Origin of the sequence: Staphylococcus sp. MB377 (assembly GCF_001922505.1) — a bacterium.
GTDB lineage: Bacteria > Bacillota > Bacilli > Staphylococcales > Staphylococcaceae > Staphylococcus > Staphylococcus haemolyticus.
On the sequence record NZ_MAON01000061.1, the window covers coordinates 1 to 57,671 of the forward strand.

The following is a 57,671-nucleotide window of genomic DNA, read 5'->3' on the forward strand; positions in this document are numbered from 1 at the left end:
ATTTAGCAGTAAAATGACTGTCACATGATTTACAATAAAATCTTTGTTTTTGAAGTTCTAAATAAGCGGGCATTTCCATAATTTTAAGTAAAGTAATCGTTGAGGTTTTCTTACCATTTTTTACTATTGAGAAATTTTCATTTTTAGTTGAACAATTTTCACAATGTGTAGGTTGATAAGTGAGCTCGGCATAGTAAAATAAGCTCATTCGTCCTTTATGTTTTTTCTCAATCACTTCATCTGAAAAATTTAGATTTTTATCTTTAATTCTTAATGTATTTAATATAGACTTACACATAGGCGCATTACCTTTCTTTTTTATTTTGTGTGGTAACTAATAATTATAGAGGTAATTGCGCCATTTTTGTATTCAAACATAAAAAGTATAGTCATTTAACAAACAATGAATGATGATGCTAAAGAAAATTTTGAGAAGTATATTAAGAATGTATTTTAAAGTGTACTTGACCAAAATTTGACCAATTTTAATTTCTTCACAAAAATGGTCAAGTAAATTTAACTTTTCAAACATAAAAAAGAAGCTAAGGCAAGTGCCTTAACTCCTTGTATCCCTAAGTCTTTCCCCTTTTTGCTTAGCGATTAGTATTGTTTCATGTATTGATCGCGTTCCCATTCAGACACTTGAGTTCTATAATAATCCCATTCAATTGATTTAGAGTTAATAAATTGGTTGTAAATGTGATTACCTAACGCTTTTTTAACTGTGTCATTTTCGCGCATAGCTTTTAATGCAGTGTAAAGTGTTGAAGGTAAATCTTGGATACCTACAGCTTCACGTTCTTCACGGTTCATTTCATAAATATTTTGGTTGACTGGTTCTGGGACTTTAGTTTTGTTCTTAATACCATCCAAACCAGCTTGTAGGATTGTTGCTAATGCCATGTAAGGGTTAGCAGCTGGGTCAACTGAACGTACTTCAATACGAGTTGATAAACCTCTTGAAGTAGGTACACGTACTAATGGAGAACGGTTTTTACCACTCCAAGCAATGTAACATGGCGCTTCGTAACCAGGTACTAAACGCTTATATGAATTAACTAATGGGTTACATACTGCTGTAAATCCACGTGCATTATTTAAGATGCCCGCAGTAAAGTGATAAGCATCTTCAGTTAATTGGTCTTTACCGTTTGGATCAAAGAATGCATTTTCTTTCCCTTTGAATAAAGATACGTTGAAGTGCATACCACTTCCATTTACACCAAATAATGGTTTTGGCATAAATGTCGCATGTAAATTATGTTTACGTGCAATTGTTTTAACAACTAATTTAAATGTTTGAATGTTGTCACATGCTGAAATTGCATCTGCATATTTGAAGTCAATTTCGTGTTGACCTGGTGCTACTTCATGGTGACTTGCTTCGATATCAAAGCCCATATCTTCTAATTCAAGGACGATGTCACGACGACAATTTTCACCTAAGTCAGTTGGTGCTAAGTCGAAGTAACCACCATTATCATTTAATTCTAATGTTGGTTCACCTTTTTCATCTAATTTGAATAAGAAGAACTCTGGTTCAGGCCCTAAGTTGAAATCTGTATAGCCCATATCTTCCATTTCTTTCAACACACGTTTTAGGTTGTTACGTGGATCACCAGCAAATGGTTCACCGTCAGTAGTATAAACATCACAAATTAAACGAGCTACTTTACCTTGACCGGCAGTCCATGGGAAGATAACCCAAGTATCTAAATCTGGGCATAAATACATGTCAGATTCTTCGATACGTACGAAACCTTCGATTGAAGATCCATCAAACATCATTTCATTATCTAACACTTTTTCTAATTGGCTTACTGGAACTTCAACATTTTTAATTGTGCCTAAGATATCAGTGAATTGTAATCTTAGATATCTTACGTTTTCTTCTTTTGCAAATTTACGAATGTCATCTTTACTAAATGTACGTTTAGGCATGGTAGAAATCCTCCAAAAATTTATTTAATAAACCGTGATAAATCGCCACGATTTATTGGCAAAGCTTCACCAGGTGGTTTCTGCGTTGCGTCTACAATCATTCTTTTTCTAATCTCTTGCTCATCTGATGTTAAATGCCCTTGATTATTAGTTATGATTTGTTTAATTCCTTTAAGGTTAAATCCCTTCTCAATCAAAGATTTAATTTCGAGGAGACGTTCTAAATCATTTAACGAGAATAATCGCTTATTTCCTTCTGTACGCTCGGGCATGACAAGTTCATGTGTTTCATAGTAGCGGATTTGTCTTGCAGTAAGTTCTGTTAATTTACAAACAACACTCATAGAGAACACGGCCATATTACGTCTGATTTTATCGTTAGACATTAATAACCTCACCTCTACTTTTGAACTTGATACTAATTTAGCATAGTTTAAAGCGTATTACAAAAATATGTCAGGTTTTCTTACATGTGATTTCAAAAGCTATATTTAATTGTAATTACAAGGTCTTTTATACCAGGTAATTTATATTGAATTATAAATTTTTCAAAAAATCCCTACTCAATTCAAGTAGGGATACATTTTTCTATATCAAGTTTTGTTCTTTTAAATAAGTAACTGCACGTGTAACAGCTAATTTAACATGTTCATATGTTAATCCGCCTTGTACATAAGCTTCATACGGTGGTCTAATAGGTCCATCTGCAGACAATTCAATTGAAGACCCTTGAACAAAAGTACCGGCTGCCATAATGACATCATCTTCATAACCAGGCATATAGCTTGGTTCTGGACTAAAATGAGCATTAATTGGTGAAGCATGTTGAATACTTTGGCAAAATGCTATCATTTGTTCTTTAGTATCAAATTGGACAGTTTGTATTAAATCAGTACGTTTAACATTATATTTAGGAACTGTTTTCATTTTCATTTTTTCAAGGAGTAAGCTTGTAAATAATGCACCTTTCAAACTTTGACTAACTACGTGTGGTGCTAGGAAGAATCCTTGATACATTTCTTGTAATGAATATAAAGAAGCGCCGGCCTCTTTACCGATACCAGGAGCTGTTAATCGATAACCACAACGTTCGATTAAATCTTTACGTCCGGCTATATAACCACCAATCTTAGCTAGACCACCGCCTGGGTTCTTGATTAGTGAACCTGCTATCAGATCTGCACCAACTTCAATAGGTTCACGTTCCTCGACAAATTCTCCATAACAGTTATCTACAAAAACAGTGACGTTCGGATATTGTTTTTTAATTGCATGAATAGCTGATTCAATTTCGTCAATAGTGATTGAAGGTCTTTGGTCGTATCCTTTGGAACGTTGAATTGCCACTACTTTTGTTTTGTTTGAAATGGTTTCAATTGTAGTATTTATATCTATTTGTCCATCTTTTAAAGGGACTTCTTTAAATTCGACACCATGTTCTTTCAAGCTTTCAATGCCATTTCCATTTACCCCTATAACTTCAAGCAACGTATCATATGGACTTCCAGTAATATATAATAATTCATCTCCGTATTTAAGTGTACTTTGAAGTGCTAGAGTAATCGCATGTGTACCAGAAATGATTTGCGGGCGCACAATAGCATCTTCAGCTTTAAAAGTATGTGCATAGATTTCTTCCAAATGGTCCCGACCAAAATCATCATATCCATATCCTGTACTTCCAACTAAATCACTCTCGGTAGCTTTAACGTAATGAAAAGCATTCAGAACTTTTTCCTGATTACTATATGCAATTTCTTCTATTTCTTTAAAATATGGTACCAACGTCTTCTCTACGTCTTTAACCATTGATGTAATATCTGACATTTTCATATACTTCCTTTTATCATTTTTTATATCCAGTAATGACGTAAGTTTCATTTTCAGCATCAAAATTCATTTCTTCTATGAGTGTATGCTGCTTTAAGAAATAAAGTCTATCTGCGTTTGTACTAGGGACAATCTCTTCATAGAAACTCAGTGTTGATTTAACTTGATCTATTAAAAATGCCTTTACTTTTAATTTATCTTCTTCATCACGGCTAGAGACAAAGATGGATGTAGACGCAGGTAATGGTTTATCATCACTATCACCACATTGATCCTTCTTATTAAATATAACCGCTTGTGGTATTTGATTCATATCTAAATCATTAATCAATTGATTTACTGTATCATATTGAGAACGGTATTCTGGATGGCTTGCGTCAACAACATGTAATAATAAATCTGCACCTTTTGCTTCTTCTAAAGTTGATTTGAAGGCGGCAATCAAGGTCGTTGGTAACTTTTGAATGAAACCTACAGTATCTGAAATAATTAAATTAAATCCATCATTTATTTGAATTTGACGTGTTTTAGGATCTAATGTTGCAAAGAGTAAATCTTTTTCAAAGGTTCCTTCGCCAGATAATACATTAAACCATGACGATTTCCCCGCATTCGTATAACCAACGAGTGCAATCTGAAAGACTTGATTTTGTTCACGTTTGCTACGATAACGTTCCCTGTGTTCCACTACAGTTTTTAATTGATGTTTAATTTCATTCATACGTGTTCGAATATGACGTCTGTCCATTTCTAACTTCGTTTCACCAGGACCACGTGTACCTATGCCACCACCTAGTCTTGATAAACTCTTACCATGTCCTTGAAGTCTTGGCAATAAATAATCTAATTGCGCTAATTCGACTTGTAATTTACCTTCGCGACTGCTAGCTCTTAAGGCAAATATTTCTAAAATCAATTGTGTTCTATCGATAATTTTAATGCCCAAATTATCATTTAATGTTTTTGATTGAGCGGTAGTTAACTCATCATTCGTTACTACGACGTCTATATCATGGAATTCAATAAAAGCTTTAAGTTCATCAATCTTACCTTTACCAACGTAATATTTATGATCGACTTGTTCTCTATTTTGAGTAACTTGTCCTTTAACATCTAGCTGACAAGTTAAAGATAGAGCTTCTAATTCTTCCATCGTTGAATCAAAATTAAATTCGTTATCATTTTGAGCATGTACACCGACTAATACAGCAGTTTCCAATTTTTTCTTTGTTTCATGAGTAATTTGCTGAGTCATGTTATACATCTCCTTCTTATATGTTTCTCAAATATTCTATCATAGTGTCTATGCAAAGACTATCCACTAAAATTATGTTACATTAAACTTATATCGAAAGGGTGATACTATGGAAAATATATATGATTTTGTTGTACAAAAGTCCAATGGTGAAGATTATAAATTAGAAGAATACAAAGGCAAAGTAATGCTAATCGTTAATACTGCTAGTGAATGTGGTTTCACGCCACAATTTGAAGGCTTACAAGCATTGTATGAAAAATACAAAGACCAAGGTTTTGTGATATTAGGTTTTCCATGTAATCAATTTGGTGGCCAAGAACCTGGTTCAGGTGCAGAAGCTAATCAAAACTGTAAAATTAATTACGGTGTGACTTTCCCTATCCATGAAAAAGTAGATGTCAAAGGTGAAAATCAACATCCTTTATTCCGCTACTTAACTGATGCAGCTAAAGGAATGTTAAGTGAAAAAATCAAATGGAACTTCACTAAATTCTTAGTTGATCGTGATGGTAACGTTGTAAGCCGTTTCTCACCTCAAAAGAAACCAGCACAAATCGAAAAAGATATTGAAAAATTATTATAGATATTGTTTTAATACAATAAAAAGCTTCATTATAGAGTGAAATAGCAACTCTATAATGAAGCTTTTTATATTACAAACATTCCTCTATTTGTCAAAAGTGCTAAAATTTGATGAGTTTATTACAAGTTACACTTTCATTAAGACCGTTGTCTACGCTCTTAAGAACTTGCAACGTTGCACTTTAATTACAACTTATTCTTCACTATTTACTGATTCTTCAGAATCTGAAATTTCAGTCTCTACAGTAAATGTGCTGATCGCATGTTTGTATATCAAATGTTGTTTACCTTGAGAAACTAAACTTACAACATATTTGTCAAAGTCTTCAATAACACCTTTCATTTGAAAGCCGTTTAAAAAGAAAACTGTAACTTCTGTTTGTTGTGATTTAAAGTTATCTAGTGCTTGATCTTGGATGTTGTGGTTTGCAATCATGTTTAGAACTCCTTTTATTTATTTGGGTTGTAATCTCATCTAACATCATTTGAAGTGGCATTGTCTCTCTATTAAACCATTGAACAGTCAATTTATTCTTGAACCATGTCAATTGTCGCTTAGCATATTGTCTAGAATGTTGTTTTAACGTTTCAACTGCTTGGTCTATTGATGACTCACCATTCACAACAGGTACCAGCTCTTTATAACCAATTGCTTGCATACTTTGAGTAGATTCATAACCCTGTTCTACTAGATTCTTCACTTCATTAAATAATCCGTGGCCCAACATAATATCTACACGTTTATTTATTCTTGAATATAATGTTTTGCGCGACATTTCAATCCCTATTAATAATGTATCATAATTTTCTGTAAATTGTTGTACTTTCTTGCGAGAACTTATAAGTTTTTTTGTATTTAAGTAATATTCAATCGCTCTAAGCACTCTTTTTCTATTATTTGGATGTATGTCTTTAGCAGATTGTGGATCAAATGTAGCTAAATAATCATGCACTTCTTGATTAGTTAATTGTTCTAATTTTTGTAATTGTATCTGTGTTTTCTGTTCAACTTCTTTTGAAACTGTCTCATCATCAAAAGGATAATCATATATTAACGATTGTATATATAACCCTGTTCCTCCTGCTATGATCGGTATCTTTCCTCTTGAAGTTATATCTTCTATTAGTGCTTGAGCTCGTAATTTGAAATCGTACACAGAAAATGAGTCATCTGGATTTAAAATATCAATCATATAATGAGGAATTCCATCCATCTCTTCATTAGTAACTTTAGCTGTACCAATGTCCATTTGTTTATAAACTTGCATGGAATCCCCACTAATGATTTCACCGTTAATTTGTTTAGCAAGTTCAATACTTAACTCTGTTTTACCTGATGCAGTTGGACCTACTATAACTACTAAAAACGGTTTATTGACGTTACTCAATAGTTATCCCTCACTTTATTTTTTTCTTTAACACTTGTTTTTGGATCCATTCAAACATATGACTCCAAATCATTTCTTTTTCATCTTCAAATAAAATTTCATGTCTTCTATTAGCATATAGTTGGACTGTTATATGATTTATTCCAGCACGTTTGAATTTCTTTCCTAATTTACGTATACCTTTCCCATAATCTCCAAATGGATCATCCTTACCAGAAATTAGAAGTATTGGTAATAGTTCATTCATTTTTTTAAGTTGATTATTATTAGCTGTACGTATCATATTCTTAACGGTTTGGTAAATTAATTGGTTTGACACTAAGAAACCAGTGTAATCATCCTTAACAAATTTTTTAATTTCATCGCGTTTAGATGATAGCCAATCACTACTTGTTTCAGGTTGGTCTATCTTTTTATTAAACGATTTATAAACAAATTGATTTACCCATTCTAGGCAACTGCGCTTCCCAAAAATTAAAGTTATTAATTTTAAAACGATGATGGCTGGAATCCCTTTATATTTTGGATATTGACCAGTACCAGTGAGAATTAAACCTTGCGCAATATCTGGATATTTCTCTACAAATAAACGCGCAATAATTGAGCCCATTGAATGTCCCAAAACGATATATGGAATATTGTTATCTGAACCGTGAAGTGTTTGAGCTATTTCATATGCATCTTGTGCAATGATATTCATTTCATCGTAATGACCTCTTTCGTTTTCATCAATATCAATACCATGCCCTCGATGATTATGTCGAATAACATCATATCCTTGATGTGTTAAAGCTTGCACAAGTGCTTCATATCGATCCATATGCTCAGCCATACCGTGAAAAATATGGACGACACCAAATGTTGCAATCTTAGCCTTATCTACTTTTACTTCAATCATAGTGCCGTCTTCAACGGTAATTTTGAATGATTGTTGACTCACGCATATGCCTCCTTGTGAAATTATAACTTAATCCTTAAAGCTTATATTCTTTTTAATATACCTTTCATTCTTAATGTTATCAAATTGTTAGACTCATTTTAACAACTAAAGCTTTATAACATAAAATTACTTTATTTTATAAAAAATGAACTGAGATGAGCTTCATATTTAAGCTCCCTCAGTTCAGATATTAACTGCGAATTTGAAGTTTAAAATTAATTTACTAGTTAGTTAGCAGTATCATATTTGAATTTAATCAAAAATGTTAAATTTCAAAACATAAATACTAAATTTATTTTAATACTGCAAGTTGTTCATTTCCACGAGTTGCTTCTTCAATTGCAACATTAATTTCTTTAGTAAATTCGTTTTGTTGACTTTGTGTATAATTTAGTAATTTAGCAAGTTCTTCAACAACTGCATCTTTATATTGTTTAACTTCATTCATATTGAAATAAAGTTTACCAGATCTGCGAATTAAGAAATCCGTTGGTTTAAACACCATTTCATTTTGTACACTATATACTAACTCAACGTACAATTCTAATGGTAAATTTAAATCTTTGTCTTGTGCAATTTGTGCGATGTTAAATAGTTTATCTACGTTAGAACCATATTTAGAAGCTAAACGTTTGGCAACTTCGGCTTGAAGTCCAATCGCTTTACCTTCTTCAACTTTGCGTTCCACGAAACTTTCAAAGTTAGCGCTACCACCTACATCACCACCAGAAATTGGTGTATGTTTTGTTTTACATTCAGCAAATGTCAATTTATATTCTTGTTTCAAGCGCTTAGCTAATAAATCTACGATTTCAAGCGCCATATGACGATAACCTGTTAATTTACCACCAGCGATTGTTAATAAGCCTGATTTACCTTCCCAAATTTCATCTTTACGTGAAATTTCAGAAGGGTCTTTTCCATCTTCTAAAATTAAAGGTCTAACTCCTGCCCAAGTTGATTCGATATCTTCATCTTTCACATTAACATCTGGGAACATATAGTTAATCGCATCAATTAGATAATCTCTATCTTCCTGTGTTGTTAAAGGTTTTGTTTTGTCATTATCATAGAAAGTATCTGTAGTTCCAACGTATGCTTTACCTTCACGTGGAATTGCAAAGATCATTCGACCATCTTTTTCAGTGTCAAAATAAACAGCTTGTCTTAATGGAAACTTAGATTGATCAATGACTACATGGACACCTTTAGTTAAACGTAATTGTTTATTGTTACGTGTATAATCTTTTTTACGAACTTCATCTACCCAAGGGCCTGCTGCATTAATAACTTTTTTAGCGTTAATTTCATACATTTCACCAGTAAGTTGATCTTGAACTTCAATACCTCTTACTTTTGATTTAGAATCGTAAATGAAATCTGTAGATTTCGTGTGATTTAAAATCTCTGCACCATTTTCTTCAGCACGTTTCATAACTTCAATTGTTAAACGTGCATCATCAGTACGGTATTCAACGTAATAACCGCCACCTTTAAGTCCATCTTTTTTTACCAATGGCTCTTTATTTAATGTTTGTTTTTTGCTTAACATTTTCTTGCGTTCATATTTTTTTACGCCTGCTAAACGATCATAAGCAGTTAAACCTAAATTAGTTGTGAATTTACCAAACGTTCCGCCTTTGTGCATTGGTAATAACATCCATTCAGGAGTAGTTACATGAGGGCCATTTTCATAAACAATCGCACGTTCTTTACCCGTTTCAGCTACAACTTTGATTTGAGCTTGTTTTAAATATCTTAAACCACCGTGAACAAGTTTAGTAGAACGAGAACTTGTACCTTGAGCAAAATCTTGCATTTCTACTAAAGCTACTTTCATTCCTCGTTGAGACGCATCTAATGCAATACCTGCACCTGTAATACCGCCACCTATAATAACGACATCGTATTCTTCATTTTGTAAATTTTTCTTAATCACTTCTCTATTTAATGTTGATAAAGCCATAAATATACCCCTCCGATATTTTATATATGCGAAAAAGAGAGACCTATCCATACAGAATCAAACTGTATGTAACAGGTCTCTCAAATCTCGACTGATGTATTAACTTAATTTAATCATATCACACTTCAATAAACTAAGCCATGTTTAGAGATTAATCTTCCAATTTAAAGACCTGAGTAGCTTCAACTGCTTTTTTCCAACCTTTATACAACTTAGTTCTGTCTTCTTCAGACATCTGTGGTGTAAATTCTGTTTCTAATTGCCATCTATTTGCTATTTCATCTTTACTATCCCAGAAACCAACAGCTAATCCTGCTAAATAAGCTGCACCTAATGCTGTCGTTTCTTGTATTTCAGGGCGTTCTACAGCAGTATTTACAATATCAGCTTGGAATTGCATGATAAAGTTATTTTTAACTGCGCCACCGTCAACACGTAAATTGTTCACTTCAATCTTAGAGTCTTTAGACATAGCTTCCATAACATCACGAGTTTGATAGCATAAAGATTCTAAAGTCGCACGAATAAAGTGTTCTTTTTCAGTACCGCGACTTAAACCAAATATAGCACCTCTAGCTTCTGAATCCCAATAAGGTGTACCTAATCCTACAAATGCTGGTACGAAGTAAACATTATCTGTAGAATCAACACGTGTAGCATAATTCTCTGATTGAGGTGCAGAATTTATAATTCTTAATCCATCACGTAACCATTGAATTGCTGAACCTGAAACAAAGATAGAACCCTCAAGTGCATAATTGACTTTACCGTCTAAGCCGTATGCAATAGTAGTTAACAACCCACTTTCAGATTTAACTGGGGCTTCACCAGTATTCATTAACATAAAGCCGCCTGTACCATAAGTATTTTTAACATCTCCACGTTCGAAACAAGCTTGTCCAAATAGTGCTGCTTGTTGGTCACCAGCAATACCTGAAATCGGTACCTCTTGACCGAAGAAATGATAATCTTTAGTGTGAGCGTAAATTTCACTAGATTCTTTAACTTCCGGTAATAATTGTTTAGGTACATTTAATAAATCAAGTAGCTCATCATCCCATTTTAAATCGTAAATATTATACATTAAAGTACGACTAGCATTTGAATAATCTGTAATATGTGCTTCTCCACCAGATAACTTCCAAACTAGCCATGTATCAATTGTACCGAATAATAAATCACCATTTTCAGCTTTTTCTCTAGCTCCATCAACATTATCAAGAATCCATTTAACTTTTGTACCAGCGAAGTAAGGATCTAACAATAATCCAGTTTTATTGCGGAATGTTTCTTCATGACCTTGTTCCTTTAATTCATGACAAATTGATTGTGTTTGACGGGATTGCCAAACAATTGCATGGTATATTGGACGTCCAGTATTTTTATCCCAAATAACTGTAGTTTCACGTTGGTTGGTAATTCCAATACCCTCAATTTGGTCAGCATTAATTTCATTTTCATTTAATACTTCAGTCATAACTGCTAATACTGAAGTCCAAATTTCATTAGCATCGTGCTCTACCCAACCTGATTTAGGGAAGTATTGCTTAAATTCTCTTTGTGCAACACCTTTAATATCGCCTTCTTTATCAAATAGAATGGCTCTTGAACTTGTTGTTCCTTGGTCAATCGACATGATGTATTTTTCCATAAATTTTCTCCCTTTCTGATATGTGAATAAAAACATTTATTTTTTAATTTTGAATAATAAGGAAGTGTACTATATGTATAGCACTTTTCCAAAAAAATTAACCACTAATTTAAGATATTTATTAAATTAATAAATAGACTCAATATCATTTGATTTATTAGATTTGTTTAAAACTAAACCTAATACTAATGTTGCTATTACTAGTAAAATACCTACCGCACAAATTAAATCAAATTGACCTTTATAAAATACTTTATAAATAACTGCTCCAAGCATACCTCCAGCTATAGGTCCTAATACAGGTACTATCGCGTATCCCCAATTAGAACCACCTTTACCTGCAATTGGTAATATAGCATGAGCGATTCTTGGTCCTAAATCACGTGCTGGATTAATTGCATATCCAGTCGGACCACCTAAGCTTAAGCCAATAGCCACGATTAAGCCACCAACAATAAGTGGATTCATTCCATCTGCAATTTTATTTACACCGATAAATAAGATACCTAAACATAAGATTGCTGTACCAATAATCTCACTTAAAAAGTTTGCAAAATAATTCTTAATAGCAGGTGCTGTAGAGAATACACCTAACTTTGCACCCTGATCTTCAGTTGCCTTCCAATGTGGTAAATACATTAACCAAACTAATACACCGCCAAAGATACCTCCAAGCATTTGACAGATAATATAGCCAGGTACTTGAGCCCAACTAAAACTTCCATCCATCGCTAAAGCAATTGAAACCGCTGGATTTAAATGTGCACCTGAAAATTTACCAACTGCGTAAGCGCCCATTGACACGGCTAATCCCCAACCTGCTGCAATTACTATCCAATCAGAATCCTGTCCAGCACTTCGCTTTAAATTGACGTTGGCACAAACGCCACCACCGAAAAGGATAAGAATAGCAGTACCAATAAATTCTGCTAAATATACATTCATGACGAATCCTCCTATAAGACAAAAAGATTCCTACAAAAGCGCTAATAAAGGCATTGCAGAAATCTCTTCGTCTCTTAATCTAATATTAACTTGTTTAAATAATACAAAAAGTTTGTAAGCGTTGTCAATACTTTTGTTAAAAATTTGTCACATTTAAATTGTTTGAAAAATTGTTATGATCGTTTTTTTAAGATTTTAAATTACAGCAAAATTGTTTACGATGATATCTACCATAATAAACGATTGCTTGTTGTAACGTAACTTGCCCCGCTATCAAGTGCTTGAACAATTTCACTTTCTTCATTAATTAAACCACCTGCTATAACTTTTGAAGGGGTTTCTTCATCAATAATTTTAACTATTTTATGTGCAATCCCAGGTAATACTTCAACGAAATCTGGTTCAACCTTCTTAATTAAGTTGATGCTTCTACTTAATGCTTGGCTGTCTATAATAAACACCCTAAAAATCGTTAACTTATTTAACGATTTAGCCTTCTGAATTACTTTAGATTTGGTAGAAACGATCCCTTTAGGATTATAAGTTTGAATTATATACTCACAAGCAAATTCATCGACAGCCATTCCTTTAATTAAATCAATATGAATATAAGTTTCAATTTGATTCGCTTTAAGCAAAGCCATAACACTTTTCAAATGACCGATATGCATATCTAATAATATGCACATCTTATAATCTGTTTTTATTAATTTCTCTAAATCTTTCATGTTGCGTATCGCTGGTAAAACATATTCCTTCATGCGGCATTTTCCTCTCTACATTACACGTTTAAATAGTTTTTCAAGTTCATAATTTGAGAAATTGATAATTATAGGTCTGCCATGAGGACAAGTGAATGGATCTTCTGCTTCACGTAACTGATCTATCAAATCCGCCATTTCATTATTTTTTAAATAATGATTTGCTTTTATTGATTTTTTGCAACTCATCATGATGGCAGCATCTTCACGCATTTTTTTAACATTTACTTTTTTATCGTTTAATACTAACTCAACCATATCTTGAATAATTTCTTCAGCTTCAGCTTTTGGGAACCAAACTGGGTAACTATTAACGATATAATCATGACCGCCAAAGTGCTCTAAATGAACACCCACTTTGTCTAATTCATCTTGATATTGATCAATAATCATTTGTTCATCTTTTGAAAAGTGGAATGTTAGGGGTATTAATAAATCTTGAACTTCATTAGTCACTTCGCCAATTTTTTCTCTAAAATATTCATATTTGATACGTTCTTGTGCAGCATGCTGATCTATCATAAACATGCCATTCTCATTTTGAGCAATAATATAAGTGCCATGCACTTGTCCTACGACTTCCATATATGGAACGCGTCGAGATGGTGTGTTACTCACTTTACCTTTAATATCATTATTATCTTGCTGACTGTATAATGTTTGATAAGATTTCGATGACGCTTCATCACTATTGTTTTGTTCAGTTACAACTTCTTCTGAATCGTTTGTAGATTCGTCATTTAATGATGATGCATCACCTTTGTCTAAATCATTCAAAATTTCTTTTTGAATTTGGAAGTAATCTTTGTCATCTGAACGTTTATTATTATGTACGAAGCTTTCCGTACTTTCATTAATTAACTCATTATTATCTAAATTTGGATTTTGTACTTCAGATTCACTCATATCATAATATTGAGAATTTGTTTTGTCTTGATTAGAGTTACGCTGCCTTCTTTCAAAGTCTAATTTTTGTTGTTTAAATTGATTTAAGACTTTATTTTTTTTAGGCGTTCTATCCAAATCGTTCTGTGGAATTAAAATTCTATCCTTGAATGCATAACGTATTTTCTCAACTATTAATTGATACAATTGCTCTTCCTTAGATAATCTGACTTCTAATTTAGTTGGATGGACGTTCACATCTACTAATATAGGATCCATTTCTATGTTTAAATAACATATCGGGTAGCGTCCTATTGTCAGTAATGTATGATAACCTTCAATAATAGCTTTATTTAGTACAAAATTTTTAATATATCTTCCATTTATAAAAATTGATATATAATGTTTGTTACTTCTTGAGTGTTCTGGCTTAGCCACAAAGCCCTCAAGGTGATAATCGCTTGTATCACCTTGAATGTGCACTAAATCTTTAGCTACTTTAATACCATAAATCTCTGCCATAACCTCATTTGTTTTACCTGAACCATTCGTTTTTAATAACGTTTTTCCATCAGATATTAATGAAATCCGTATATCAGGATGACTCATTGCCATCCGATTCACAATATCTGTAATTTTACCTAACTCTGTGTATAAGCTTTTAATATATTTTAAGCGAGCTGGTGTATTGTAGAAAAGTGATGAAACAGTAATATCTGTACCTTTTTTAGCTTTAGCAGGTTTACGACTTAAAATCTCTCCGTTTTCTGCATAGATTTCATATCCATTTTCTCTATCAGTGCAAGTTTTAAGTGTGACTTTAGCAACTGAAGATATACTTGCTAATGCCTCTCCACGAAATCCTAACGTTCTGATATGAAATAAATCGTCATCGTCATCTAATTTACTCGTGGCATGTCTATGAAACACTAAATCTAAATCATCTTGTTCTATTCCAGTACCATTATCTACTACTCTAATTGAGGATATACCTGATTGTTCTACCTCAATATTAATTTCTGTCGATTTAGCATCGATTGCATTTTCTAGCAATTCTTTCACAACTGAGCTTGGACGCTCTACTACTTCGCCTGCTGCTATTTTATTAGCTAAAGAGGTTTGTAGTTCTTTAATTTTGCCCATTTTCAAACACCTCTATCTCAATTGGTTTTGTAATTCACTTAGTTTTAGTAATGCTTCAATAGGCGTCATGTTTGATATATTAAGATTTTTAATCTGTTCCTCAATTTTACTAGTCATTGTTTCTGAATCAAATAAATCGAAAGAAGCTTGCTCAAATTCATTCTCATTTGCATACTTTGTTGTTTGAGACTTTTTATCATTGTTATTTGCATTTTGTGCGTCATCATCTGCAAACCCTTCCACTGAGGCTGAATCTTTAAGAACAGTAATGTTAGAATACTCTTCATTATCAGAAGCCTTTTGACTTTGTTCAAAAGCATCTAATATAACTTGTGCACGGTTAATAACTTCATCTGGCAAGTTAGCTAGTTTCGCTACTTGAATACCATAACTATCATCTACAGCACCATCTTTTACTTTATGTAAGAAGATTAATTCACCTTGATATTCATCTGCAGCCACATGAACATTTTTAAGATTTGGTAGTTCTTGATCTAAAGTCGTAAGTTCATGATAGTGTGTTGAGAATAAAGTTTTCGCATGAGATGTTTGAGCAACATATTCAATCATTGCTTGAGCTAACGCTAGCCCATCATATGTTGAAGTTCCTCTACCAATTTCATCGAAGATTATTAAACTATCTTCTGTTGCGTAAGTTAATGCTTTTTGTGCTTCTAACATCTCTACCATAAATGTACTTTTTCCTGATACTAAATCATCTGCAGCACCTATACGAGTGAATATTTGATCAAATATTGGTAATTCTGCTTTATCACAAGGAACATAAGCTCCCATTTGAGCCATGATGCTTATGATTGCTACTTGTCTCATGTAAGTTGACTTACCAGACATGTTAGGACCAGTTATTAGATATATAAAGTTATCTTTATCTAATTTACAGTCATTAGGTACATAGTCATTGTAGTCCATCACACGTTCAACAACAGGATGGCGAGAGTTCTCTAAGCTTAGCGTTTTATTATCACTAAATTCAGGTTTAACATAGTTGTATTTTTGTGCAATTTCAGCAAAACTTTGTAGGCAGTCAAGTTCAGAAATGATTTTAGCCTGTTTTTGTAGTCTTTCAGTGTACGTTTTAATGTGTTCTCTTAGGCGAACAAATAGTTGATATTCAAGATCTACCGCTTTATCTTCTGCACCTAAAATAATATCTTCTTTTTCTTTCAATTCATCTGTAATGAAGCGTTCGGCATTGGACAATGTTTGTTTACGATGATAGCCAAATTTACTAGGTTCAAATCCTTGTAAATTTGCTCGTGTAATTTCTATAAAATAACCAAACACTTTGTTAAAACTAATTTTAAGAGATTTAATACCTGTACGCTCTCTTTCTTTAGCTTGTAATTGTGCTAACCAATCTTTTCCATTTTTAGAAGCTTCTAAGTATTCATCTAATTGTTTACTAAAGCCTTGTTTAAATAGACCACCATCCTTAATGGAAATAGGCGGTTCTTCGATTAAACTATCTTCTAACACTTGTAATAAGTCTTCTAATGGTTCAAGGGAACTAAATTGATATGATGCTACGTCATTCATACTTTCAAGTAAAGATTTAATATTAGGTATCTCTGAAATTGAATGTTTAAGTTGAATTAAATCACGCGCATTGACATTGCCATAACTGACACGGCCAACAAGTCTTTCTATATCATATACTTGATTTAAATATCCTCGTAATGTGTCTCTCTCAATAAAGTGATTCATGAATGATTCTACTACACTTAGTCTTTCTTCAATTCTTTCTTTATTGATTAATGGTCTGTCTATCCATTGCTTAAGGCGACGTGCTCCCATCGGCGTTTTAGTTTCATCCATTAACCATAAAAGTGTTCCTTTTTTAGATTTTAATCTAATACTTTCGGTTAATTCTAAATTTCTTTTAGCATAGTAGTCCATCTTCATAAAATCCACTGCAGCATACGTTATTGCAGTTTCTAAGTGAGACAAATCTCGTTTTTGAGTATGATAAACATAATCGAGTAATAGTTGTGTTGCTAGATACATATGATTATTAGTTAATTGATTCACTTCATAGCTTGCATCGGAAATAGATTCTCTAATTGTTATAGTTTCTGTAGTTAAATAGATTTGCTTTTTAAGATTTTCATCAATTTCTTGGTTAACAACGATTTCATTAGGATTAATAGTTACAATTTCATTAATCAATGTATCTTGATCTTCAATTTGAGTGGCTTTTAACTCTCCTGTAGAAATATCACAATAGCTAAGGGCGTAGTTACTATCTTGTTTAATGAAACTTAAAATGTAGTTATTTTGATTTTCATCCATACCACCTTGTTCCATGACTGTTCCAGGTGTTACAACTCTAACTACTTCACGTTTTACCATACCTTTAGTTTGTTTAGGATCTTCCATTTGTTCACAAATTGCTACTTTATAACCATTATTTATCAATGTTTCAATATAGCTATTAGCGGAATGATACGGAACGCCACACATAGGTATTGGATTCTCTTTTTTAGCATCTCTTTTAGTTAATGTAATTTCTAATACCCTTGACGCTTCTTTAGCATCTTCAAAAAACATTTCATAAAAATCGCCTAATCTGAAGAATAATAAGCAATCTTGATATTGCGATTTAATTTTTAAATATTGTTGCATCATCGGTGTCGTGTTAGACATATTTTCACAACCTTACTAATTTTTTCCGATTTATTACATGCTTTTAACTCATATATTTTAACATATGAAATGTTACAACGCTCGTGAGTTCATTTTATTGATGTTATTTATTTTTTAGAGTTTAGTTAAAAAATGATTCATCTTAATTTACAAATAAAAAAGATTATCACAACAAAATATAGAACACATACGTTTCATAAACGACTGTACTTTATTTTGGAATGATAATCTCAAATCAACTAAATCAATCTCTTATTTCCAAATTATTATTTTTTAAATCTATCTAGTAAACCTCTTTTTTTCAACATTATAAGTAAGAAATAACTAATAGCAGCTCCGATAAAACTTGAAATAATAAATGCTATCATTAAGGGTTTGACGAAGAAATCTTGCATACCTAAAACCCACGCCATTGGTATGCATAAAAGACTTCCTATAATGCCTGTACCAATTACTTCACCAACAGCAGCCATAAAGATATGTTTTCTATACATATAGAATACACTAGCCAATAGCACGCCAATCATACTTCCAGGAAATGCAAAAAAACTACCAGTACCAAATAAATTTCTTATGATTGATGAAATTAATGCTTGGGCTAAACCGTACCATGGCCCTACAAATACTGCACATAACACATTGATGAAATGTTGAACAGGTGCTGCTTTGACAGGACCTAAGGGTATGATAATAATACTGCTTAATACAACATTAGTGGCAATTAACAGTGCAGTAAGTGTCAATTTTCTATTGTTCATAGTGCTTATCCCTTTCTTCCATTAATCCTTATGTTCATCTTCATTATGTTCATTCAAACGATCTTCCATTGTGCTTATCATTAGTTGTAATAAATCATTTGCTTCATACTGAGCAGAACGAAATTCTTCCACTATTGGTAATTCATTAATTTCATGTTCTAGCGCTTCAATTTCATTTTCTGATTGTTGATAAGCATGTTGTTTCCCATAATTTTGAAAATTAACAGATTGCTTTTGTTGTTTTTTTAAGCGATTCATTTTACTTTCAATATTATGATTTTCATGAATTTGTTTCTCTATATTTTGATAAGATTTTATAAGATCTAAATTTTGAATTTTACTCGTGAGTTGATCGGCTTGTTTTAAAATATCATCTTTACTATACATTTAATTTGTCACCAATGGTGCATCGTTAAATTCTTTGAATGTACCATTTAATGAATATTGTTTTGTTTCATCAATTTCAACATTTACTAACTTACCGATTGCCTCACGTGGACCTTTAAAGTTAACTAACTTGTTCTTTTCGGTATAACCTGCTAAAACTGTATCATCTTTTTTACTTGAACCTTCACATAGAACAGTTACAGTTTTGCCTTCATATTGATTCATGGCTTTTTCTGAATAATGTCCTACTTTTTTATTTAAACGTTGTAATCGTTCTTTTTTAACGTCTTCAGGTACATTATCTTTCATTTTTGCGGCAGGTGTACCATCCCTTTGAGAGTATAAATACGTATAAGCGTGCTCAAATTGAACTTCGTCATATAGTGATAGTGTCTCTTCAAATTGTTCTTCAGTTTCGTTTGGATATCCAACAATGATATCAGTAGTTAAAGCTACATTAGGTATTGATTTTTTTATTCTATTAACTAGATCTAAATAACTTTCTCTTGTATATTTACGTCCCATAATTTTCAATACAGCATTATTTCCTGATTGCACGGGTAGATGGATATGAGGTACAATATTGCCACCTTTAGCTATTACTTCAATCATTCTATCTGTAAAATCCCATGGGTGACTAGTAGTAAAACGTACTCTTGGAATATCAATTTTGGAAATATCTTCTAATAAATCTCCTAATCCATACTCTAAATCCTTAATATCTTTACCATATGAGTTTACATTTTGACCAAGCAAAGTTATTTCTTTATAACCATCTCTCGCTAAACCGCGAACTTCTTCAATAATATCTTCTGGTCTACGACTGCGTTCTTTACCTCTAGTAAAGGGTACAATGCAATATGTACAGAATTTATCACAGCCATACATAATATTAACCCATGCTTTTGTACTACCTTCACGTACTTTAGGAAGGTTTTCAATAATGTCGCCTTCTTTAGACCAAACTTCGACAACCATTGCTTTAGATAGGTATGCTTCTTCTAAAATTTCAGGTAATTTGTGAATATTATGAGTTCCAAAAATCATATCCACATTTTGGTATGATTTAAGTATTTTATTTACTACTGACTCTTCTTGTGACATACATCCACATACACCAATTAATGCTTCTGGTCTATTCTTTTTTAAATGTTTTAAGTTACCAATTTCACTAAACACTTTATTTTCAGCGTTTTCACGAATCGCACATGTATTTATCAAAATAACGTCCGCTTCGTTGATATCTTCTGTGGCAGTATATCCTAAGGCTTGTAATATTCCTGCCATTACCTCAGTATCATGTGCATTCATTTGGCAGCCATATGTTTTTATTAAGAATGTGCGACCTTTGCCCATCCCTTCAAACTTGTCTTCTATATGAAAGTCACGATTATAATTTATATCTTGTTTTCCACGTTTACGTGCTTCTTTTAAACTAGGTGGTTGATAAATTTTTTCGAAATATTTACTATAATCTTTTTCTACTTTTCTATCGCGTTCATCAAGGATATTTATCGTACCAGCTTTTCTTTGTTCTTCGTTCACTTTAAAAAATTCCTTTCTATATGCCCTTATATCATTAGTTCATTATATTAAAATTAATAATAAAGTGCAAAAAGAGTTGAAATAGTTAATAAATTTGTCATTTAAAAAGTGGAATGGGGTGGGATAGAAATAATATTTTTACAATATTTATTTAGATATAATCTTAGCAAAGCAAGATTGACTAGCATTAAAAAAGCTTGTTATAGGTGTTTTTAGATCAGTCAACTACTGCCATTATAAAAAATATAGCCTAAGACACAGATTTATGTCTTAGGCTTATTTCATTTAACCTTTACTTACTCGTTATCATATTTTCCTGTTAACGTTTCAATTGTGATGCCAGCTGGTACATGGTAGAACTTAACTTGACTTATAATACTCGGACATTCTAATTCAACCATTCGTTCATGCAATTTTTGGATTAAAATTAAGCACTCGCTCATATCACCTTGAACTGTGGTCTCAAGCGGGCCAACTCTAAAATGCAATCCAGAATCATCAATAATTTTTATTGCCTCATCTACATAAGGTATAACGTCTTCATTGTTTGGCGTTTTCGGAACGATTTGAATACTCATTAATGTGTCTTGCATCAACAATCACCTCATTCAATATTATTACCTTAATTTTACCACGCCTTTATTTAACTTTCCTTAATTAATTGCCGAGTTAATTGCTTGGCCAAAATCATACATTTTATCATCCCAATTTGATTCATCCATTCTACTTTTACGATTAAACTTATTATTTTTAAATAAAGACTTTCTTAAACTAGATGTTAATTCTATTTGTACCCCAACTTCATTTTTGGTGCAATTAACTATATTATCATCTTGAACACCAGACATGTGACTCGGTGCTTCTTTAACTTCTACACCTATTTGATTTAATTCATTAGCAATACGCTCTTTTAATTGATTATCTTTACCACCGATATAAGCAACGTCTTCTTCACCAAGACATCCATGAATTGTCACAGCACGTTCACTAGATTTTACAAAGTTCATTGCGATATCATTATCATAGTTTATAGATGTCACATGCAATTCATTGTTTCCTTTTGTTCGAATACCGTTAAAGGCGAAATAATTAAATTGCCCTTCATTAGCAATGACCCTAGCAATTTCAGAAGTGGCTGGTTCAATTCCACCACCATGTATTGCCAAAATCGTTACGTCACTATCTCTATCTTCAGTAATTATCTCCCAATCCTCATTCTCAATTGTCTCATTTTGTAATTCTTTCATAGAATGATATTTATCCATTGTAAAAACCTCTCTTAAGTATAATGTTATTATTATTCTTTCCCATTTTATAAATTCTAATAAGTATTTAAATGATTTTTAACAATGATTACTTAAACTAAAATATTTTAATATTTTCTATACATCATTAAGCTATGGTGTTATTATTTTCCATAAAAAAATCTAAAGTTATAAAAAAACTCACTTCAAAACTTAAGGCGTTTTAAAGTGAGCTCATACAATTTCTATACAAATTGAGCAGTTAAGTTATTAAAATCTTCTTCTGTTATATGAATATCGCGTTTAGATAATGCACTTTCATTTAATTCTTCAATTTGAGACTCATATGATGGTGTTTCAGTATCTTGATATACAATACCTTTAACTAGTGATTCATGATCTAGAACAGTCTTCATTGCTAATTGTTTATCTGAAGTATCATAGCCTTCGATATCTTCTAAACTAGTTAAATGTTCTTTAAACCAATCATATGTATTTACTTTGTTGTATGTTACACATGGTGAAAAGACATTTACAAAAGAAAAACCATCATGGTTAATCGCATCCTCAATTAGTTTAGTTAATGCTTTAATATCACTAGAAAAGCCTTGTGCTACAAATGTAGCGCCTGATGATAAAGCTAATTCGAGTGGTGCAACATTCTTCTCGATATTACCTTTAGGGGTAGATTTAGTAACAAAACCTACTGCAGATGAAGGCGACGTTTGACCTTTAGTTAAGCCATAAATTTGATTATCCATAACAATATAAGTCATATTCATATTTCGTCTTAATGCGTGTATGGTATGACCCATACCAATAGCGTATCCATCGCCATCACCACCAGAAGCAATAACTGTTAAATCCTTGTTAGCCATTTTAACACCTTGCGCTAATGGTAAAGCACGTCCATGTATGCCATGTACACCGTATGAATTAATGTAACCAGATAGTCGTCCTGAACAACCTATACCAGTAATAATTGCTACTTCCTCTGGCTCTAACCCTACATTAGCTGCCGCCTTTTGAATAGCTGCTTGAACTGAGAAATCACCACAACCGGGGCACCAATTTGGCTTCACATTATTTCGAAAATCTTTAAATGTAGCCAATTATACCAACTCCTTACTTTCGCTTACTACTTTTTGTCCTTTAGATTCAATTTCATGAGGTAAGAAAGGTGTTCCATCATACTTAGTTTGATTTATTAATTTATTTTGAATAGTTGTATTCATTTTAAGGATATTTGAAAGTTGACCTTGATAATTATGTTCAACAACAATAACTCTAGATGCTTTATCGATAGCTGCTTGAATGACATCTTTCGGCATAGGATGTAGTTGTCGAATCTGCATTGTATTTACTTTTATACCTTGAGCATTTAGTCTTTCTGCGCCTTCTTGAATTGCACCTTTACTAGATATGAATCCTATAAATAGAATATCCGCTTCTTCATGATGCTCATCTAACTCAACAGGCTTTTCAATTAGTATATTTGATGTTTTACGCATTCTTTTTTCCATTTGTTGACGTCTATTTTCAGCCACTTCACTCGGTTTACCTTCTTCATTATGTTCAACGCCAGTTACATGGTGTATGCCACCTTTAACGCCTGGAATTGGTCTAGGTGATATTCCATTTCCTGTTAATGCATATCTTCTAAAGTATTGTTTATCGCCTTCTTCACGTTCAATATCAGATTGTAATAACTCGCCACGATGTATTTGAATTTTATTATAATCTAAGCGTTCGACTGTTTGTTTACCTAACGATAATTGTAAGTCACTCAATATAATTACTGGGCATTGATATTCTTCGGCTAAATTAAAAGCCTCAACAGTTAAATAGAATGCATCTTCAGCATCTGTAGGAGCAACTACTATTTTAGGTATATCTCCATGCGTACCATAAATCATTTGCATTAAATCTGATTGTTCTTGCTTGGTTGGTAAACCTGTAGATGGTCCACCACGTTGAGTATTAATAATGACTAAAGGTGTTTCAGTCATACCTGATAGGCCTATGGCTTCCATCATAAGTGATAAACCTGGACCAGCACTAGCAGTAAATGCTCTGACACCTGCATAATTAGCACCAATTGCCATATTGGCTGCAGCAATTTCATCTTCAGTTTGTACTACGGTACCGCCTACTTTTGGGACGTTTGCAATCATATATTCCATAATTTCAGATGCCGGTGTAATTGGATAAGCAGCCATGAAACGAGAACCAGCTGAAATCGCACCTAATCCAATAGCATCATTACCAATCATATATAAGTGTGGATTCTCTTCAGTCGTTTGTAGTTTGAAGTCTCCTTGTAAATCATTTAATTGTTCTTTCATCAATGTATAACCTTGATTTAGAGCTTCAATGTTCATTTCTACAACTTTTTCACCTTTTTTAGTAAACATATTAGTTATAAGGGTTTCAAATGTTGCAGTATCTAAATCCATGATTGCACATGTTGCTCCTATAGCAACCATGTTTTTCATTAATGCAGTACCTAATTCTTTAGCTGTGCTAGTAAAAGGTAATTCAATAAGTTGAGCACGACATTGTTCAGGTTTTGTCGGTTTAACTTTTGCATCAGCAATAATAATGCTATCTTCACGCATTTCATGATGATTCAATTCAATCGTTTCTTGATCAAAAGCCACTAGAATGTCTAAATCATCACTGATTGCATGTACAGGTGCAGTAGATACTCTAATTTTGTTATTAGTATGTCCACCTTTTATACGACTTGAGAAATGTCTATATCCATATAAATAATAACCTTTACGGTTCATTGCTGTGGCAAAGATTTCTCCAGTCGATTCGATACCTTCACCTTGTTGTCCGCCCACTTTCCATGATATTTGTGATTTCATATCATATGCCTCCTGTGGAATTAATTCATAATAAATCATAACAAAAATAACCACCGTCTTACTATGACAACAGTGGCAATTATTTAAATTCATACTAATGGACTATATTCATTCATCTATAAATTTCTTTTAAATTATTTATTAAATGGATGATCATCATTAATTAAAATTCTTTCAATTTGCTTTGTTTTTCCATCTTTATCTAAATCTATAATAACACCAGATAGAACACTTCTTCCATCATCCGGCACAACATGACGCTGTGGTAAGCTTGTGATAAATCTCTCTATTACTTCATCACGATTAATACCTAATATACCATCGTAATATCCTGTCATACCAACATCAGTAATATACCCTGTGCCATTCGGTAGTACACGTTCATCTGAAGTCTGAATGTGTGTATGCGTACCAACTACCGCACTTACTCTACCATCTAAATACCATCCCATTGCATTTTTTTCTGATGTCGTTTCTGCATGAAAATCAACAAATATAAAATTAGTCTCTTTTTTAGCCTCTTCAATAAGTTGATCAGCTTTTTTAAAAGGGTCGTCGATATCTTGCATAAATGAACGGCCTTGCAAATTAATAATTGCTAATTTAATATCATTAATTTGAATAAATCTCATGCCTACACCAGGTGCTTCACTTGGAAAATTAGCGGGTCTTACCATTCTGTTTGCATCATCAATAAAGTCATAAATTTCACGTTGGCCGTATGTATGATTACCCATCGTCATGAAATCTACGCCATCTCTTAATAATTGTTTATATAACTTTTCAGTTAGACCCTTACCGTGCGCTGCATTTTCAGCATTAACGATACTTACAGTAGGTCTATATGATTTTTTTATTTTAGGTAAATATTCAGCAATCGCATTTCTTCCAACTTTACCTACGATATCTCCAATAAATAATATCCTCATTGAATGTTCATCCTCTCATAAAAATAGTTTAATTCATATAGGTCTATAATAAAAGAGGATATTCATACTCTTTTTAAATTTGATATCTATTTTCTTTAGCATGTATACAACATATGTTAAGATAGGTTTATCAAAAGTAATAGGAGTTGTAAAATTTACATGTCAATTAATATTGATCCAGAGAAGTTTGCAGAATTAGTGGTAAAATCTAATCCATCTAAATCTGAAGATGCAGAAGATATCGCTAAAGAAAGTCTTGAATTATACATCAACGCTTATCGTTTAGCTGAAAGATATTCAAATATTGCTACTAATTGCTATGATACAGCAGAAATAATTTCTGAATTAAGAAAAACAGATTTACAACTTAAATAATTTATAAGACTATCAATTAAGGATAAGCATGAACATCAAATAGTTTAAGTTTACAATGAAAATTTATATTAAATGATTGAACTTTGAGTATGTCCTCAATCAGTTTGTACTTTTTGGTTCTAGTCATTTATTTGGAGTGAGACTATGAATTCGTAATGAATTCAATCTCACTCTTTTTTAATGACAACATTTCACCTACTTTATTAAATTCAATTAATAATTGAATTTTAGCTGAAAAGAAAAAACAGACCCAAAATTTGGATCTGTTAAAAACTATTTCGCATACTCTACTGCTCTTGTCTCTCTTACAACTGTCACTTTGATGTGACCAGGATATTGTAATTCATCTTCTATTTGCGTTTTAATGTCTTTAGCCAGTCTGTATGACTTCAAGTCATCTATTTCATCAGGGGAAACAATAACTCTAATTTCTCGACCTGCTTGAATAGCGAATGCTTTTTCTACACCATCATAACCTTCAGAAAGTGTTTCTAAGCGTTCTAATCTACGTATATAGTTTTCAAGCGTTTCTTTACGAGCACCTGGTCTAGCCGCAGATAATGCGTCAGCAGCTGCTACCAGAATTGAAATAATAGAAGTTGGTTCAACATCACCATGATGAGAGTGAATAGCATTAATTACAGTTTCATTTTCTGCATATTTTTTAGCTAATTCAACACCTATTTCTACGTGGCTACCTTCAACCTCATGATCTATCGCTTTACCAACATCATGAAGTAATCCAGCACGTTTGGCCAAGCTAACATCTTCTCCTAGTTCAGCAGCTAGCATTCCAGATAAATGCGCCACTTCAATAGAATGTTTCAAGACGTTTTGACCATAACTAGTTCTATAATTTAGACGACCTAAGACTTTAACTAAGTCTGGGTGCATATTATGAACATTGATTTCGAATGTTGCTTGTTCACCAGCATCTCTAATAATGTCATCTACTTCTTTTCTAGCTTTATCTACCATTTCTTCAATTCTGCCTGGATGGATGCGTCCATCTGAGACTAAATTAACTAATGCTGTACGCGCGATTTCACGTCTAATTGGATCAAAACCAGATAAAATAACCGCTTCTGGTGTATCATCAATGATTAAATCAATACCTGTTAATGTTTCTAAAGTTCTAATATTTCTACCTTCTCTACCAATGATACGACCTTTCATCTCATCATTTGGTAAATTAACTACTGAAACTGTTGATTCAGTTGTATGGTCAGCAGCTAATCTTTGAACGGTAGTAGCTAATAATTCATTTGCTTTTTTATCAACTTTTTCTTTAGCTTCTTTCTCTTTTTCTTTAACAAGTACTGCAATATCTTGTGACAGTTCTTCTTCAACCCTTTGAAGTTGTTCATTTACAGCTTCTTCTTGAGTGAGACCGGAGATGCGTTCTAGTTCTTGTTCATGCTTCATTATTAATGTCTGAACACTACTCTCTTTTGCATCTACTTGTTGTTGTCTTTCTTCAAGTTTAGATTCTTTTTGTTCTAAAATCTCATCTTTTTTATCGAGAAGATCAGATTTTCGATCTAAATTTTCCTCTTTTTGAAGAAGTCGGGCTTCTTGTCTTTGAAGCTCACCACGTCTTTCACGTAGTTCTGATTCAGTTTGTTCTCTTATGATTTGGTTTTCTTCTTTTGCCTCTAATAATTTTTCCTTTTTGATATTATCAGCTTCTTTTTGACCTTGCTTGATAATATCATCAGCAGTTTGTCTAGCTTGTAATTGCTTTTGATGCAATAAATTTCGGGCTACAAAATACCCCACAACAACCCCTAGAATAATCCCCAGCAAAATGAGTAGGAGGTTTAATAAATTCACATAAACACCTCCTTTTTCTAGGTATTTGCTTTGTATATCAAAATCTCTTTATGATTTTTATAAATGTATAATAATTATACATATTAATTGTACGTTTATTAACTTGTTAGTGTCAAGATATGAAATTGCACTGTATTTCGAATTTACATATATTACTTACTATATGTAAGTTTATATAAAAACAAAAATCCTACTACAATGTTAAGTGATAAAAAATGCCTCCTAGTATTTCATTTATTCAATGCTTAATACTAGGGTATCTTATCAAATGTAGCAGGCTTATTTCATATAATAAAAGTGAATTTTAGTGAACTGACGTATTTTACTAAAACTTTATTGCTATATAGTTAGCGAAATATTCACTTCAATAATTAAAATTGTAAATACTATTCTTCATCGAATAAGGTTTGCGGTGCATCTTCTTTTTCATCAACATCTCCATCGAAAATACCAAGTTTTTCTCGTAACTTACGATCGATTTCTTCTTTAACTTGAGGATTTTCTTTAAGGTATATTTTTACATTTTCTTTACCTTGACCCATTCGATCACCATTATATGAGTACCATGCACCTGATTTATCTACGATGTCATTTTCAACACCAAGATCAATCAATTCACCTTCTTTAGAGATACCTTGACCATACATAATATCTACTTCAGCGACTCTAAAAGGTGGTGCAACTTTGTTTTTGACAACTTTAATTTTAGTTCTGTTACCAACAATTTCTTGGCCTTGTTTTAACTGCTCAGCACGACGAACTTCTAAACGAACAGAACTATAGAATTTTAATGCACGTCCACCAGGTGTAGTTTCTGGGTTACCAAACATTACACCAACTTTTTCACGAATTTGATTAATGAAAATGGCTGTTGTATTTGATTTTGAAATTGCACCAGATAATTTACGTAACGCCTGTGACATTAAACGAGCTTGAAGTCCTACATGCGTATCGCCCATTTCACCTTCAATTTCTGCTTTAGGTGTTAATGCGGCAACAGAGTCAACTACTACAATATCAACCGCACCACTTCGAACGAAAGCTTCAGCAATCTCTAAACCTTGTTCACCATGGTCTGGTTGTGATAGATATAAATTATCAATATCTACACCTAATGCTTCTGCATATACCGGATCAAGCGCGTGTTCAGCGTCGATAAATGCAGCAACGCCACCGTTCTTTTGTACCTCTGCAATAGCATGTAAAGCTACTGTTGTTTTACCAGAACTTTCAGGTCCATAAATCTCTATAATTCTACCTTTAGGATAGCCACCTACACCTAATGCGTTATCTAATGTAACTGAACCACTTGAAACACTTGAAACACGGCGTCCTTTATTATCGCCTAGTTTCATAACGGCACCTTTACCGAATGATTTTTCCATATTTTTTATAACTGTATCTAAAGCTTTTTGACGATCATTATCCAAAGCGAAACCTCCTATTAACGAGTTAATCATCGTATTAATATCTTAATTAATACTATACATTTAATTGAATCTAATTACAAGTATTTTGCGAATATTTGTTCGCTTTTAACGATAAAAGACAAGACAAAATCGAACAAACGTACTAAATAAGTGCTCTAGTTTTCAAAAATATTAACTATTTAAACCAATTTATTAAATTTATCATGGCATAATTTTGACTTCTGCTTTTTAAAATATTTCGTTTTAGAGGCATTTTAAATGTCTCATATTTAAACACACTGTCATCATAGTACCCAAGATAAACTTGTTCTTGATTGTGTAATAACGCTATACCCCAATCAGTTTTATATAAATCTTTTACATATTGAGATACATATTTTAATTTATCTAGAATATCATCAAAATCAGAAACAAAGACTGATGAATCAGGTAGTTGTCCTTTCAATAAATGATTTAAATCTTGGTTTTTCAAACGTGTATATAGTGCACCATTTGTCACACCATCATATATACTGAAACTTTTATTTATAATATTCATCAAAGCTTGTTCTATAACGATATCATCCGAACCGTAATAATAGTCACCTATTCTTGCAAGAATCTTCTCTTTAGTAGGTTCAATTAACTTTTTGCATTCATTTTCTGTATTGGCATTAGCAGTTAATCTAATATAAACTTCATGCGTACCAGCTAATGGAGCAATAGTTGGATTTTCTTGACTATCAATTAAATCCATTAACTCTGTTTCAACTTGAGATTCTCCAATTCCAGCGAATCTTAATTGTTCTGAGTGTATAACTCTATCTTCATCCATTAAATAAGGTAATAACTCATTCTTTGCCATTGGTTGCATTTCACTTGGTGGGCCAGGTAACAAAATGACTTTCTTATCTTCATATTCCACCAACATACCAGGTGCCATCCCATAATTGTTTTGTAATACTTTTGCACCTTCAATAACCAAAGCTTGTTGCTTATTATTGGGCGTCATTTCTTGTCCTTGTTCTTTAAAATAATTCTCAATATATTCTAATGCATTCGTATCTGTCACAAGATTTTTACCAAGCACCTTCGCAACAGTATGCTTTGTTAAGTCATCTTTTGTAGGTCCTAATCCCCCAGTAAACACGAGTGTATCAAAACGTTTTAACCCCTCTTTGATAACATACTCTAATCTTTGAGGATTATCGCCAATCACAGTATGTTCGACTACGCTTTTACCAATACTATTAAATAATCTTGATAAATATTGTCCATTCGTATTAGCAATTTGTCCTAATAATAACTCAGATCCAACAGCTATTATTGAAATATTCATGTCCATTTATCCCCCTAACGATAATTCTTGCACAACATCTATCATTATAATGCAAAGTATGACATTTATTCTAAAAATTGAACTAAAAAACCAAGAATAAATAGGAATAGAATTATCTTTCTATCACTATCATTCTTGGTTGTATTTCACTAATTTAATGTTTGAAAACATCTCTACCTTTATAAAAGTATTCAATACCAGATAAAATCGTGAATAAAACACCAATATAAAGTAATACTTGTCCAATTTGAATGCCTATCCATGTTGCTAACAAATCACCTAATAAAATCCAAATAATTGCAACCATAGTTACAGCAGTTTTAATTTTACCTAATTGACCAGCAGCACTAACAAACCCTTGTTCAATCTGTAATAGACGTAATCCTGTAACAGCAAATTCACGTGCAATTATAATGATTGCTACTACTGAATTTGTAAGTCCTAATTGAACCATAACAATTAATGCACTGGAAACTAATAATTTGTCAGCTAGGGGATCTAAGAATTTACCCATATTAGTTACAAGTTGCCATTTTCTAGCTAAGTACCCATCTAGGAAATCACTTAAAGAAGCTACAATGAAAATGATAGCAGCAATAAGTTGTTCAATACGGATTTCAAATCCACCTAAAATAGATACATTGCCAAATCCAAAGTTTACTAGAGCAAATAATATGAAAAGCGGAATTAATATTACTCTGAAAACCGTAATTTGATTTGGAATATTCATGTTAAAGCCTCATTTCTAAATTTATCTCTCATTTTATAATAGTAACACAGCTAAGACCCATAAGATAAAAGTTATTATAATAATGCCACCAATAATTATCATTAATTGTAAATGTTCTTTACTCTTAGTACGATATGTAGGCGCGTCATCATTATGATATCTATATAAAAGTTCATTCAATTGATGTTGACTATCTGGTATTTCCTCTTGATGCGCTTGAATCAGTTGTTGTGAATCAATATTTACCACACTCGCATAACGTCGAATAAAACCCTCTGCGTAATCAACTTTAGCTAATTTATCAAACTGATTTTGTTCGATTAATTTCAACGTATCACGTTTAATTTGAGTGCGCTCTTCTAATTCTGCTAACGTCATTCCTAGCCTTTCACGTCTACCTTTTAATGTTTCACCAATTGTCTTCACTTTTAAAAGCCTCCACAACCACTATTCAAAAAATCCAAATCCTCCGCCAAACATGTCTTCTCCAAAGTCTAGCGAGTTTTTACTTTTAACTGTTTGTTGTTTCATTTGATCATATTCAATTTCTTGATTTTCATTTTCTCTTAATTCAATAATATAATCAAAATCATCCATGCTATAATTACCCGATTCCACAAATAAATCTGGATGTTCAACCACTTTGATTGATGGTAAGGTCATTACTTCACGCACTAATTCTTGATGCTTAGGGTTTGATTCTCTAGCAGTGACAGCGCCATCAATAATATAAACATGGTTAGAATCATATTCTCCTTTAATAAGAGAGCTTCGTACAGTTTGCTTAATCAATGTAGAACTAATAAATAGCCATCGCTTATGCGCACATACACTTCCTGCTACGATTGATTCCGTTTTTCCGACACGTGGCATACCTCTGATACCAATTAATTTATGACCTTCCTCTTTAAAAAGTTCTGCCAAAAAATCTACCAATAAACCTAAATCTTCACGTTCAAAACGAAAAGTTTTTTTATCATCGGCGTCTTGTTCAATATAACGTCCATGTCTAACAGCCAATCTATCACGTAATTCAGGTACTCTTAATTTAGTAATTTCTATCTCACTAAGCTCATTGATTATATGTTCAAAGCGATTAACTTTCTCAAGACTGTCCGTTTTAATTAATAACCCTCGTCGACCTTGATCAACCCCGTTAATCGTAATGATACTTATACCTAACATACCAAGTAAACTCGAAATATCACCCAGTAAACCTGCTCGGTTAACTGTGATTTCATATTCAAGATACCATTCTTTCTTTTCGGCTACTGTCATCAATATCCGCCCCTTGTTTTAAATGGTAACCTACCATCGGAATATTAAAATTAGTAATCATATTATAGCATTTAGAACTTGGTTCAAAAATCTTTTTTTAATGTGTAAGGGAAATTTACTATAGCTAATAGAATAGTGACGTTAAATGCTATCACATCCTCAATTGTCACAACTTAAATGTACCAAGCGCCGTTTACTTTTTGAACAGTTCCAGTAATACTTTTCGCCAAAGGATTCCATAGATAAGCACACGTATGCGCAATTTCACAAGGATTGATCATTCTTTGCTGAGGTAATTCTTCTAATATAGCTTTCAATTCATCTGAATTAAAAACTTGTGACATATTTCCACTTACAAAACCAGGCGTGATAGCATTAACAGTGACATTAGTCATCGCTAATTCTTGACTTAACGCTTTGACGAAACCGATTTGTGCACTTTTCATTGCCGAGTAAATTGTTTCCATACTCGCACCTGTTTCACCCCAAATGGATGAAATAACAATAATTCGACCAAACTCACTTTGACGTATTAAGTCTATAAAATAACGACAACATCTAATTAACTGCTTAACATGAATGTTATAACTAAGATCAATATCTATATCTGACATATCTTGCAATAAGCCATACAAAGCTGTACCACTACTGTATATCAAACAATCTAAATATTTGATATGAGCAAAGGTAGTTTCCAAATCAATATTTTGCGTCAAATCAGCTTGTATAAATTCGACTGCTTCCCCTTTGTACTTATCTTGTAATGCTTTTAAATCTGATTGAAAATATTGAATAATTACTTCATTACCTTCTTCTAATAAACGCTCTACAATTGCTGTTCCAATAGTGCCTGACCCACCAAGTACTAACGCTCTCATTAAGCTTTAGGCTCCAATCGACTATCAACCATATTATTGATATTTAAAAATTTAGTGGCAGTTTCGTTAATACTATCTAATGTTATATTATCTATAATATCTAACATATCGAATACACTGACGCCCTCAAAGTATAATTTAGAATATTGGTTTGCAATATATTCAGGTGAATTCAAACTTGAAATAAATTCCCCAATAAATTGTTTTTTCAACAATTCAAATGCTTCTTGATCATCAAGATTACCACAATACTTGTTTAGCTCACTTAACAACACTTCTTTTAACTTATCTGGATATTGCGTTGCACTTGTAATAATTGAAAAACAATATGTAGGTTCGAGTACAAATTGATATCCAAAAGTTTCGTCTATCAAATCTTCATTTAATAAAGTCTGATAAAATTCAGTTTCCTCACCAAATATTAATTCGAAAAATAGTGTCATTTCTAAATCATGTTGTACATATTCATGTGGTGACGCTTCAGTTGGTTCATTTTTAAAACCTAACATTAATCTAGGAGATTGTAATTTCATTTCTTCTGAAACAAAAGGTGTTATAACATTTGTTGGTTCATCAACAGTTGCTCGTTCAATGCTAGGCTGATTCGTCTTATCCCTTTTATTTTCATGAGTTTCAACTATGTCACGTATGTTTTCAGGATTGACATCTCCGACGACAAATAACACCATATTTGATGGATGATAAAATGTTTCATAACATAAATATAAATCATCTTTAGTAATGTTATAAATGCTTTCAACGCTTCCTGCTATATCAACTTTAATAGGGTGCTTTTGATACATAGCACGTAAAGTATTAAACATAATTTTATAACCAGGTTGCTCCTGATACATCTTTATTTCTTCAGCAATAATACCTTTTTCTTTATCTACCGTTTCCTTAGAAAAGAAAGGCGTTTCAACCATTTCTAGTAATCTTAAAATATTCCTTTCAACATTATCTGTTGCACTGAACAGATAGCTAGTGCGATCAAAACTAGTAAATGCGTTTACTTGAGCATTGTCATTGGCAAATGCAGTGAATAAATCTTCAGTATCATCTTTCTCAAATAACTTATGCTCTAAAAAGTGAGCGACACCGTCTGGTACAGTCACAAAATCATTTTGATTATGAGGTTTGAAAGTATTATCAAGAGAGCCAAATTGAGTAGTATACGTTACAAATGTCTTTTGGAATCCATTTTTGGGGATAACAAATAAACGTAAACCATTAGTTAATTCATGTTCAAAAACACGTTCATCAATCAGTTCATAGTATGTTTCCCTCATTAAGAATGATCCCCCTTTGTAAGTACATATATGGTATCTAGTTCTGCTTTATTAGCCATTGATATCACATCATCCTTTGTTACTTTTTGAATGTGATCTATGTAGTTTTCATCTGTTTGTTTATAATCTAACAGTAGTTGATTTTGCATGACCTCAATGATACTTTTAGGTCGATCGGTTATTTCGTGCCTATGAGAAATGATAATTTTTTTAGCAAGTTCTAATTTATCTATATCAAATTCACCGCGTTTAAACTTATCAAACTCCTCTAAAATTGTATCTTTAGCAAGTTCATATTTATCTGCTGAAACACCGCTTAATACAAAAAGATAACCGTTTTTACCATCTAATTGAGAGTGTATTGAATATGCTAGACTTTGTTTTTCACGCACTTCATTAAATAATACAGATGATGGATCGCCACCGAACATCGTGTTTAATACAACCAATGCATAATAATCATTTGCCCCGAATCGTGTTGGAAAACGATAACCCATATTTAATTTAGCTTGATCAACTTCATCTTCTTCAACTATATATTGTGTTTCTGAACTTGAATCTTTTAAATTAAGTTGATTAGTTTTCGCTATTGTAAATGGATTAATCGTAAATTTAGATTGAATTAATTGTTTAACTTCTTGTTTATTTACGTTACCTACTACATAAATGGAACATAGGTCATTACTAATCATGTTTTGATATGTATTATATAAATTTTCAGGTGTGATTGTACTAATTTTTTCAATCTGACCTGTCGCTAAATGACGATAAGGTTCATCTTTAAACATATATTTTAATAAATTCAAGAAAGAATATTGTGCTTTATTATCAATTACAGCTTCAATTTTCTTTGATAATAATGATTTTTCTTGATTTACAAACGTTGTGTTAAAGGCATTATTCTCTATAAGTGGATTCATTATCACTTCATATAGTACATTTAATCCTTTTTCAAATAAGGGGGGTGAATCTTTTAAATAGCGTTCGTTAACTATTTCTAACGAGATAGTGATAACGTGTTTATCTTTAAATTTTGAGACAAAACTATGTATGTATGCACCATATAGTTCAGATAGATGTTTACTAAATGCTTTATCCGTGGACCATTTTTTTGTAGCACGTATTAACAACTTGCTTAACAATGATCGTGCTGTAATAGTTTCATATTCTAAAGGTGCCATAAATTTAAAGGTAATCAAAGTTGTCTTAAATTTATCTGTAGGTAACACATCAATATGTATTTGATGCTCATTATTAGTTTGTTGTTCTAACATTCATCCACACTCCTTAATATTGTTTCTATATTTTTGTACGCGTCAATTTAAATTTAACTAGACTGCTTTTCACATAATTTAATGAGTATAAAATAGGTTTACCCATTTCGTCATAATGTACAACCTTTAATAGCATTAAACCTTCATGTGGAGATGCGTTTAGAATATCAGAAATATGTGGTTCATAACTAATGGCTTCAACCTCTGTTTCAGCTGAAGCGACTTTATGTCCCGTATTAGTCTCTATTGCATTTAACATAGAACCATCGCTCACTTGATAGTCTGCACATGTTAGATAATCTTCTGCGATTTTATCTAAACAATAAATTACTGGTTGGTGGTTGGCAGTACGCAGTCGTTCAATGATTGTAATAGGTTGTTTATCATTGATACCTAACATTTGTGCATCCAGTACGGAGGCAGGTTGTTGCTCTAAACTTAAATATTCCGTGCCTGAGTGGTAGCCAGCTTCTTTAATCATATCGTTGATGCTAAATAATTTATTCAATGGATAGAAGAAGGGGTGCAATGTTTTTACGCTTGGTCCTTCTTCAAAGTTATCTGTCAAGACTTGTTCAGTTATGAGTTCACCAATCGCTTCATAGACATCATCAGTTTTTACATTTAATTCTCTAGCAATAGATAAATTGCTAGGTAGTTTATCACCAGGTTTTAAAGATTGTTCTTTAATCTGCTTAAGAATATATTCTTTCACTTTAAAAGCTGAGTTTAACTCTGTCATCATTTACACCTCTTCATCATCTAAATTTACTAATACTTGTCTAGGTTTACTACCCTTTTGTGGTCCGATAACTTGGTTACGTTCCAAATCGTCCATTAATCTAGAAGCACGATTATAGCCAATCCTAAATTGTCGTTGCAATAGTGAAGTACTAGCTTTCTGTTGTTCAATTACAAATATATATGCATCTTCATATAAAGCGTCTTCACTCTTCATTTCTGATTTATCTACTGGCGCATCTGGTTCCATTTCTTTCACATAATTTGCTTTTTGTTGTTCAACAACATAGTTAACTACATCTTGCACTTCTTGATCACTTAAGAAAGCACCTTGTACACGCGTTTGAGCTGATTCACCATTTCCTACATATAACATATCACCTTTACCAAGTAATTTTTCAGCTCCACCAGAGCCTATAATTGTTCTAGAGTCAGTTTGAGAACTTACTGCGAACGCAATACGTGATGGTATATTATTTTTGATTATACCAGTGATTACATCTACAGATGGTCTTTGAGTAGCAACAATTAAATGAATGCCTGCTGCTCTAGCCATTTGAGTGATACGTTGAATTGCGTTCTCTACTTCTTTGCCTGCAACCATCATTAAATCAGCTAACTCATCTACAATGACTACTATATAAGGTAATTCTGCTTGTTTTTCATCAAGTTCTTCATTCTGACGGCGTATAAATTTATTATACCCTTCAATATTACGTGTAGATGAATGCTGGAATAAATCATATCGTCGTTCCATTTCAGCAACTACCTTCTCTAATGCTTGAGAAGCTTTGTGTGGATTTGTAACTACCGGTATTAATAAATGTGGCACCCCATTATAAACATTTAATTCCACCATTTTAGGATCAATTAACATAAGTTTAACTTCATGAGGTTTTGCATTTAAAAGAATACTAGTAATAATGCCATTGATACATACTGACTTACCACTACCAGTTGATCCTGCAACTAATAGGTGGGGCATTTCATTTAATTGAATTGTCATTGGTTCACCAGAAATATCTCTACCAAGTCCAACTTCCAGCTTATTACTCGCTGGGAATTTAGATTCAAGAACTTCTTTAAGCGTAACTAAAGAAATCTTATCATTGGGTACCTCTATACCAACAGCTGATCGACCTGGAATTGGTGCTTCAATTCGTACATCTTTCGCTGCCAAAGCGAGTGCAATATCATTATGCAAATTAACAATTTTACTAACCTTAACTCCTTGGGCTGGTTGGATTTCATATTGTGTAACAGCTGGACCAATTTTAATTTGCTTAACTTTTGCATTTACACCAAAATTTTTCATTGTTGATTCGAGTATCTGGCCTTTACGTTGAACTTCAGACTTAGATGTAGATTGTTGCTTAGCTGGCTGATTAAGTAATGATAATGGAGGAATGTGATATGCCATATTTGACTCTTCACCAGCTTCGGAAATTGTTCCTTTCATTTGATGATTATCATTTGAATTCGACTCTGGTAAATTTTCATCCTCTAGATTTGTTTCATCGTTACTACTATTCTCTTTATCAATATCTTCACTATTTAAACCAAAACGTCTTTTCTTACGTTTATTAGTAGTTGTTTGTTTACTTTCTTGCGATTCACTATGTCCATATATAGGAATATCTTCTGGTTCAGTACTAACTTCAGGGAAATCACTAACATCTTTGATTTGTTCTGACTTAAGTTGTTCTTGTTCTAATTTATGTTGTCGTAGACGTTCACGCTCTTCTTCTTTTTCACGTTGACGTTCTTCTTTTTTAAGTTTGTTTTGTTCTCTTTTTACTTTGAAATTAGATGATGCACTTTGACTTGAGTTTCTCATTTTATCAATTGATGCTTTAACAACATCTCTATGTCTAAGTTTAAGCAATAAAATAATACTAGAACTTAATAAAATTAATGTAAGAATGATGACACCGGCAATTGAAATGAGTGGAATAAATATTTTAAGTAAATAAAATCCTATTAATCCCCCACCAAAATTCGGAAAATGACTATGTTCATAAGCCTTATAGACATAGGATAAAACAGGTTCTCTTTCAGATACTGCACCTTTTTGAAAATGATAAATAATTTGTGTTGTAATTAATAAGACAAATTGTAATGATATTAACCCAAAAGTCCGTCTTGTTTTAGGAAATTTCTTCTGCATTGCAATATAGACTGTAATCAAACTTAGTAATATGTATGTTAAATAGCGACTCATTCCAAACAAATAATTGAAAAAGCTATCAATCATTCGACCAACAATTCCTAATTGGAACATTCCCAGAACCGACAAAATGACTATAATGATTGCAACGATATAGCGAATTGAGCTATCTTTTTTCTGTTGCTTTTTCTTAGTCGATTTACGAGCTGTTGCACCCTTTTTACGAGTTGTTGTTTTTTTCTTAGTTTGTGGCAAAATAGTACACCTTCTTTATTTCTCACTTAGTATTTCTTTTTATACAAATATTTATAGTATTCCGATATGTATTAATAGTATTTTTAAAAGTATGAAAGAGGTTGGAACAATACCAACCACATTTAGACTTATCGTCATAAACTAAAGTGAATAATTTAAGTAATGAGTTTACATAACCTTTTAAATTATTACACAACTGTGATGTTGTCCCGACCTCTTTTGGATTGTATATATCTTAAATTTCTGAAATAACTGGAATAATCATTGGACGACGTTTTGTACTTTCAAATAGTAATTTACTGATTTGATCTCGCATATTCTGTTTGATGTCAGACCACTCAATACGTTTCTCTTGAAGACCTGCTTCAACAATTTCACGAACCTTATCTTCTGCTTCCTTCATTAGTTCTTCACTTTCACGGACGTATACAAAGCCACGTGATTGAACTTCAGGACCAGCAGCAATTCGTCTATTTTTCGGATCCAATGTAACAACTGCAATAAAAATACCATCTTCTGCAAGTAAATGACGATCTCTCAATACGATATTACCGACATCTCCTACACCAATACCATCGATAAGAATATTGCCAGAATTAACTTTCTCGTTTAATACCATATCTTTACCGTCGTAATGAATAACGTCTCCCTTTTCGACTAAGAAAATTTTCTCCGGCGCCACACCAGATTCGTTAGCCAATTTAGCATGCGCAATTTGCATTTTAAATTCACCTTGAACAGGGATAAAGTATTCAGGTTTCATAATATTAATCATCATTTTTAATTCTTCCATGCAACCATGACTAGATGCATGAATCTTTTTATTGTTAGGAATAATATATGCACCTGCGCGCACTAATTCATTCAGTGTATCAGCAATGATAACTTCCATATTAGCTGATGCTGTAATTGCTAAATATACTGAATCGCCTTCTTCAATATTCATTATTTTGTGTTTCTGTTGGGCCATTTGGCTCAATGCTTCGATAGGTTCGCCTTCCATACCAGTGGCAATAATTACGACTTCATTTTTAGGATAATTTCCAACTTCGTTAATAGGGATTAACAAGTCTTTAGGAATGTCAAAATATCCCATTTTACGTGCAATATTAAACGAACTTTCAAGTGAACGACCTAAAAATGAAACTTTACGATTTAATTTGCTTGCAGTGTTCAATACTTGTTGAATTCTAATAAAGTTTGAAGCATAGCATGACACAATTAAGCGTCCTTGTACTTTCGCAAAAGCATCATAAATGTGCGATTCTATAACATTCTCAGGTGTATTATATCCAGGTTTCTCAGCTTCTGTTGAGTCACTGATTAATGCGAAGACACCATCTTCAGCTATTTCAGCCATACGTTTGATATCTGGTGTGTAATGTCCTTGTAAACTTTGATCAAATTTAAATTCACCTGTATAAACGATTGAACCGTATGAAGTATGAATGCAAATTCCTAAACTATCAGGAATGCTGTGTGTAGTGTTAAAGAACGTAATATTAACATTTTTAAATCTCATTACTGAATCATGATTTACAGTATAATAACGTACTTTCTTTTTAACATTACGTGACTTCATATTTTCTTTAACAAGTGCTAACGTTAATTTAGAGCCATATACTGGTGCATCAATTTGTTCTAAAATGTAGCTAACTGCACCAATAGCGTGTTCATGACCATGGCTTAGAAAGATACCTTTTAGTTTTTCTTTATTTTCAATGACATATTGAATATCAGGAATTACAATATCTACACCTAACATTTCATCTTCTGGGAACATTAACCCCGCATCTAACATAAACATTTCATCGTCTACTTCAACGATATACATATTTTTTGCGATTTCGCCGACACCACCAAGTGGAATGATGCGAATATCGTCATTCTTTTTTTTCACTAAACTCAAAATGTTACCTCCTATTATAAAATCCCCGTCCATATAAACTCATAATTTATTATAGTTTAATTTATGTTGGATGTACACTATTAAAGTATTTCTTGAGGCATTATAGTAACAATCGAATTTAGTATTAGATATTATATAATTCTTAATTTTAATGATTCCTATAAACTAATAAAAGACTAGGAAGATAATCTCCTAGTCTTAAAATATTATTTATTTTCATCTAATGCTTTATGAGAAGCATTTACGCGACCTTGTTTGTCAATTTCAGTTATTTTCACTTCAATTGAATCGCCTATACTTAATACATCCTCTACTTTATTAATACGTTCTTTTGAAATTTGAGAGATGTGTAATAAAGCATCTTTACCGGCAAACAATTCTACAAAAGCACCATATTTTTCAATACGTTTAACTTTTGCATTGTAAACTTGGCCTACTTCCGCTTCACGTGTGATATCTTCAATAATTTCACGAGCACGGTTAATCATGTCTTGATCAATTGCACCTATGAAGATTGTACCATCTTGTTCAATATCTAATTTAACACCAGTTTCATCTATGATTTCATTAATTTTCTTACCACCTGGTCCAATTACGTCTCTAATTTTATCAGGTTTAATATGCATTATTTCCACTTTAGGAGCATAAGCACTTAATTCTTTACGTGGTTGATCAATTGTTTGTAACATGTGATCCATTATCGCTAATCGACCTTGTCGTGCTTGTTCTAGAGCTTCTTCAATGACTTCACGTGTTAAACCATCAATTTTAATGTCCATTTGTATCGCAGTGATACCTTCTTTTGTACCTGCAACTTTAAAATCCATATCCCCTAAAGCATCTTCCATACCTTGGATATCCGTAAGAATCGTATAACTATCTTCACGTGTAACTAGCCCCATTGCTATACCTGCAACAGGCGCTTTAATTGGCACACCAGCATCCATTAAAGCTAAAGTTGAACCACAAATTGATGCTTGTGAAGATGAACCGTTAGATTCTAATACTTCACTTACAATACGTACAGTGTAAGGGAATTCAGTTGTATCTGGAATAATGTATTTTAATGCTCTCTCGCCTAATGCACCATGTCCAATCTCACGACGACCAGGTGCTCTAACTGGTCCTGTCTCTCCAACAGAGAAATTAGGGAAGTTGTAATGATGCATGAATCGTTTTTCTTGTTCAGGACCTAGTCCATCAATAAGTTGATAATCACCTAATGCTCCTAATGTTAGTACAGATAAAGCTTGTGTTTGTCCACGTGTAAATAAACCTGAACCATGTGCTCGTGGTAATAAACCAACTTCAGATTCTAGTGGTCTAATTTCATCTGGTTTACGCCCATCAGGTCTAATTTTTTCATCAGCGATAAGACGACGTACTTCTTCTTTAACTAAGTCATTTAAAATTGCATAAACTTCATCAATTAACAATTCATTTTCAGGATCTGCTTCGTCAACAAATTCAGTTGCAATTTCAGCTTTTAACGAATCCAAGTTTTCGTCACGCTGTTGTTTATCAAATGTTAAAACTGTTTCTTTTAAGCCTTTTTCTTCAGTAAGTGTTTTAACTCTTGAAACCAGTGTTTCATCACGTTCTACAGGTACAAATTCTTTTTTAACAGGTTGAATGTGAGCTACCACTTCTTCTTGGAATGCTACTAAACGTTTGATTTCATCATGTCCGAAGAAAATAGCTTCTAACATTTCTTTCTCAGTTATTTCACTTGCACCAGCTTCTACCATGTTTACAGCGTCTTTATGACCGGCAACTTCTAAATCTAGACGTGAAACTTCTTTTTCCTCAACGGTAGGGTTAATTACATATTTACCATCAACATAACCTACATTAACACCAGCAATTGGTCCTTGGAAAGGAATATCTGAAACACTTAATGCCATTGAAGAACCTATCATTGCAGCCATTTCAGGGGAACAATCTGGATCAGCGCTTAGTACTGTGTTCATAATTTGAACGTCATGTCGATATCCTTTAGGGAAAAGTGGTCGAATTGGTCTATCAATTAAACGTGCAGTTAATGTTGCTTCATCTCCTGGACGACCTTCACGTTTTTTAAATCCTCCTGGAATTTTACCAGCAGCATACATTTTTTCTTCATAATTAACTGTTAATGGGAAAAAGTCACCATCACGCGGTTCTTTAGATGCTACAGCCGTAGATAATACAACCGTATCTCCATAACGCACTAAAACTGCACCATTAGCTTGTTTTGCTAATTGTCCTGTCTCAATCGTTAACGATCTTCCAGCCCACTCAGTTTTAAACACTTTCTTTTCTTGAGACATTATGAATCTCCTCTCTGAAATCTATTAACTACATCATATCATTTATTTTTCAAATTTTATATTAGTGATTTATATTAAACGATAAAAAAAGGAAAGTACCAAACTAAATGGTGCTTTCCTCTTAATATATAAAAATTAACGACGGATACCTAATGATTTAATTAATTCACGGTAACGTTGAATATCTTTACTACGTAAGTAGTTTAACAAATGACGACGACGACCTACCATTTTTAATAATCCTCGACGTGAATGGTGGTCTTTTTTGTGTTCACGTAAGTGTTCGTTTAACGCAGCGATTTCTGCAGTTAAAACAGCGATTTGTACTTCTGGTGAACCAGTGTCAGTTTCGTGCACGCGATATTCTTTGATAATTTCATTTTTACGTTCTTGAGTGATTGCCATAATTAAATTCCTCCTAAAATTTGTATACACCTTAATCTGAGCTAGGCGTCGGAGTCTCAACCAGCCAAGATAAAGGAATAATATTTAAAGTTGAATTCGATTTTCTAGAACTCAACTTTAAATATTATACGATACATCATCACCGAAATCAACTGAAAGTAAGTATTTCGCTTTTTCTTTATCATTATTCATTTGTTCAACTAATGGATCAATACCATCAAATTTAACTTCTGGTCTTAAATAATGATGCCAATAAACAATGACGCGTTCACCATATATGTTGTCATTAAAATCAAAGATATTAACTTCAATCACTACTTCAGCTTTAGAAGGATCGTGAAAAGTAGGTTTAACACCAACATTAGCTACACCACGATAGATTTTATTTTCAGCACCTATCGCCATACTAACAGCATAAACCCCTTTTTTAGGTAAAACATAATCATCACTTGGTTGAACATTTGCCGTAGGAAAGCCAATTGTACGTCCACGTTTCTCTCCTTGAACTACAGTGCCTTTAATTCGATAGAGATAACCTAACTGCTCATTGGCCTTTTTTAAATTTCCTTCTTTCAAAGCTTCCCTAATTGCAGTAGTAGAGATTTTTTCAGTATCCATTTCTTGTTTACCAACTATTGTAGTGCTAAATTCATCCATTTCATTTAATACGGACATGTTACCTTTTCCGAATTTACCGTAAGTAAAGTCAAAACCAGCAATCACTTCTTTAACGCGATTATTAATAATATAGTCTTGAACAAACTCTTCTGCTGTTACACTCGCAAATCGTGAAGAAAAATTAATAACAATACAATAATCCACGTCGTGTTGTTCAATCATTTCAAGTTTATCTGAAAGTGGTGTTAAATAATCTGTGCGTTTACGTTCAGGATTTAACACAACAGAAGGATGAGGATCGAATGTTGTTACTGCCTTTTTTAGATTTTGCGCTGCAGCACGTTCATCCAATGCTTCAAACACTTTATGATGACCACGATGCATGCCATCAAAAAAGCCAAATGCCATCGCAACGTCTTCTTTTATCAACTGATTTTCTTGAATTGGATGGGTTACTTCTATCACTTTCATAACTTTAGACTCCTTTAATTAAATACTTTTTTAGGTTTTATTTCATGATTTTTATCCGGATGTTGAATATAAATTGCCATTACTTCCTCCGTCTCAGAATCAATAAAGACGAGTTGTTGTTCAATCGTTTGATTAAATTGTTTTTTATTAAACTTTTGTCCATTTAATATTCTAGTTTTTATATTTTCATCAGATACATAAATTTTCGGCAAACTTTTCAAACCATATTTTAAAGGAAATAAGTTTGATTGTAATGTGTCTTGCTCATGTAATTGTGAGATTTGATCTAATGTTATACTATCTTTAATGTCAAACCCACCTGAATTTATTCGTGTCAATAGCGACATGTGAGCTGGATACCCTAATTGTTTACCAATATCCGTTGCTAATGTGCGAATATATGTACCTTTACCACATTTAACTTCAATATTAAAATGACATTTCCCGTCTTCGAATTGAAGTTCAGATGTGCGTGCTATCGAATCTATATTTACTTTACGAACTGGTCGTTCAACAGTTTCACCTTTTCGTGCATACTCATATAACTTTTTACCATTTACTTTAACAGATGAATACATAGGTGGAACTTGTTCTATAATTCCTTCAAATTGTTTTAAAACAGCGTCTACTTTATTAATATTTATTGCATTTTCTTGTACATCTATTTTATCAATAACTTCTCCTGTTTGATCTTCCGTAGTCGTACTTTCCCCTAGAGTTATGGTAGCGTTATAAGATTTTCCCATATCCATCACATAATCACTTACACGAGTGGCAGTACCAATACATACTGGCAATACCCCAGAAACTTCAGGATCTAATGTCCCAGTATGACCTATTTTCTTAGTTTTTAAGATTTTTCTTAGCTTAAAGACGACATCATGACTCGTCAATCCACGCTCTTTATATACAGGTAAAATACCATTATACATTTTTTCACATCCTTCAGTTTTAAGTACACTTATGTATCATAACTTATCTGACTTAACTTGTGTTATTTAATATAAAAGTAATAACACTAATTCGTATATCATATAGCTAAATTGGTAAATTTTTAATTACTTTAATTTAAAAAAGAGTAGAACTGAAATTATACTAATTTCAATGTCCTACCCCTTAACTATTTAGTAAATTTGCTGTAATTAAGATAATAAATAATTATCTATCTTGCTTATGCAAATCTTGAATCATTTTCTCGATTTTATTACCATACTCAATTGATTCATCATATTCAAAGAATAATTCTGGAACGATACGCAATCTCATTCTTGAACCTAATTCAGATTTAATAAATCCTTTCGCTTTGTCTAAAGCTTTAAACGTATCATTAACTTCTTTCTCGCTACCTAAGACTGTAAGGTAAACTTTTGCTTGAGATAAGTCATTTGTTAAGTCAACGTCAGTAATTGTGATAAACCCTACTCTAGGATCTTTAACTTTATTATTAACGATATCCATTATTTCTTTCTTCATTTGTTCGCCTACGCGTTCTGCTCTCATGTTACTCATTTATGTCACCTCAATATTTGATGTTACTCTTCTTTGTTATTTTATTCACTATTTAAGTTAGATTTAAACGCATTATCTTAAAGAAACAATATATTGTAATGTTCATCATTTAAAAAGGTGGACGGTTTCTCCACGTCCACCTAAACATATATTGTTAAGTCTTATCTTTCGATTTCAACCATTTCAAATGCTTCGATAATGTCGCCTTCTTTAATATCATTGAATTTTTCAATTGTAATACCACATTCATAACCTTGAGCAACTTCTTTGGCATCGTCTTTGAAACGTTTCAATGTATCTAATTCACCTTCGAATAGAACAATTCCGTCTCTAATAATACGAACACCTGCATTACGAGTAATCTTACCTTCAGTAACATAACTACCAGCAATTGTGCCAACTTTAGACACTTTGAATGTTTGACGTACTTCAGCTTGTCCGATAACTTGTTCTTCGAATTCAGGATCAAGTAAACCTTTCATAGCTGATTCAATTTCTTCAATAACATTATAAATAACGCGATGAAGTCTCATATCAACGTTTTCAGCTTCTGCAGCACGTTTAGCACCTGCGTCTGGACGCACATTGAAACCAATAATAATACCATTTGACGCATTAGCTAATGTAACATCTGATTCATTAATAGCACCAACAGCAGTGTGAATAATACGTACATTAACGCCTTCTACATCAATTTTCATAAGAGAAGCTGCAAGTGCTTCAACAGATCCTTGAACGTCACCTTTGATAATCACGTTAAGATCTTTCATTTCACCTTGCTTCATTTGTTCAAATAAGTTGTCTAATGAGACATTTTTACTTTCTTGACGTTGTTGGATAACGCTTGCTTCATGACGCGCTTCACCAATGCGACGTGCTTGTTTTTCGTCTTTAAAGATAACAAAGCGATCACCTGCTAATGGCACATCATTGATACCTGTAATTTCTACAGGTGTAGAAGGACCTGCTGATTTAATTCTTTGACCTAAATCATTAACCATCGCTCTAATTCGTCCATATGTGTTACCTACAACTATTGAGTCACCGACATTTAATGTTCCGTTTTGAACTAATAGTGAAGCAGCTGGACCACGTGATTTATCTAACTCCGCTTCAATCACAGTACCTACAGCTTGTTTATCAGGATTAGCTTTTAATTCTTGGACTTCAGCTACTAAGCCAATCATTTCTAATAAATCATCAATACCTTCACCACTTAATGCTGAAAGTGGAACGAAAATTGTTTCACCGCCCCAGTCTTCAGGGATCAAACCGTACTCTGTTAATTCTTGCATAACACGGTCTGGGTTTGCAGTAGGTTTATCAATTTTATTTACAGCTACTATCGTAGGAACGTTAGCCTCTTTAGCATGGTTAATTGCCTCAATTGTTTGTGGCATAACACCATCATCAGCTGCAACAACTAAAATTGTGATGTCCGTTACTTGAGCACCACGTGCACGCATTGTAGTAAATGCTGCGTGTCCAGGTGTATCAAGGAATGTAATTTTTTTACCAGCATTTTCAATTTGATAAGCACCAATATGTTGCGTGATACCGCCTGCTTCTCCAGCTGTAACTTTAGTATGACGAATTGAATCAAGTAATGTTGTTTTACCATGGTCAACATGTCCCATAATTGTAACTACGGCTGGTCGTTCAATTGCATCTGGATCAACTTCTTCTTCATCAAAGTAAATTGATAAATCTTCTTCATTTACAACGACTTCTTTTTCAATTTCAACACCATAATCATCCGCAATCAATTCTAGTGTTTCTTCATCAAGTGCTTGGTTAATATTAGCAACGATGCCTAATAAGAATAATTTTTTAATAATTTCTGATGATTCAATATTTAATTTATCCGCTAACTCGCCAACTGTAATGCCTTCTTCATATGTGATTTTAGATGGCATTTCTTTTGGTTCTGCTGCTGGTTTATTATTTTTGTTACCTTTATTGTTTTTATTACTTTTATTGTTCTTATTATTTTTGTTACCTTTGTTGTTTTTGGCATTATTTTTGTTGTTACTATTGCCTTTTTGATTCGCGTTACCTTTGTTGTTCTGTTTGTTATTATTTTTAGTATTGTTTTCTTGTTTTTGGTGATTATTTTGAGTGTTTTGTTTTGTATTCTTGTTACTTTCTTGTGGTCTAAACTTTTTATCAAGCGTTTTAATTTGATCGTCCTCTAACGCTTGCATATGGTTTGATACTTCTACATTCATATTTTTTAACTCATCTATAATCTCTTTACTTTTAACATTTAATTCTTTCGCATATTCGTAAATTCTTTTTTTACTCATATAATCACTCCTTACAATATTCATCTATCATCGACGTAAGCTTAGTCGCAAACCCAGAGTCTATTACTCCAATGTTCACACGTTCCGACTTGCCTAAAGATTGTCCTAATTCTGCTCTTGTACTAAAGATTCTAAATGGAACATGATATGTTTCACATTTATTTTTTATATTCTTTAAAGTGTTTTCTGAGGCATCAGATGCCATGATAACAAGCTTTATATTATTTTTCTTGATTTCAGTAAGCAATACAGACTCGCCAGACTTTACTTTACGGGCTCTCATTGCTAAACCTAAAAAGTTTAAAATTTGTTCTTTGCTCATTTAGGAATCTCTTCTCTATAAATCAAACGTATAATTTCTTTATAAACAGGGTCTAGCTTCTCAGAATCTGCATTAAAATATCTTTCAAGTACGCCTTTTTCTTGGGCTGCTTCTACACTTTCAACATCTTTTGAAACATAAGCGCCTCTACCTTGTTGTTTGCCAGTACCATCAGCAAAAATGTCGCCTTCTTTGTTAATAACAACGCGAATCATATCTTTTTTGGGACGCATTTCATTTGTAATAATACATTTACGCATTGGAATCTTTTTCTTCTTCACTTAATTACTCACCCCAATTATCTGCTTATACGTCTTTTTCTTCACTGTCTGCTTCTTCGATATTTTCAGAAGGTTCATCGATATCTGCCGCTAATTCTGCAGTAGTTAAATTTGATTCCTCTAGATTAACATCTTCAATTTCGATATCTTCATCATCTGATTCTGATAAAACGATGTCTTCAGCTAATTCTTCAGATTCAATCACAGGATAAATTCCCGCTTCACGAGCATCAGTTTCTGATTTAATATCAATTTTCCATCCAGTCAATTTTGCAGCTAATCGTGCATTTTGACCTCTCTTACCAATAGCTAGTGACAATTGATAGTCAGGAACTACAACAACAGTAGATTGATTGTCTTCGTCAACGATAACTTCCAATACTTGTGATGGACTTAAAGCATTACGTACAAATACTTTAGGATCTTCATTCCATTGAACAATGTCGATTTTTTCTCCACCAAGTTCTTCAACTACAGCTTCAACTCGAGCACCTTTTGCACCAACACATGCGCCTACCGCATCGATGTCTGGATTATCAGAATAAACACTAATCTTAGAACGATCACCAGCTTCACGTGCTACTGATTTCACAATAACAGTTCCATCATAAATTTCAGGAACTTCTTGCTCAAATAAACGTTTTAACAAGCCTGGATGACTTCTAGAAACGTAAATTTGTGGTCCCTTAGTTGTCTGTTCCACTTTATTAACATAGACTTTAATACGTTCGTTAGGAATATATTTTTCGTTAGGACTTCTTTCAGCTTCAGATAAGACCGCTTCAATTCTACCTAAGTTAACATAAACGTAACGATGGTCAACTCTATCGATAACACCTGTTAAAATATCATCTTCTTTATCAATAAATTCAGTATACAGAATTTCTCTTTCAGCATCTCTTAGTCTTTGCATTACTGCTTGTTTAGCAGCTTGTGCACCAACACGACCAAAATCTTTTGGTGTAACATCTTCTTCGTAAATATCACCAACTTCATATGCTGGATTTTTAACTAATGCTGTACTTAAATCTACTTCGTCTCTGTCATCAAATACTTCTTCTACAACTTCTTTACGTGCTATAACTTTAAAAGTACCTTCATCCATATTTAATTCTACACGTACGTTTCTAGCACTATCATAGTTCTTTTTATATGCAGTTATTAAAGCTGCTTCAATTGCATCAATTAATACTTCTCTAGGGATTTTCTTTTCTTTTTCTAAATATTCAGTTGCTAATAAAAGTTCATTACTTGCCACAATTATTCCTCCTCATCACGTTAAATCATTACAGCGTGACGTGCTTTTGCAATTTTATTTCTTGGTATTTCAATTTGTTTTGTTTTAGCTTTTTCTTTAAATTCCATCGTGATTGTGTCTTCATCAACAGCTTTTAAAATTCCAAGCCACTCTTTATCGCCTTCAATTGGCACATATAATGATACAAATACTGGTTTATCAATTGCATTGTGATAATCTTTTTCTTTTTTAATTGGACGTTCCGCACCTGGTGATGCTACGTCTAAGTAGTACATATCTGGAATTGGATCATTCTCATCGATTGCCTCGCTGATTTTTTCAGATGCAAGTGTGCAATCATTTAAATCGACACCGCCCTCTTTATCAATAGAGATTCTTAAGAAATGATCTTTCCCCTCTTTAGTGTATTCAACTTCAACTAATTCAAAATTCAATTCGTCTAAAATAGGAGTTATGATTGTTTCTACTTCTTCAGTGATTTTACTCATACAGGCCTCCTTTTTCGGCAAATAGAAAAGAGCGGGTATATGCCCACTCTTTCTGCCTGAGTCTAATTTTTTACGCACATTAAGTATATCACACTTTAATTCCTTAAACAAATGTCTATCTCTTGCATCACAGAGACTAATAAAATACTTTTGAGCTTGGAATATAAAATTACATATCAAAAATAGACAATTGTGCCTTATCTGGAAGATTAGGTAAAGAACCTAAATCATCAAGATACTCAATTATTTTTTGAGATAATCCAGCCTTTTTATTTAAATCTTCTTTAGATAGGAATGGTCCATCTTCTCGCGCTTCAACAATACGTTTAGCAACATTCTCTCCAAGTCCAGGTACAGAAATAAATGGAGGAATTAAGGTATCTCCTTCAATAATAAAGTCAAATGCCTGACTTTTCTCTAGACTAATTGGTTGCATACGGAATCCGCGATGAGCCATTTCATTCATAATTTCTAAGACAGTAAGAACGTCTTTTTCTTTTTTACCGAGGTCCATGTATCTTGAATACATATCTTTGACTGTATTCTTTATGCTTTCTTTGTCTTTAATCATAGTAATCAAATCAAAGTCTGATGCACGAATTGTGAAATAAGATGCATAATAATAAAGCGGATGATGTACTTTGAAATATGCAATTCTCACTGCCATTAATACATATGCAGCCGCGTGGGCTTTAGGGAACATGTACTTAATTTTCAGACAAGAATCTAAATACCAATCTGGTACATCATTCTCTTTCATAGCATCTATCATTTCTTCAGTTAAACCTTTACCTTTACGCACTGACTCCATTGTTTTGAAGGCCATTGAGGGTTCTAATCCTGCATACATTAAATAAACCATGATATCATCACGACAACCTATAACGCTTGATAAATCACAAATACCTGAACGAATTAATTCTTGTGCATTACCTAACCAAACATCAGTACCATGAGATAATCCTGATATTTGTACAAGTTCTGAAAAAGTTGTTGGTTTCGTATCTTCTAACATTTGTCGAACAAATCCTGTACCAAATTCAGGTACACCGAACGTTCCAGTCTTACAAAGTATCTCCTCTTCAGTTACACCTAATGACTCAGGACTACTAAAGATTTGCATTGTCTCTTTATCATCTACTGGAATGGTCTTAGGATCTATACCAGATAAATCTTGTAACATACGAATCATTGTAGGATCATCATGTCCTAATATATCAAGTTTTAAAACATTATCATGGATGGAGTGGAAGTCGAAATGCGTTGTCATCCAAGAAGCGCTTTGATCATCTGCAGGAAATTGTATCGGGGTGAAATCATAAATATCCATGTAATCAGGAACTACTATAATCCCACCTGGATGTTGTCCTGTTGTACGTTTTACACCTGTACATCCTTTAACCAGACGATCGATTTCCGCACCACGTTTATGAATACCTTGGTCATTTAAGTAGCCTTTGACATATCCAAACGCCGTTTTTTCGGCAACTGTACCTATTGTTCCTGCACGGAACACCTTGTCTTCCCCGAAAAGCACTTTAGTATAGTTATGAGCGTTTGGTTGGTACTCACCACTAAAGTTCAAGTCAATATCAGGAACTTTATCTCCTTTAAATCCTAAGAATGTTTCAAATGGTATGTCTTGCCCTTCTTTAATAAGTTCAGCACCACAAGTGCTACATTGTTTATCAGGTAAGTCAAACCCAGAACCTACAGACCCATCATCAAAGAATTCACTCGTTTTACAGTTAGGACAAATGTAATGAGGTGGCAAGGGATTAACTTCAGTTATTTCAGTCATTGTTGCCACAAAACTAGATCCAACCGAACCACGCGAACCTACTAAATATCCATCATCTAGAGATTTTTTAACAAGACGTTGTGAAATTAAATAGATAACCGAGAATCCATTTCCGATGATACTTGCTAGTTCTTTTTCAAGACGATCGATTACGATTTGTGGTAAATCTTCACCGTATAATTTTTTGGCATTTGTGTAGCTTAGTTCACGAATTTCTTCATTTGCTCCATCCATACGTGGCGTAAACAATTGATCTTTAATTGGAATAACTTTTTCAATTCGGTCTGCTAATTCATTTGTGTTTTTAACAACTATTTCATGTGCCTTTTCTTCACCTAAAAAGTGAAACTCATCTAACATCTCATCTGTCGTTCTAAAATGCGCTTCTGGTAGAGTTGAGCGATTCAAAGGATTACCAGGTTGAGATGCGATTAAGATTTTACGAGCAATCGCGTCATGTTCATACAAATAATGCGCATTTCCTGTCGCTATTACTGGAATACCTGTACTTTCTCCTGCTTTTAATATACGTTCATAAATTTCATAAAGTGTTTCAGTATCTCTTATGAGTTCTCTATCAATAAGATCTTGATACAGTTTAGGTGGTTGTACTTCAATAAAATCATAATATTTAGCGATTTTTTCAACTTCCGATTGGTCTCTCTGCATTACAGCAGTGAATAATTCACCTTCATCACAAGCTGTTCCAACTAGTATGCCTTCACGATATTCATTTAATAATGAACGTGGAATTCTAGGAGTTCGATAATAATATTTAACTAATGAGGCACTTACAATTTTAAATAAGTTCTTTAAGCCTTCTTGTGTTTGAACAATTAATGTCACATGTGTCGGACGTGCACGTTTATATGCATCCTCATTAGACAGTTTTTGATTAATGTCTTTATGATTTGTAACTCCTAACTCTTTCATTTGCTGAACCATCTTAATGAAGATATACGCTGTAGCCTCAGTATCATAAATGGCTCTATGGTGTTGAGTTAATTCTACACCATACTTTTTCGCTAAAAAGTTTAATCCGTGTTTACCATATTCAGTATTAATCGTACGTGATAGTTCTAAAGTATCTATGACACCATTCGTTGATGGCCCAAAGCCAAGCCTTTCATATCCAGTGTCAATAAACCCCATATCAAATGATGCATTATGTGCTACAAATATAGCATCTCCTACCCATTCTTTAAATTCAGTCAATACTTCCTCAATCTCAGGTGCATCAGTCAACATATCATCAGTAATGTGAGTTAAATTAATGATTGTTTCTGATAATTTTTCGTGTGGATTACTGAATCGTTCAAATTTATCAATAATTTCCCCGTCTTTAACTTTAACGGCGGCCAATTCTATAATTTGATCGTATTGGTTTGAAAGTCCAGTTGTTTCAACGTCAAATACAACATAAGTTGCTTCTTTAAGATCTCGATCTGTTGGTTTGTAAGCAATAGGTACTCCGTCATCTACGAGCATACCTTCCATACCATAAATCATTTTAATACCATTTTTTTCAGCGGCACCATGAGCATCAGGAAAGGCTTGAACGACATTATGATCTGTAACTGCTATCGCTTTATGTCCCCATTTTGCAGCTTGATTAATATATGCACTTATATTAGGAATACCATCCATTTGACTCATTGATGTATGTAAATGAAACTCTACACGCTTTTCTTCTGCTTTATCTTGCTTAGGTGTCTTTTTGATTTCTTCTATATCAGTCATCATCATTACTAAATCTCTTACAAACGTGTCTTCTTCAATACGTCCTTGAGCGCGTACCCATTTACCTACACTTAGTGCCTTAAAGTGATCTAAATCATCTTTATTTTTTCTTGTAAACATCTTAAGTACAAGAGAATCTGTGTAGTCTGTGACTTTTAACTCAACAATATGACGACCACTCTTTAATTCTTTTAGGTTAATATCAAATATAACCCCTTCAATCGCTACTTTGAACTCTTCTTCAATGATTGATTCAATTGGTTTTATATTATCAATTTGTATCGGTTTACCAATTTGACACTTATCAACATTACTTTCATTGTTATCTTGTTGTTTCGTTTTTTCTGCTTTGATTTTTTCAATTTTTTCAGTAGCTTCACGAGCACTTTTTTCATCTTCTTCTTGAATATGTGCTTCTAATGAAGCTAAATCATCATAAGAACTTGAGTCGTCCGTTTCAAAAACAACTTTATCAATATCAAAACCACATTTACGAAAACCCTTTACTAAGCTACCATTACATACTTTGTCAAAGTGATTTCTTTCGATGTCATTAGAGGTCATTACTTTCAACACATTACCAGACATAATTAAACGCTTCTGTTTAAGTTGACCTTTTACTTTAGGTGAAAGTGCAGTATGTTCTATACAATGACCAAAATATTTGATAGCATGCTCATCTTGATTACTTGTATCTTGAATTGTAAAATGCCAATCAACTTTGGCAATTTCTTTAAATTCTTCAGTAATCGCATTAGTGAATATTAAATAATCTTCATGTGATAGAAAATATGGCAATGTAATTTGAAATTCCCACGTTCTATTTTTATTTGACACATCTACTCGCGTTAATTCACCTTTTTCAATGATTTTTTGATCTAGTTGATTGGAAACTTTAATCTGGTCAGCGAGTACTTTGAATTTTTCTTGATTCGTCATTGCCATGACAGATAACCACCCTTATATCTAACTAATTTCTCAATTATATGTATACGTAACGTGTTATGATCTAACTGCAAACTTGATATCCATTATACTACTTTGCCATGTGCTTTTCATATGTTTCGTTTTAAAATTTTTAGTAAAAAAAGAGGTTTAGACAAATATGAAATTGTCTTAACCTCATTTAGCATTATGCATTGAATATCCTTGTTGAACAAATGAAATCAAGTACATTCATCAAATTCAACTTAGTCTATGCAAATTATAAATTACTATAAAGTGTAGCGATATGAGTGTTTAAATCGTTAATATGAACATCTTCGCTTTCACCAGTTTGACGTACTTTAACTTCAACGATACCCTCACTAGCATTTTTACCAACTACAATTCTTATTGGAAGACCGATTAAATCTGCATCATTAAATTTAACGCCAGCTCGATCTTTACGATCATCATAAAGTACATCATATTGTTGTTGTAATTCTTTATACAATTGATCACCTAATTCTAGTTGTTCATCCTTTTTAGGATTAATAGTAATTAGATGTAAATCAAATGGTGTAACTGATTTAGGCCAAATAATACCATTTTCATCATTATTTTGTTCAACAATGGCACTTAGCGTTCTTGAAACGCCTATTCCATAGCACCCCATGATTAATGGCTTAGCTTTACCTTGGTTATCTAAGAATGTTGCGTTCATTGCTTCTGAGTATTTAGTTCCTAACTTAAATACTTGACCTACTTCAATGCCTTCAGCAAATTTCGCTTCGCCAGAGCCATCGCTTAATGGTTCTCCTTCTAAGATAAAACGGAAATCTCCAAACTCATCAACCTTGAAATCTCGGTCTAAATTAGCGTTAATATAGTGGAATCCATTCTCATTAGCACCAACGACTAAATTATTTAAATCTTTGACATAATTATCTGCAAAAATTCTAATATCTTTATCATGAACTGGTCCCAGTGAACCAGGATTAGCACCTAATAAATTAACAATCTCATCTTGAGTGGCCATTTCAACGTTATCTGTTTCAAAGAATGCTTTTACTTTGACATCATTTAATTCATGATGACCACGTATTAAGAACATAATGAATTCTCCATCAATTTTAAATATCATTGATTTAACAATTTCATCAACCGGACGGTTTAAAAAATCAGCTAATTCTTGAGCAGTTTTAACATTAGGTGTTTCAATCTTCTCTAGTTCTGCTACTTCTGAATGCTTTTCATTTGGATGATAAACGACTTCCGCTTTTTCAATATTAGCTGCATAATCACTTTGCTTACTATAAACGATAGTATCTTCACCAATTTCACTTAAGGCCATGAATTCGTGTGTGTGGTTACCGCCAATTGCACCTGAGTCTGCAACCACTGGTCGAGCATTGATGCCAACACGTTTGAATATACGATCGTAAGCATTGTACATATCTTGATATGTTTCATCTAACGATGCTTCATCAGCATGGAATGAATACGCATCTTTCATAATAAACTCTCTACCTCTTAACAAACCAAAGCGTGGACGTTTCTCATCTCGAAATTTAGATTGTATTTGGAATAACGTTAAAGGTAATTGTTTATATGATTTAAGTTCATCTCTAACGATAGAAGTCACTACTTCCTCATGTGTAGGACCTAAAGCAAATTCACGTCCATTACGATCTTTTAAGCGCATTAACTCTGGACCGTATGCACCCCAACGACCTGATTCTTCCCAAAGTTCTGCTTGTTGAAGTGCAGGCATTAAAATTTCAACGGCATCAATGCTTTCCATTTCTTCACGTATGATTTTAGAAATATTATTTAACACACGAGAGGCTAATGGTAAATAGCTATAAATACCACTTGTACTTTGTTTGATTAATCCTGCTTTTAATAATAATTGGTGACTCAATGCTTCTGCTTCAGCAGGGACATCTCTCCTAGTTGGTATGAAAACTTTCGATTGTTTCATCACTTAATCCTCCTTATTCTACAAGAAATAACGTTGTATATCGTTCCAAGTTACTAGAACCATTATAATTAAGACAAAAATAGCACCAGCA

General features: G+C 32.9%; 49 protein-coding genes (1 of these 49 running past the window's edge). 2 read left to right on the plus strand and 47 right to left on the minus strand.

Annotated features, from left to right (window positions below; translation table 11 throughout):
* From BB045_RS10390 to hflX, 5 genes are all read right to left on the minus strand, one after another.
* A partial coding sequence (locus BB045_RS10390) for a transposase family protein (protein WP_142236910.1) occupies positions 1-298 on the minus strand: 298 nt, incomplete at its 3' end.
* 302 nt (positions 299-600) lie between these two features.
* Complete coding sequence (glnA, locus tag BB045_RS10395) at positions 601-1,941, minus strand: type I glutamate--ammonia ligase (protein WP_070439935.1); 1,341 nt, start codon at positions 1,939-1,941, stop codon at positions 601-603.
* A 20-nt stretch (positions 1,942-1,961) separates the two neighbouring features.
* Positions 1,962-2,327 (minus strand): MerR family transcriptional regulator, encoded by a 366-nt coding sequence (locus BB045_RS10400; RefSeq protein WP_011275891.1) that lies wholly within the window; start codon positions 2,325-2,327, stop codon positions 1,962-1,964.
* 202 nt (positions 2,328-2,529) lie between these two features.
* On the minus strand, positions 2,530-3,768 hold the full coding sequence (locus BB045_RS10405; RefSeq protein WP_070439937.1) for a methionine gamma-lyase family protein: 1,239 nt from the start codon (positions 3,766-3,768) through the stop codon (positions 2,530-2,532).
* A 19-nt stretch (positions 3,769-3,787) separates the two neighbouring features.
* Positions 3,788-5,026 (minus strand): GTPase HflX, encoded by a 1,239-nt coding sequence (gene hflX / locus BB045_RS10410; RefSeq protein WP_070581172.1) that lies wholly within the window; start codon positions 5,024-5,026, stop codon positions 3,788-3,790.
* 109 nt (positions 5,027-5,135) lie between these two features.
* Here hflX and BB045_RS10415 point away from each other — a divergent pair, with 109 nt between their 5' ends.
* Positions 5,136-5,612 (plus strand): glutathione peroxidase, encoded by a 477-nt coding sequence (locus BB045_RS10415; RefSeq protein ID WP_033079986.1) that lies wholly within the window; start codon positions 5,136-5,138, stop codon positions 5,610-5,612.
* A gap of 192 nt (positions 5,613-5,804) precedes the next feature.
* Here BB045_RS10415 and hfq read toward each other — a convergent pair whose 3' ends face one another.
* The 17 genes from hfq to BB045_RS10500 form a co-directional block, all read right to left on the minus strand.
* Complete coding sequence (gene hfq, locus BB045_RS10420) at positions 5,805-6,047, minus strand: RNA chaperone Hfq (protein ID WP_070439942.1); 243 nt, start codon at positions 6,045-6,047, stop codon at positions 5,805-5,807.
* The gene (gene miaA / locus BB045_RS10425) at positions 6,007-6,999 is read right to left on the minus strand and encodes a tRNA (adenosine(37)-N6)-dimethylallyltransferase MiaA (RefSeq protein WP_075140744.1); all 993 of its coding nucleotides are present in this window, start codon (positions 6,997-6,999) and stop codon (positions 6,007-6,009) included. The genes hfq and miaA overlap by 41 nt, the downstream gene beginning before the upstream one ends.
* Before the next feature lie 10 nt (positions 7,000-7,009).
* Complete coding sequence (locus BB045_RS10430; RefSeq protein ID WP_070439946.1) at positions 7,010-7,939, minus strand: alpha/beta fold hydrolase; 930 nt, start codon at positions 7,937-7,939, stop codon at positions 7,010-7,012.
* Between the two features lie 292 nt (positions 7,940-8,231).
* Positions 8,232-9,905, minus strand: coding sequence for a glycerol-3-phosphate dehydrogenase/oxidase (locus tag BB045_RS10435; RefSeq protein WP_070678548.1), 1,674 nt, complete (start codon positions 9,903-9,905; stop codon positions 8,232-8,234).
* A 151-nt stretch (positions 9,906-10,056) separates the two neighbouring features.
* Positions 10,057-11,556 (minus strand): glycerol kinase GlpK, encoded by a 1,500-nt coding sequence (glpK, locus tag BB045_RS10440; RefSeq protein ID WP_070439950.1) that lies wholly within the window; start codon positions 11,554-11,556, stop codon positions 10,057-10,059.
* A gap of 126 nt (positions 11,557-11,682) precedes the next feature.
* The gene (locus BB045_RS10445) at positions 11,683-12,501 is read right to left on the minus strand and encodes an MIP/aquaporin family protein (RefSeq protein WP_011275900.1); all 819 of its coding nucleotides are present in this window, start codon (positions 12,499-12,501) and stop codon (positions 11,683-11,685) included.
* 227 nt (positions 12,502-12,728) lie between these two features.
* Complete coding sequence (locus tag BB045_RS10450) at positions 12,729-13,262, minus strand: glycerol-3-phosphate responsive antiterminator (protein ID WP_075140745.1); 534 nt, start codon at positions 13,260-13,262, stop codon at positions 12,729-12,731.
* Positions 13,263-13,277: 15 nt separating this feature from the next.
* Positions 13,278-15,290, minus strand: coding sequence for a DNA mismatch repair endonuclease MutL (mutL, locus tag BB045_RS10455; RefSeq protein ID WP_075140746.1), 2,013 nt, complete (start codon positions 15,288-15,290; stop codon positions 13,278-13,280).
* A gap of 12 nt (positions 15,291-15,302) precedes the next feature.
* Positions 15,303-17,954 carry a DNA mismatch repair protein MutS gene (gene mutS, locus BB045_RS10460; RefSeq protein ID WP_070581169.1) on the minus strand — a complete coding sequence of 884 codons (2,652 nt, stop codon included), beginning with the start codon at positions 17,952-17,954 and terminating at the stop codon, positions 15,303-15,305.
* A 266-nt stretch (positions 17,955-18,220) separates the two neighbouring features.
* Entirely contained in the window at positions 18,221-18,712 is a 492-nt protein-coding gene (thiW, locus tag BB045_RS10465) for an energy coupling factor transporter S component ThiW (protein WP_011275904.1), read from the minus strand.
* A 21-nt stretch (positions 18,713-18,733) separates the two neighbouring features.
* Entirely contained in the window at positions 18,734-19,099 is a 366-nt protein-coding gene (locus BB045_RS10470; RefSeq protein ID WP_070442360.1) for a YlbF/YmcA family competence regulator, read from the minus strand.
* The gene (gene miaB, locus BB045_RS10475) at positions 19,100-20,644 is read right to left on the minus strand and encodes a tRNA (N6-isopentenyl adenosine(37)-C2)-methylthiotransferase MiaB (RefSeq protein ID WP_037537282.1); all 1,545 of its coding nucleotides are present in this window, start codon (positions 20,642-20,644) and stop codon (positions 19,100-19,102) included.
* Positions 20,645-20,940: 296 nt separating this feature from the next.
* Complete coding sequence (locus tag BB045_RS10480) at positions 20,941-21,237, minus strand: thiamine-binding protein (protein WP_011275907.1); 297 nt, start codon at positions 21,235-21,237, stop codon at positions 20,941-20,943.
* Positions 21,238-21,297: 60 nt separating this feature from the next.
* Positions 21,298-21,909: a poly-gamma-glutamate hydrolase family protein gene (locus BB045_RS10485; RefSeq protein ID WP_070442354.1), complete on the minus strand. Its 612-nt coding sequence runs from the start codon at positions 21,907-21,909 to the stop codon at positions 21,298-21,300.
* 224 nt (positions 21,910-22,133) lie between these two features.
* On the minus strand, positions 22,134-23,000 hold the full coding sequence (locus tag BB045_RS10490) for a 2-oxoacid:ferredoxin oxidoreductase subunit beta (protein WP_037537287.1): 867 nt from the start codon (positions 22,998-23,000) through the stop codon (positions 22,134-22,136).
* Positions 23,001-24,761: a 2-oxoacid:acceptor oxidoreductase subunit alpha gene (locus tag BB045_RS10495; protein WP_070442351.1), complete on the minus strand. Its 1,761-nt coding sequence runs from the start codon at positions 24,759-24,761 to the stop codon at positions 23,001-23,003.
* A 134-nt stretch (positions 24,762-24,895) separates the two neighbouring features.
* Positions 24,896-25,690 carry a TIGR00282 family metallophosphoesterase gene (locus BB045_RS10500; RefSeq protein ID WP_070442348.1) on the minus strand — a complete coding sequence of 265 codons (795 nt, stop codon included), beginning with the start codon at positions 25,688-25,690 and terminating at the stop codon, positions 24,896-24,898.
* Between the two features lie 159 nt (positions 25,691-25,849).
* Here BB045_RS10500 and BB045_RS10505 point away from each other — a divergent pair, with 159 nt between their 5' ends.
* Entirely contained in the window at positions 25,850-26,065 is a 216-nt protein-coding gene (locus BB045_RS10505) for a hypothetical protein (RefSeq protein ID WP_037537291.1), read from the plus strand.
* 273 nt (positions 26,066-26,338) lie between these two features.
* Here the strand turns inward: BB045_RS10505 and rny are convergent, their stop codons facing one another.
* The 25 genes from rny to rseP all read right to left on the minus strand — a co-directional run.
* Positions 26,339-27,898 (minus strand): ribonuclease Y, encoded by a 1,560-nt coding sequence (gene rny / locus BB045_RS10510; protein WP_070442345.1) that lies wholly within the window; start codon positions 27,896-27,898, stop codon positions 26,339-26,341.
* A gap of 386 nt (positions 27,899-28,284) precedes the next feature.
* Positions 28,285-29,328 carry a recombinase RecA gene (recA, locus tag BB045_RS10515; RefSeq protein ID WP_070442342.1) on the minus strand — a complete coding sequence of 348 codons (1,044 nt, stop codon included), beginning with the start codon at positions 29,326-29,328 and terminating at the stop codon, positions 28,285-28,287.
* Positions 29,329-29,503: 175 nt separating this feature from the next.
* The gene (locus BB045_RS10520; protein ID WP_070442366.1) at positions 29,504-30,646 is read right to left on the minus strand and encodes a CinA family nicotinamide mononucleotide deamidase-related protein; all 1,143 of its coding nucleotides are present in this window, start codon (positions 30,644-30,646) and stop codon (positions 29,504-29,506) included.
* Positions 30,647-30,800: 154 nt separating this feature from the next.
* Positions 30,801-31,376 (minus strand): CDP-diacylglycerol--glycerol-3-phosphate 3-phosphatidyltransferase, encoded by a 576-nt coding sequence (gene pgsA / locus BB045_RS10525; RefSeq protein WP_011275916.1) that lies wholly within the window; start codon positions 31,374-31,376, stop codon positions 30,801-30,803.
* Positions 31,377-31,409: 33 nt separating this feature from the next.
* The gene (locus BB045_RS10530; RefSeq protein ID WP_033080070.1) at positions 31,410-31,802 is read right to left on the minus strand and encodes a helix-turn-helix domain-containing protein; all 393 of its coding nucleotides are present in this window, start codon (positions 31,800-31,802) and stop codon (positions 31,410-31,412) included.
* A 21-nt stretch (positions 31,803-31,823) separates the two neighbouring features.
* A complete protein-coding gene (locus tag BB045_RS10535) occupies positions 31,824-32,654 on the minus strand; it encodes a YmfK family protein (protein ID WP_070442341.1) in 831 nt (276 codons plus the stop codon).
* 173 nt (positions 32,655-32,827) lie between these two features.
* Complete coding sequence (gene ymfI, locus BB045_RS10540) at positions 32,828-33,532, minus strand: elongation factor P 5-aminopentanone reductase (RefSeq protein WP_011275919.1); 705 nt, start codon at positions 33,530-33,532, stop codon at positions 32,828-32,830.
* The gene (yfmH, locus tag BB045_RS10545; RefSeq protein WP_016930682.1) at positions 33,532-34,821 is read right to left on the minus strand and encodes an EF-P 5-aminopentanol modification-associated protein YfmH; all 1,290 of its coding nucleotides are present in this window, start codon (positions 34,819-34,821) and stop codon (positions 33,532-33,534) included. Before yfmH ends, ymfI begins: the two co-directional genes overlap by 1 nt.
* Complete coding sequence (gene yfmF / locus BB045_RS10550; RefSeq protein WP_070485028.1) at positions 34,821-36,095, minus strand: EF-P 5-aminopentanol modification-associated protein YfmF; 1,275 nt, start codon at positions 36,093-36,095, stop codon at positions 34,821-34,823. The genes yfmH and yfmF overlap by 1 nt, the downstream gene beginning before the upstream one ends.
* A gap of 25 nt (positions 36,096-36,120) precedes the next feature.
* The gene (locus tag BB045_RS10555; RefSeq protein WP_070442363.1) at positions 36,121-36,837 is read right to left on the minus strand and encodes a GntR family transcriptional regulator; all 717 of its coding nucleotides are present in this window, start codon (positions 36,835-36,837) and stop codon (positions 36,121-36,123) included.
* Between the two features lie 3 nt (positions 36,838-36,840).
* Complete coding sequence (locus tag BB045_RS10560; protein ID WP_070442336.1) at positions 36,841-39,258, minus strand: DNA translocase FtsK; 2,418 nt, start codon at positions 39,256-39,258, stop codon at positions 36,841-36,843.
* A 235-nt stretch (positions 39,259-39,493) separates the two neighbouring features.
* Positions 39,494-41,167 carry a ribonuclease J2 gene (gene rnjB / locus BB045_RS10565; RefSeq protein WP_075140747.1) on the minus strand — a complete coding sequence of 558 codons (1,674 nt, stop codon included), beginning with the start codon at positions 41,165-41,167 and terminating at the stop codon, positions 39,494-39,496.
* Positions 41,168-41,373: 206 nt separating this feature from the next.
* Positions 41,374-43,476: a polyribonucleotide nucleotidyltransferase gene (gene pnp, locus BB045_RS10570; protein WP_070442333.1), complete on the minus strand. Its 2,103-nt coding sequence runs from the start codon at positions 43,474-43,476 to the stop codon at positions 41,374-41,376.
* 135 nt (positions 43,477-43,611) lie between these two features.
* Positions 43,612-43,881 carry a 30S ribosomal protein S15 gene (gene rpsO / locus BB045_RS10575; protein WP_053018906.1) on the minus strand — a complete coding sequence of 90 codons (270 nt, stop codon included), beginning with the start codon at positions 43,879-43,881 and terminating at the stop codon, positions 43,612-43,614.
* A gap of 117 nt (positions 43,882-43,998) precedes the next feature.
* Complete coding sequence (gene ribF, locus BB045_RS10580; RefSeq protein WP_037537305.1) at positions 43,999-44,970, minus strand: riboflavin biosynthesis protein RibF; 972 nt, start codon at positions 44,968-44,970, stop codon at positions 43,999-44,001.
* 14 nt (positions 44,971-44,984) lie between these two features.
* Entirely contained in the window at positions 44,985-45,902 is a 918-nt protein-coding gene (gene truB, locus BB045_RS10585) for a tRNA pseudouridine(55) synthase TruB (RefSeq protein WP_070442332.1), read from the minus strand.
* 226 nt (positions 45,903-46,128) lie between these two features.
* Entirely contained in the window at positions 46,129-46,479 is a 351-nt protein-coding gene (gene rbfA / locus BB045_RS10590) for a 30S ribosome-binding factor RbfA (RefSeq protein WP_037551622.1), read from the minus strand.
* Positions 46,480-46,640: 161 nt separating this feature from the next.
* Positions 46,641-48,785 (minus strand): translation initiation factor IF-2, encoded by a 2,145-nt coding sequence (gene infB, locus BB045_RS10595; RefSeq protein ID WP_070839265.1) that lies wholly within the window; start codon positions 48,783-48,785, stop codon positions 46,641-46,643.
* A gap of 4 nt (positions 48,786-48,789) precedes the next feature.
* Positions 48,790-49,107, minus strand: coding sequence for a YlxQ family RNA-binding protein (locus BB045_RS10600; RefSeq protein ID WP_037537314.1), 318 nt, complete (start codon positions 49,105-49,107; stop codon positions 48,790-48,792).
* A complete protein-coding gene (gene rnpM, locus BB045_RS10605; protein ID WP_070442330.1) occupies positions 49,104-49,388 on the minus strand; it encodes an RNase P modulator RnpM in 285 nt (94 codons plus the stop codon). Before rnpM ends, BB045_RS10600 begins: the two co-directional genes overlap by 4 nt.
* A gap of 25 nt (positions 49,389-49,413) precedes the next feature.
* Positions 49,414-50,646: a transcription termination factor NusA gene (gene nusA / locus BB045_RS10610; RefSeq protein WP_070442329.1), complete on the minus strand. Its 1,233-nt coding sequence runs from the start codon at positions 50,644-50,646 to the stop codon at positions 49,414-49,416.
* A gap of 20 nt (positions 50,647-50,666) precedes the next feature.
* Positions 50,667-51,134, minus strand: a complete 468-nt coding sequence (rimP, locus tag BB045_RS10615; RefSeq protein WP_075140748.1) for a ribosome maturation factor RimP — start codon at positions 51,132-51,134, stop codon at positions 50,667-50,669.
* A 169-nt stretch (positions 51,135-51,303) separates the two neighbouring features.
* A complete protein-coding gene (locus BB045_RS10620) occupies positions 51,304-55,620 on the minus strand; it encodes a PolC-type DNA polymerase III (RefSeq protein ID WP_070442325.1) in 4,317 nt (1,438 codons plus the stop codon).
* A 259-nt stretch (positions 55,621-55,879) separates the two neighbouring features.
* Positions 55,880-57,580: a proline--tRNA ligase gene (locus BB045_RS10625; protein WP_070442322.1), complete on the minus strand. Its 1,701-nt coding sequence runs from the start codon at positions 57,578-57,580 to the stop codon at positions 55,880-55,882.
* A gap of 18 nt (positions 57,581-57,598) precedes the next feature.
* On the minus strand, positions 57,599-57,671 hold the end of the coding sequence (rseP, locus tag BB045_RS10630; RefSeq protein ID WP_070442319.1) for an RIP metalloprotease RseP. It continues 1,214 nt past the right edge of the window; 73 of the gene's 1,287 nt are visible here — the last part of the coding sequence; its start codon lies off the right edge, out of view — the gene reads right to left on this strand; it ends in the stop codon at positions 57,599-57,601.

What these genes read in the sequence shown, in the direction of transcription:
- glnA (WP_070439935.1), bottom strand. Translation starts at nt 1,941, where the DNA reads ATGCCTAAACGTACATTTAGTAAAGATGACATTCGTAAATTTGCAAAA.
- BB045_RS10400 (WP_011275891.1), bottom strand. Translation starts at nt 2,327, where the DNA reads ATGTCTAACGATAAAATCAGACGTAATATGGCCGTGTTCTCTATGAGT.
- BB045_RS10405 (WP_070439937.1), bottom strand. Translation starts at nt 3,768, where the DNA reads ATGTCAGATATTACATCAATGGTTAAAGACGTAGAGAAGACGTTGGTA.
- hflX (WP_070581172.1), bottom strand. Translation starts at nt 5,026, where the DNA reads ATGACTCAGCAAATTACTCATGAAACAAAGAAAAAATTGGAAACTGCT.
- BB045_RS10415 (WP_033079986.1), top strand. Translation starts at nt 5,136, where the DNA reads ATGGAAAATATATATGATTTTGTTGTACAAAAGTCCAATGGTGAAGAT.
- hfq (WP_070439942.1), bottom strand. Translation starts at nt 6,047, where the DNA reads ATGATTGCAAACCACAACATCCAAGATCAAGCACTAGATAACTTTAAA.
- BB045_RS10435 (WP_070678548.1), bottom strand. Translation starts at nt 9,905, where the DNA reads ATGGCTTTATCAACATTAAATAGAGAAGTGATTAAGAAAAATTTACAA.
- glpK (WP_070439950.1), bottom strand. Translation starts at nt 11,556, where the DNA reads ATGGAAAAATACATCATGTCGATTGACCAAGGAACAACAAGTTCAAGA.
- BB045_RS10445 (WP_011275900.1), bottom strand. Translation starts at nt 12,501, where the DNA reads ATGAATGTATATTTAGCAGAATTTATTGGTACTGCTATTCTTATCCTT.
- BB045_RS10450 (WP_075140745.1), bottom strand. Translation starts at nt 13,262, where the DNA reads ATGAAGGAATATGTTTTACCAGCGATACGCAACATGAAAGATTTAGAG.
- mutL (WP_075140746.1), bottom strand. Translation starts at nt 15,290, where the DNA reads ATGGGCAAAATTAAAGAACTACAAACCTCTTTAGCTAATAAAATAGCA.
- mutS (WP_070581169.1), bottom strand. Translation starts at nt 17,954, where the DNA reads ATGTCTAACACGACACCGATGATGCAACAATATTTAAAAATTAAATCG.
- thiW (WP_011275904.1), bottom strand. Translation starts at nt 18,712, where the DNA reads ATGAACAATAGAAAATTGACACTTACTGCACTGTTAATTGCCACTAAT.
- BB045_RS10470 (WP_070442360.1), bottom strand. Translation starts at nt 19,099, where the DNA reads ATGTATAGTAAAGATGATATTTTAAAACAAGCCGATCAACTCACGAGT.
- BB045_RS10480 (WP_011275907.1), bottom strand. Translation starts at nt 21,237, where the DNA reads ATGCAAGACACATTAATGAGTATTCAAATCGTTCCGAAAACGCCAAAC.
- BB045_RS10485 (WP_070442354.1), bottom strand. Translation starts at nt 21,909, where the DNA reads ATGGATAAATATCATTCTATGAAAGAATTACAAAATGAGACAATTGAG.
- BB045_RS10495 (WP_070442351.1), bottom strand. Translation starts at nt 24,761, where the DNA reads ATGAAATCACAAATATCATGGAAAGTGGGCGGACAACAAGGTGAAGGT.
- BB045_RS10500 (WP_070442348.1), bottom strand. Translation starts at nt 25,690, where the DNA reads ATGAGGATATTATTTATTGGAGATATCGTAGGTAAAGTTGGAAGAAAT.
- BB045_RS10505 (WP_037537291.1), top strand. Translation starts at nt 25,850, where the DNA reads ATGTCAATTAATATTGATCCAGAGAAGTTTGCAGAATTAGTGGTAAAA.
- BB045_RS10520 (WP_070442366.1), bottom strand. Translation starts at nt 30,646, where the DNA reads ATGAATATTTCAATAATAGCTGTTGGATCTGAGTTATTATTAGGACAA.
- pgsA (WP_011275916.1), bottom strand. Translation starts at nt 31,376, where the DNA reads ATGAATATTCCAAATCAAATTACGGTTTTCAGAGTAATATTAATTCCG.
- BB045_RS10535 (WP_070442341.1), bottom strand. Translation starts at nt 32,654, where the DNA reads ATGACAGTAGCCGAAAAGAAAGAATGGTATCTTGAATATGAAATCACA.
- ymfI (WP_011275919.1), bottom strand. Translation starts at nt 33,532, where the DNA reads ATGAGAGCGTTAGTACTTGGTGGGTCAGGCACTATTGGAACAGCAATT.
- yfmH (WP_016930682.1), bottom strand. Translation starts at nt 34,821, where the DNA reads ATGAGGGAAACATACTATGAACTGATTGATGAACGTGTTTTTGAACAT.
- yfmF (WP_070485028.1), bottom strand. Translation starts at nt 36,095, where the DNA reads ATGTTAGAACAACAAACTAATAATGAGCATCAAATACATATTGATGTG.
- BB045_RS10555 (WP_070442363.1), bottom strand. Translation starts at nt 36,837, where the DNA reads ATGACAGAGTTAAACTCAGCTTTTAAAGTGAAAGAATATATTCTTAAG.
- pnp (WP_070442333.1), bottom strand. Translation starts at nt 43,476, where the DNA reads ATGTCTCAAGAAAAGAAAGTGTTTAAAACTGAGTGGGCTGGAAGATCG.
- rpsO (WP_053018906.1), bottom strand. Translation starts at nt 43,881, where the DNA reads ATGGCAATCACTCAAGAACGTAAAAATGAAATTATCAAAGAATATCGC.
- ribF (WP_037537305.1), bottom strand. Translation starts at nt 44,970, where the DNA reads ATGAAAGTGATAGAAGTAACCCATCCAATTCAAGAAAATCAGTTGATA.
- truB (WP_070442332.1), bottom strand. Translation starts at nt 45,902, where the DNA reads ATGTATAATGGTATTTTACCTGTATATAAAGAGCGTGGATTGACGAGT.
- rbfA (WP_037551622.1), bottom strand. Translation starts at nt 46,479, where the DNA reads ATGAGTAACATGAGAGCAGAACGCGTAGGCGAACAAATGAAGAAAGAA.
- infB (WP_070839265.1), bottom strand. Translation starts at nt 48,785, where the DNA reads ATGAGTAAAAAAAGAATTTACGAATATGCGAAAGAATTAAATGTTAAA.
- BB045_RS10600 (WP_037537314.1), bottom strand. Translation starts at nt 49,107, where the DNA reads ATGAGCAAAGAACAAATTTTAAACTTTTTAGGTTTAGCAATGAGAGCC.
- rimP (WP_075140748.1), bottom strand. Translation starts at nt 51,134, where the DNA reads ATGAGTAAAATCACTGAAGAAGTAGAAACAATCATAACTCCTATTTTA.
- BB045_RS10620 (WP_070442325.1), bottom strand. Translation starts at nt 55,620, where the DNA reads ATGGCAATGACGAATCAAGAAAAATTCAAAGTACTCGCTGACCAGATT.
- BB045_RS10625 (WP_070442322.1), bottom strand. Translation starts at nt 57,580, where the DNA reads ATGAAACAATCGAAAGTTTTCATACCAACTAGGAGAGATGTCCCTGCT.